This is a genomic window from Planomonospora corallina (assembly GCF_042650625.1).
In the GTDB taxonomy this organism is placed as follows: Bacteria; Actinomycetota; Actinomycetes; order Streptosporangiales; family Streptosporangiaceae; genus Planomonospora_B; species Planomonospora_B corallina.
On sequence record NZ_JBHSBM010000040.1, the window covers coordinates 1 to 56,440 of the forward strand.

At 73.2% G+C, this 56,440-nt stretch carries 52 protein-coding genes; 37 read left to right on the forward strand and 15 right to left on the reverse strand.

The window, feature by feature from the left end:
• Positions 1-1,293 (forward strand): hypothetical protein (locus ACFOWE_RS26830; RefSeq protein WP_377292579.1); only part of this gene is annotated, 1,293 nt, incomplete at its 5' end.
• 88 nt (positions 1,294-1,381) lie between these two features.
• On the opposite strand, the gene ACFOWE_RS26835 is transcribed toward ACFOWE_RS26830, so the two are convergent.
• A complete protein-coding gene (locus ACFOWE_RS26835) occupies positions 1,382-2,308 on the reverse strand; it encodes an MBL fold metallo-hydrolase (protein ID WP_377292581.1) in 927 nt (308 codons plus the stop codon).
• A 111-nt stretch (positions 2,309-2,419) separates the two neighbouring features.
• Between ACFOWE_RS26835 and ACFOWE_RS26840 the strand changes: the two genes are divergently transcribed.
• Positions 2,420-3,088, forward strand: coding sequence for a single-stranded DNA-binding protein (locus ACFOWE_RS26840; protein ID WP_377292583.1), 669 nt, complete (start codon positions 2,420-2,422; stop codon positions 3,086-3,088).
• Here the strand turns inward: ACFOWE_RS26840 and ACFOWE_RS26845 are convergent.
• On the reverse strand, positions 3,075-4,364 hold the full coding sequence (locus ACFOWE_RS26845) for a DUF1015 family protein (protein ID WP_377292585.1): 1,290 nt from the start codon (positions 4,362-4,364) through the stop codon (positions 3,075-3,077). The two genes, ACFOWE_RS26840 and ACFOWE_RS26845, sit on opposite strands and share 14 nt — an antisense overlap.
• Before the next feature lie 107 nt (positions 4,365-4,471).
• Between ACFOWE_RS26845 and ACFOWE_RS26850 the strand changes: the two genes are divergently transcribed.
• Positions 4,472-4,912 (forward strand): tetratricopeptide repeat protein, encoded by a 441-nt coding sequence (locus ACFOWE_RS26850; RefSeq protein WP_377292587.1) that lies wholly within the window; start codon positions 4,472-4,474, stop codon positions 4,910-4,912.
• A 120-nt stretch (positions 4,913-5,032) separates the two neighbouring features.
• Positions 5,033-6,046 carry an HAD-IIA family hydrolase gene (locus tag ACFOWE_RS26855; RefSeq protein WP_377292589.1) on the forward strand — a complete coding sequence of 338 codons (1,014 nt, stop codon included), beginning with the start codon at positions 5,033-5,035 and terminating at the stop codon, positions 6,044-6,046.
• Between the two features lie 138 nt (positions 6,047-6,184).
• Here the strand turns inward: ACFOWE_RS26855 and ACFOWE_RS26860 are convergent, their stop codons facing one another.
• The gene (locus tag ACFOWE_RS26860) at positions 6,185-6,532 is read right to left on the reverse strand and encodes an SCP2 sterol-binding domain-containing protein (RefSeq protein ID WP_377292591.1); all 348 of its coding nucleotides are present in this window, start codon (positions 6,530-6,532) and stop codon (positions 6,185-6,187) included.
• Between the two features lie 494 nt (positions 6,533-7,026).
• On the opposite strand from ACFOWE_RS26860, the gene ACFOWE_RS26865 reads away from it, so the two are divergent.
• The 12 genes from ACFOWE_RS26865 (at position 7,027) to pssA (ending at position 19,952) form a co-directional block, all read left to right on the forward strand.
• On the forward strand, positions 7,027-7,209 hold the full coding sequence (locus ACFOWE_RS26865) for a hypothetical protein (protein WP_377292593.1): 183 nt from the start codon (positions 7,027-7,029) through the stop codon (positions 7,207-7,209).
• Positions 7,206-8,024 (forward strand): TlyA family RNA methyltransferase, encoded by an 819-nt coding sequence (locus ACFOWE_RS26870; RefSeq protein ID WP_377292595.1) that lies wholly within the window; start codon positions 7,206-7,208, stop codon positions 8,022-8,024. Before ACFOWE_RS26865 ends, ACFOWE_RS26870 begins: the two co-directional genes overlap by 4 nt.
• Before the next feature lie 142 nt (positions 8,025-8,166).
• A complete protein-coding gene (locus ACFOWE_RS26875) occupies positions 8,167-9,072 on the forward strand; it encodes an NAD kinase (protein WP_377292597.1) in 906 nt (301 codons plus the stop codon).
• Between the two features lie 90 nt (positions 9,073-9,162).
• Positions 9,163-10,872, forward strand: coding sequence for a DNA repair protein RecN (gene recN / locus ACFOWE_RS26880; RefSeq protein WP_377292599.1), 1,710 nt, complete (start codon positions 9,163-9,165; stop codon positions 10,870-10,872).
• Positions 10,873-10,987: 115 nt separating this feature from the next.
• Positions 10,988-12,199 carry a putative cytokinetic ring protein SteA gene (gene steA / locus ACFOWE_RS26885; RefSeq protein WP_377292601.1) on the forward strand — a complete coding sequence of 404 codons (1,212 nt, stop codon included), beginning with the start codon at positions 10,988-10,990 and terminating at the stop codon, positions 12,197-12,199.
• Positions 12,196-13,221, forward strand: coding sequence for a copper transporter (locus ACFOWE_RS26890; protein WP_377292603.1), 1,026 nt, complete (start codon positions 12,196-12,198; stop codon positions 13,219-13,221). Before steA ends, ACFOWE_RS26890 begins: the two co-directional genes overlap by 4 nt.
• Positions 13,222-13,225: 4 nt before the next feature.
• Positions 13,226-14,089, forward strand: coding sequence for a hypothetical protein (locus tag ACFOWE_RS26895; RefSeq protein WP_377292605.1), 864 nt, complete (start codon positions 13,226-13,228; stop codon positions 14,087-14,089).
• Complete coding sequence (gene murJ, locus ACFOWE_RS26900) at positions 14,089-15,858, forward strand: murein biosynthesis integral membrane protein MurJ (protein ID WP_377292607.1); 1,770 nt, start codon at positions 14,089-14,091, stop codon at positions 15,856-15,858. Before ACFOWE_RS26895 ends, murJ begins: the two co-directional genes overlap by 1 nt.
• A complete protein-coding gene (locus ACFOWE_RS26905; RefSeq protein WP_377292609.1) occupies positions 15,851-16,945 on the forward strand; it encodes a glycosyltransferase family 4 protein in 1,095 nt (364 codons plus the stop codon). The genes murJ and ACFOWE_RS26905 overlap by 8 nt, the downstream gene beginning before the upstream one ends.
• 418 nt (positions 16,946-17,363) lie before the next feature.
• Positions 17,364-18,356 (forward strand): TerC family protein, encoded by a 993-nt coding sequence (locus ACFOWE_RS26910; RefSeq protein ID WP_377292611.1) that lies wholly within the window; start codon positions 17,364-17,366, stop codon positions 18,354-18,356.
• A 164-nt stretch (positions 18,357-18,520) separates the two neighbouring features.
• Positions 18,521-19,132 (forward strand): phosphatidylserine decarboxylase, encoded by a 612-nt coding sequence (locus tag ACFOWE_RS26915; protein ID WP_377292613.1) that lies wholly within the window; start codon positions 18,521-18,523, stop codon positions 19,130-19,132.
• A complete protein-coding gene (gene pssA / locus ACFOWE_RS26920; RefSeq protein ID WP_377292615.1) occupies positions 19,119-19,952 on the forward strand; it encodes a CDP-diacylglycerol--serine O-phosphatidyltransferase in 834 nt (277 codons plus the stop codon). The genes ACFOWE_RS26915 and pssA overlap by 14 nt, the downstream gene beginning before the upstream one ends.
• Positions 19,953-20,081: 129 nt before the next feature.
• Here pssA and ACFOWE_RS26925 read toward each other — a convergent pair whose 3' ends face one another.
• Positions 20,082-20,723, reverse strand: a complete 642-nt coding sequence (locus ACFOWE_RS26925; protein WP_377292617.1) for an MBL fold metallo-hydrolase — start codon at positions 20,721-20,723, stop codon at positions 20,082-20,084.
• Positions 20,720-21,523 carry a maleylpyruvate isomerase family mycothiol-dependent enzyme gene (locus ACFOWE_RS26930; RefSeq protein ID WP_377292619.1) on the reverse strand — a complete coding sequence of 268 codons (804 nt, stop codon included), beginning with the start codon at positions 21,521-21,523 and terminating at the stop codon, positions 20,720-20,722. Before ACFOWE_RS26930 ends, ACFOWE_RS26925 begins: the two co-directional genes overlap by 4 nt.
• A gap of 261 nt (positions 21,524-21,784) precedes the next feature.
• On the opposite strand from ACFOWE_RS26930, the gene uvrA reads away from it, so the two are divergent.
• From uvrA to whiA, 7 genes are all read left to right on the forward strand, one after another.
• Positions 21,785-24,625: an excinuclease ABC subunit UvrA gene (gene uvrA / locus ACFOWE_RS26935; RefSeq protein WP_377292621.1), complete on the forward strand. Its 2,841-nt coding sequence runs from the start codon at positions 21,785-21,787 to the stop codon at positions 24,623-24,625.
• A gap of 247 nt (positions 24,626-24,872) precedes the next feature.
• Complete coding sequence (locus ACFOWE_RS26940; protein ID WP_377292623.1) at positions 24,873-25,274, forward strand: Rieske (2Fe-2S) protein; 402 nt, start codon at positions 24,873-24,875, stop codon at positions 25,272-25,274.
• Between the two features lie 134 nt (positions 25,275-25,408).
• Positions 25,409-25,870 carry a Rieske (2Fe-2S) protein gene (locus ACFOWE_RS26945; protein WP_377292625.1) on the forward strand — a complete coding sequence of 154 codons (462 nt, stop codon included), beginning with the start codon at positions 25,409-25,411 and terminating at the stop codon, positions 25,868-25,870.
• A gap of 206 nt (positions 25,871-26,076) precedes the next feature.
• Entirely contained in the window at positions 26,077-28,122 is a 2,046-nt protein-coding gene (gene uvrC / locus ACFOWE_RS26950; protein WP_377292627.1) for an excinuclease ABC subunit UvrC, read from the forward strand.
• Between the two features lie 259 nt (positions 28,123-28,381).
• Positions 28,382-29,254, forward strand: coding sequence for an RNase adapter RapZ (gene rapZ, locus ACFOWE_RS26955; RefSeq protein ID WP_377292629.1), 873 nt, complete (start codon positions 28,382-28,384; stop codon positions 29,252-29,254).
• On the forward strand, positions 29,251-30,231 hold the full coding sequence (locus ACFOWE_RS26960; protein ID WP_377292631.1) for a gluconeogenesis factor YvcK family protein: 981 nt from the start codon (positions 29,251-29,253) through the stop codon (positions 30,229-30,231). Before rapZ ends, ACFOWE_RS26960 begins: the two co-directional genes overlap by 4 nt.
• Positions 30,232-30,321: 90 nt before the next feature.
• Entirely contained in the window at positions 30,322-31,302 is a 981-nt protein-coding gene (gene whiA, locus ACFOWE_RS26965; protein ID WP_344865283.1) for a DNA-binding protein WhiA, read from the forward strand.
• A 107-nt stretch (positions 31,303-31,409) separates the two neighbouring features.
• Here whiA and ACFOWE_RS26970 read toward each other — a convergent pair whose 3' ends face one another.
• On the reverse strand, positions 31,410-31,919 hold the full coding sequence (locus tag ACFOWE_RS26970; RefSeq protein ID WP_377292633.1) for a hypothetical protein: 510 nt from the start codon (positions 31,917-31,919) through the stop codon (positions 31,410-31,412).
• Positions 31,920-32,144: 225 nt separating this feature from the next.
• Here ACFOWE_RS26970 and gap point away from each other — a divergent pair, with 225 nt between their 5' ends.
• The 5 genes from gap to ACFOWE_RS26995 all read left to right on the forward strand — a co-directional run bounded on the left by gap (position 32,145) and on the right by ACFOWE_RS26995 (position 36,006).
• Complete coding sequence (gap, locus tag ACFOWE_RS26975; protein ID WP_377292635.1) at positions 32,145-33,149, forward strand: type I glyceraldehyde-3-phosphate dehydrogenase; 1,005 nt, start codon at positions 32,145-32,147, stop codon at positions 33,147-33,149.
• Complete coding sequence (locus ACFOWE_RS26980; RefSeq protein WP_377292637.1) at positions 33,149-34,336, forward strand: phosphoglycerate kinase; 1,188 nt, start codon at positions 33,149-33,151, stop codon at positions 34,334-34,336. The genes gap and ACFOWE_RS26980 overlap by 1 nt, the downstream gene beginning before the upstream one ends.
• 79 nt (positions 34,337-34,415) lie before the next feature.
• The gene (gene tpiA, locus ACFOWE_RS26985) at positions 34,416-35,201 is read left to right on the forward strand and encodes a triose-phosphate isomerase (protein WP_377292639.1); all 786 of its coding nucleotides are present in this window, start codon (positions 34,416-34,418) and stop codon (positions 35,199-35,201) included.
• A gap of 131 nt (positions 35,202-35,332) precedes the next feature.
• A complete protein-coding gene (gene secG, locus ACFOWE_RS26990) occupies positions 35,333-35,563 on the forward strand; it encodes a preprotein translocase subunit SecG (RefSeq protein ID WP_377292641.1) in 231 nt (76 codons plus the stop codon).
• A 95-nt stretch (positions 35,564-35,658) separates the two neighbouring features.
• Positions 35,659-36,006 (forward strand): RNA polymerase-binding protein RbpA, encoded by a 348-nt coding sequence (locus ACFOWE_RS26995; RefSeq protein ID WP_377292643.1) that lies wholly within the window; start codon positions 35,659-35,661, stop codon positions 36,004-36,006.
• Between the two features lie 176 nt (positions 36,007-36,182).
• On the opposite strand, the gene ACFOWE_RS27000 is transcribed toward ACFOWE_RS26995, so the two are convergent.
• Genes ACFOWE_RS27000 through ACFOWE_RS27010 form a run of 3 tightly spaced genes read right to left on the reverse strand, consistent with a single transcriptional unit; the run spans position 36,183 to position 39,674 of the window.
• Positions 36,183-37,136, reverse strand: a complete 954-nt coding sequence (locus ACFOWE_RS27000; protein WP_377292645.1) for a sugar kinase — start codon at positions 37,134-37,136, stop codon at positions 36,183-36,185.
• Positions 37,133-37,978 carry an IclR family transcriptional regulator gene (locus ACFOWE_RS27005; RefSeq protein WP_377292647.1) on the reverse strand — a complete coding sequence of 282 codons (846 nt, stop codon included), beginning with the start codon at positions 37,976-37,978 and terminating at the stop codon, positions 37,133-37,135. Before ACFOWE_RS27005 ends, ACFOWE_RS27000 begins: the two co-directional genes overlap by 4 nt.
• 58 nt (positions 37,979-38,036) lie before the next feature.
• Positions 38,037-39,674, reverse strand: a complete 1,638-nt coding sequence (locus ACFOWE_RS27010) for an N-acyl-D-amino-acid deacylase family protein (RefSeq protein ID WP_377292649.1) — start codon at positions 39,672-39,674, stop codon at positions 38,037-38,039.
• Between the two features lie 194 nt (positions 39,675-39,868).
• Between ACFOWE_RS27010 and ACFOWE_RS27015 the strand changes: the two genes are divergently transcribed.
• On the forward strand, positions 39,869-40,075 hold the full coding sequence (locus tag ACFOWE_RS27015; protein ID WP_377292651.1) for an EF-hand domain-containing protein: 207 nt from the start codon (positions 39,869-39,871) through the stop codon (positions 40,073-40,075).
• 78 nt (positions 40,076-40,153) lie between these two features.
• Here ACFOWE_RS27015 and ACFOWE_RS27020 read toward each other — a convergent pair whose 3' ends face one another.
• The gene (locus tag ACFOWE_RS27020) at positions 40,154-40,417 is read right to left on the reverse strand and encodes a dsRBD fold-containing protein (protein ID WP_377292653.1); all 264 of its coding nucleotides are present in this window, start codon (positions 40,415-40,417) and stop codon (positions 40,154-40,156) included.
• 548 nt (positions 40,418-40,965) lie between these two features.
• On the opposite strand from ACFOWE_RS27020, the gene ACFOWE_RS27025 reads away from it, so the two are divergent.
• The 5 genes from ACFOWE_RS27025 (at position 40,966) to ACFOWE_RS27045 (ending at position 46,177) form a co-directional block, all read left to right on the forward strand.
• Entirely contained in the window at positions 40,966-42,459 is a 1,494-nt protein-coding gene (locus ACFOWE_RS27025; protein ID WP_377292655.1) for a DUF4389 domain-containing protein, read from the forward strand.
• A gap of 198 nt (positions 42,460-42,657) precedes the next feature.
• Positions 42,658-43,827, forward strand: coding sequence for a UDP-N-acetylglucosamine--N-acetylmuramyl-(pentapeptide) pyrophosphoryl-undecaprenol N-acetylglucosamine transferase (locus ACFOWE_RS27030; protein WP_377292657.1), 1,170 nt, complete (start codon positions 42,658-42,660; stop codon positions 43,825-43,827).
• 454 nt (positions 43,828-44,281) lie between these two features.
• On the forward strand, positions 44,282-44,539 hold the full coding sequence (locus ACFOWE_RS27035) for a hypothetical protein (protein ID WP_377292659.1): 258 nt from the start codon (positions 44,282-44,284) through the stop codon (positions 44,537-44,539).
• 163 nt (positions 44,540-44,702) lie between these two features.
• Complete coding sequence (locus ACFOWE_RS27040; RefSeq protein ID WP_377292661.1) at positions 44,703-44,939, forward strand: DUF2277 domain-containing protein; 237 nt, start codon at positions 44,703-44,705, stop codon at positions 44,937-44,939.
• Between the two features lie 257 nt (positions 44,940-45,196).
• On the forward strand, positions 45,197-46,177 hold the full coding sequence (locus ACFOWE_RS27045) for an arabinan endo-1,5-alpha-L-arabinosidase (protein ID WP_377292663.1): 981 nt from the start codon (positions 45,197-45,199) through the stop codon (positions 46,175-46,177).
• Positions 46,178-46,337: 160 nt separating this feature from the next.
• Here the strand turns inward: ACFOWE_RS27045 and ACFOWE_RS27050 are convergent, their stop codons facing one another.
• Positions 46,338-47,105 carry an ABC transporter permease gene (locus ACFOWE_RS27050; protein ID WP_377292665.1) on the reverse strand — a complete coding sequence of 256 codons (768 nt, stop codon included), beginning with the start codon at positions 47,103-47,105 and terminating at the stop codon, positions 46,338-46,340.
• Between the two features lie 99 nt (positions 47,106-47,204).
• Entirely contained in the window at positions 47,205-48,176 is a 972-nt protein-coding gene (locus tag ACFOWE_RS27055; RefSeq protein WP_377292667.1) for an ATP-binding cassette domain-containing protein, read from the reverse strand.
• A gap of 412 nt (positions 48,177-48,588) precedes the next feature.
• Between ACFOWE_RS27055 and ACFOWE_RS27060 the strand changes: the two genes are divergently transcribed.
• The gene (locus ACFOWE_RS27060; RefSeq protein ID WP_377292669.1) at positions 48,589-49,344 is read left to right on the forward strand and encodes an ABC transporter ATP-binding protein; all 756 of its coding nucleotides are present in this window, start codon (positions 48,589-48,591) and stop codon (positions 49,342-49,344) included.
• Positions 49,329-51,143, forward strand: a complete 1,815-nt coding sequence (locus tag ACFOWE_RS27065) for a hypothetical protein (RefSeq protein WP_377292671.1) — start codon at positions 49,329-49,331, stop codon at positions 51,141-51,143. The genes ACFOWE_RS27060 and ACFOWE_RS27065 overlap by 16 nt, the downstream gene beginning before the upstream one ends.
• 10 nt (positions 51,144-51,153) lie before the next feature.
• On the opposite strand, the gene ACFOWE_RS27070 is transcribed toward ACFOWE_RS27065, so the two are convergent.
• A complete protein-coding gene (locus ACFOWE_RS27070) occupies positions 51,154-52,374 on the reverse strand; it encodes a lysozyme (protein WP_377292673.1) in 1,221 nt (406 codons plus the stop codon).
• 209 nt (positions 52,375-52,583) lie between these two features.
• Positions 52,584-53,870, reverse strand: a complete 1,287-nt coding sequence (locus ACFOWE_RS27075) for an ADP-ribosylglycohydrolase family protein (protein WP_377292675.1) — start codon at positions 53,868-53,870, stop codon at positions 52,584-52,586.
• A gap of 200 nt (positions 53,871-54,070) precedes the next feature.
• Here ACFOWE_RS27075 and ACFOWE_RS27080 point away from each other — a divergent pair, with 200 nt between their 5' ends.
• Positions 54,071-55,999, forward strand: a complete 1,929-nt coding sequence (locus ACFOWE_RS27080) for a serine/threonine protein kinase (protein ID WP_377292677.1) — start codon at positions 54,071-54,073, stop codon at positions 55,997-55,999.
• Positions 56,000-56,082: 83 nt separating this feature from the next.
• On the opposite strand, the gene ACFOWE_RS27085 is transcribed toward ACFOWE_RS27080, so the two are convergent.
• A complete protein-coding gene (locus ACFOWE_RS27085) occupies positions 56,083-56,439 on the reverse strand; it encodes a helix-turn-helix domain-containing protein (RefSeq protein WP_377292679.1) in 357 nt (118 codons plus the stop codon).
• Position 56,440 lies beyond the last annotated feature (1 nt).

Genomic DNA, 56,440 nt, shown 5'->3' on the forward strand with positions numbered 1-56,440 from the left:
CGTGGTGGTGAGCGTCGTCCGTACGGGGACCGCGAGGGTGGTTTCCGTGGTCGTGACGATCGTGGTGGTGAGCGCCGGCCGTTCAGTCGCGAGGACCGGCCGCGTGGCGGTGGTTTCCGTGACCGTGACGATCGTGGTGGTGAGCGTCGTCCGTACGGGGACCGCGAAGGCGGCTCCCGCACCCGCTACGGCCGCGACGAACGGGGCGGCCAGGCCGAGGCTCCGGCACGGCAGCGGGAGGAGCTGCCTCCGCTCGCTCCGGACATCACCGCCGACGAACTCGACAAGGAGATCCGTGAGGAACTGCGCTCGCTCCCGCTCGACCTCGCTGACCTGATCTCCCGTCACCTGGTGGCGGCCGAGCGGGCGCTGGCGGAGGAGAACGCCGAGCAGGCCTACGAGCACACGAAGGTCGCCCGTCGTTTCGCGGCCAGGATCGGTGTGATCCGGGAGGCGGTCGGTATCGCCGCCTACCGCGCCGGTCATTTCGCCGAGGCGCTCAGCGACCTGCGGGCCGCCCGCCGGATGACGGGGTCCGAGGCGTTCCTTCCGGTCATGGCCGACTGCGAGCGCGGTCTCGGCCGTCCGGAGCGCGCGCTCGACCTGGCCCGGTCCCAGGAGGCCGAGAGGCTCGACCGGGCGGGGAAGATCGAGATGGCGATCGTGGAGTCCGGCGCCCGGCGGGACCTCGGCCAGAAGGACGCCGCGGTCATCACCCTGCAGCGCCTGCCCGAGCTGCGCGACGACCGTCCGCACCCGTGGTCGGCCCGGCTGGCCTTCGCCTACGCGGACGCGCTGGCCGACGCGGGCCATGAGAGCGCGGCCACCGAGTGGTTCGGCCGTGCGATGGCCTTCGACGAGGACGAGGAGACCGACGCGGCCGAGCGTTACGCCGAACTCACCGGCGCCGTCATCGAGGACCTGGAGGAGGACTTCGAGGACGGCGAGGCCGAAGGCGCGGACGAGGCGGGCGACGGCGGGGAGCCCGGTGAGGAGCAGGACGCCGAGCCGGAGGGCTTCGCCGTTCTGGATGAGGAGATCGAGGGCGAGGTCGACCTCGACGAGGAGGACGAGCGCGTCATCGGCGAGATCGCCCAGGAGGAGCCCGCCGTGGCGGAGGAGAAGGCCCCGGAGAAGGCCCCGGAGGAGGACACCGCCGCGACCGCCGAGGAGGAGGCCGCGAAGAAGGGCGAGCCCGGCGTCGGTCCGGCCTTCATCGAGCCCGACTTCGGTGACATCCTGGACGAGCCGGCCGAAGACGAGGACGAGGGCACCGAGGGCGACAGGAAGTGATCCCATCCGTCCCGGGCGAACGGCCGTTCGCCCGGGACGGATCACCGTCTCGGTGAGGTGGATCGGCGGCGCCTCGTCGCAGGGAGGCTCAGGGCCGGACCCGGTCCAGCCAGTGCATGATGCCGGCGACGTTGGACGGGGCGCCGCTGAGCAGTTCGAACTGTTCAGCGGTCGCGTCGTCGGCCTTCAGCGCCGCATAGCGCTCCCGCGTACGATCTCTGACCATCGCCACCGCGTGGTCGAGGTCCAGTCCCTCCGCATGCGCCTGCCGGGTCAGGTCGACCCAGACGCGCAACTCCTCCGCGGAGCGCTCCAGAGTGGCGGTCACGTCCGTGACGGGCCCGTAGTGGCTGAACAGCAGCCGCTGCGGTCCCAGGGCCTCGAACAGCGCGATGGAGTCCAGGGCGGTCCGCAGGTCGAAGTCGGGGGGCGGAGTGGCGGGGCGCAGGTCCCCGGTCTGCGGGAGATACACGCCGGCGGCGTCGCCGACGTAGAGGTCTCCGGTGTGCGAGTCGATCAGGCCCACATGGTGTTTGGCGTGGCCGGGGGAGTAGTGGCTGCTCAGCGTCCGCCCGTTGCCGAGGTCTACGGCTCCGGTGTCGCCGAGCGCGCGGATGCGCGAGGCGTCCGTGGCGGACAGCTCTCCGAACAGAGTGTCCAGTTGGTCACCCCAGACCATCCGCGCGCTGGCCATGAGCCGTGACGGGTCGGCGAGGTGCCGCGCGCCCTTCTCGTGCACGACGATCTCCGCCTCGGGGAAGAACTCCGCGATGTCTCCGACGCCGCCGGCGTGGTCGAGGTGGATGTGCGTGACGACGACCGTGGCGAGGTCGCGGGGGCCGACGCCCAGGGAGTTCAGTGCGTCCCGGACCACCGGGGCGGAGGTGGATGTTCCCGTCTCCACCAGGCATGGGCGGTCCCCGAGGATCAGGTAACCCGCCGTGATGCCGGAGTATCCCGCCATCCGCGTGTCGATCTCATAGACGTCTCCGCCAAGGTCGGTGATGTTGTCCACAGGCCACCTCAGAGCTGGAACCGGCGTCCCCAGAACGGTATTCGACCATTCCGGCACAGCTCACATCGTAGAGAGTCGTCCCCGAACGGCAGAGACCGAAGGAGGGACGAGATGGATCGCAACGAGGTGACCCTGGTGGGGCGCCTGCCCGAGGCCGTGCAGATCAAGTCGTCGCGGAGCGGCGCCCGGTTCGGCACCTGGCGGCTGATCGTCCGGCGGAGGCAGGAGGGGCGGAGGACACGGGTGGACACCATTCCGTGTGTGTCGTTCGACCCCGATGTCATCGAGAGCGCGGAGGCCTGGCTGCCCGATGACATGATCGAGGTGATGGGCTCCCTGCGCCGCCGCTGGTGGGGAGGGAAGGACTCCAAGTCGACCGCTCACGAGGTCGAGGTCCGTACGGCGAGACCGTTCGGGAGGCAGGAGGCGGCCGCCTCCGCCGGGGAGACCGGTGCTCTGATGTCCGTGTCCGCTGGAGAGGGCGGCGTGCCGGTGCCAGTGTCCGCTGGAGAGGGTGGCATGCCGGTGCCAGTGTCGGCGGGGGAGGACGGTGCGCCTGTCGCCGAGCCACCCTCGCCGGTCGAGCCGGCGGGCGTCAGGGCGGCGATGCCTCCCGCCCTGGTGATCGCCGCCCCGCCGGATCCGCCCTCGCCCAGGCCGGTCGCTTCCCTCCTGGGCGCCGGGCCCGGGTCCTTCCCGCGCACCGGGTTCGCCACCGCGGAGGGGGCGGCGGGAAGCGGTCTCCTCCGCCCGGCTCTCGACCGCGTCAGCCCGGGGTGAGCAGACGCAGGACCAGACCGGTCCGGGGTTTGGGCCCGAAGGAGGTGGATTTGCGGGGCACCCGATCACCCTGCGCGGCCACGGCGAGCACGTCGTCGACCGAGAGCGGGTTCAGCAGCACGGCCGTGCCCCCGCAGTCGCGGGCGAGCCGCACGGCGGCCGCGGGGTCGTGGTGGACGATGCGCACCGAGTGCTCGTCGTCGCGCATCCCCCAGACCTTCGGCAGCAGGAACTCCGTGAGGACCGAGGTGTTCAGCGCACGCCACCGGGCCGAGCGGTCCGCAGGCATGGCGTGCTCGAGCTGGCAGGGGTCGGGGTCGGTGAGCAGGTGCGCCGGGCCGCCGCCGGCGAGGAGGAAGGCCGGGCCGGTGGCCTTCTCCAGCGCGGTGAGCGCCTCGGACAGATCCGCGTGTTCGTGGACCTGCCAGGCGCCGCGCGCCCGGGCCACGGCCTCCGTGAGGGGCAGGCCCGGGATGACGCGGTGGATGGCCTTCAGGTCCGGCGGGTAGGCGTCGAGGTCCACCAGGAGGGCCAGGCCGAAATCCCACGGTCCGGGTTCGGCCGCTCCGTCGGCGGATCCGGCCGCGTGGTGCTCCGCCTGCAGGGCGCGGTAGGTGGCGTAACGGTGGTGACCGTCGGCGATGAGGGCGCTGCGGGTGCGCAGGTCGGCGTCGAGGACGGAGAGCTCGGCGGGGTCGGTCAGGGCCCACAGCCGATGGCGGATCCCGTCCCGGGTCCGGGCCTCGACGAGTGGTGGGCGGGTGGCGGCGACCCGGTCGACGAGACGGGTGGCGGCGCCGTTCCCGCCCTCGTAGAGCAGGAAGATGGGCTCCAGGTTGGCCTCGGTCGTGCGCATCAGCGCGAGCCGGTCGGCGACCGGTCCGGGCATGACGTCCTCGTGCGGCAGGATCACCCGCTGTTCCGGTGCGGCCAGGCCCACGTCCCCGATGAGGCCGCGTTGGAGTGTCCCGGGGCCGGTCTGCTCGTAGACGTAGACGGCGGGGACCTCGTCGGTGACCAGTACCCCGGAGGAGAGCCAGGAGCGGAGGATCTCACGGGCCTCGGCGTACCGATGGCGGTCCGCGCCGGGAAGGATGAGCCGGACCACGTTGTTGGGATGGGAGTCGAGCAGATCTCGCACGTCGTCCTCTGCGATGAGGTCGTAAGGCGGCGAGGTCGCCTCGGCCAGATCGTCGACCGCGAAGCGCACCCCATGGAACGGGCGCAGCACCAGCCCGTCAGGTACCGGCAGTTCAAGATTGGCCATAGTGGGCATGCTGCCATAAGGCCTGAAACGCTTAGATATCGCCCTGTGTGGTGGCACCTGGTCCCGTCAGGGAAATCGGTCAGATCTGTCATCTGGCGATGAAGGAGGCCCTGGTAATGATCGGAAGACATGACCCGTCCGATTTCTCTGATCCTGGATTCGACTCCGAGGGGGGCGAGCCGGCGGGGACCGTCTACGACTGGTTCCAGCGGGGGAGGAAGCTCCTGGCTGAGGGGAGCCCGGCCGCCGCGGCGGCGCTGCTGGAGCGCGCGGCCGAGGCCGAGCCCGAGTCGCGGAGCATCCGCGAGGCGCTCGCCCGGGCCCAGTTCAACTCCCGGCGGTACGCCGAGGCCGTCGACAGCTTCCGCTGGATCGTCGACGCCAACCCGGCCGAGGATTACGCGTACTTCGGGCTGGGACTGGCCCTGTGGCGGACCGGGGACATGGACGCGGCCCAGGAGCCGCTGGCCATCGCCGTCGCGATGCGCCCCGACCAGCGCCACTACGTGTCGGCGTTGAAGAGCGTCCGCGCCACGTTGCGGGCCCGCCGGATGTGATGGGAAGCGGCGGAGAGGGGAAGCGACAGCGAGGGGAAGGGGCGAGGGAGGAAACGGCTGGCGGACACGGACGGCGCCGAAGATGATCGGCGGGTGCGGCTCGGATGGTGGAATGGGCGGGTGGACTCACAGACACTGATCGACTCCTATGACACCCTCCTGCTGGATCTCGACGGAGTCGTCTACCTCGGACGCGGCGCCGTATCGGGGGCTCCGGAGGCCCTGCGGCGGGCGGAGGGACGCGGTGCGCGGCTCGCCTACGTCACGAACAACGCCTCCCGCACCCCCGCGGCCATCGCCCGGCACCTGAGCGAGCTGGGCGCGCCCGCGGCCGCCGAGGACGTGGTCACCTCGGCCCAGGCGGCCGCGCGCCTGGTCGCCGAGCGGGTGGGGCCGGGCGCCCCGGTCCTGGTGGTCGGGGGCATGGGACTGCGCACCGCGCTGCGGGCCCACGGCCTGCGGCCGGTGAGCACCGCGCTGGAGAAGCCGGTGGCCGTGGTGCAGGGCATCGCGCCGGATCTGTCCTACGGCCTGCTCTCGGAGGGCGCCCTGGCGGTGCGGAAGGGCGCTCTGTTCGTCGCCGCGAACGGGGACTCGACCATGCCGACAGGCCGGGGCGAGCTGCCCGGGAACGGCGCGATGACGCGGGTGATCGCCACCGCGACGGGAGTGGAGCCGATCGTCGCGGGGAAACCCGAACCTCCGCTGCACCGCGAGGCGGTGCTGCGGACCGGCTCCACCCGGCCGCTGGTGGTCGGTGACCGGCTCGACACCGACATCGAGGGCGCGCGCAACGCGGGAGTCGACAGCCTGCTCGTGCTGACCGGCGTGGCGGGTCCGCTCGACCTGCTGACCGCGGGCCCCCGGCACCGGCCCACCTTCATCGCCGCGGACCTGTCCGCGCTGCACCGGCCGTACCCGGCGCCGCGGCGGGACGGGGAGACGTGGGGCTGCGAGGGGTGGAGCGCCCGGTGGGACGGCGGGAGACTCCACCTGGACGGCGGGGGCGACCCCGTCGACGGGCTGCGGGCGGCCTGCGCCGCGGTCTGGGAGGCCGCAGGGGACGGGCACGCCGACGCGGACGCGGTGAAGGGGGTGCTCGCCTCCCGGCTCCAGGACGGCGCGTTCGTATAGCCCGGGACGCGGACGTGGGGCACGGGCGGCCGGGACGTGTCCCTGTCACGCGGCTGGCGGCGGGGGTGTCCTGCGGGCAGGGGGTTTCCCTCGGGCGGCGGGCACGCCTCCGGAAGGAGGCCCTACAGCAGTTTGGGCCTACAGCAGTTTGCGGAGCCGGAGGAGGTCGCCGAAACTGGCGTCGATCTTGACCCGGCCGCCGAACACCGCCCTGCCCATGTCGAGCTCTCCGTTGACGAGCGCGACCAGGTCGTCGCTGCCGAGGGTCAGCTTCACCGCCGCGGGTGTGCCGTCGGCCGGTGGAACGTCGTCGAAGGGACCGAGGCCGCCGTGGTGGAGGCGGCCGTGGAAGGTGACCCCCAGGTCGCTGATGTGGCAGCTGATGGTGCGCTCGACCACGTGCTTCGCGCGGTCCTCCGGGTCGATCTCCTCGAACTGCTCGCCGAGCTTCCGCAGTGCCGCACGGCACTCGTCGATGGTCGCCATCGAGTGGCGCTCCTTTCTCTCCAGGACCGGCCCGGATTCCTTTCCCTACGGACGGTAGCGTTCCACATGGACGGGGTGCGTGATCCACCGCGGCGGGCGTGCCGGAGGGCACCGGAGGAGGAGGGCCCGGCCGTATGCTCGGTCCGCCGTGTGACACGCGGCGGGACCACCGGCCCCGCCAGGGTGACAACGAGCGGGGCATGCGCGATAGTTCGCGGGCGGCCGGATCGTCCGGGAGCGCTCCGACATCCTCCGGCGGCGCCGGACGGGAGCCCGCCGGCCGTGCTCCGGCCGGAGACCCGCTGGTACGGGGCCGGCTCGGGGCTCCGCAGGCCGTAGCATGTCCGGCCGGAGCGTCCGCGGCGCGATGATCGAGGAGATAGGATTGTGCGTGTCGAACACATGATCGATTTTCGGGCCGCCGACCGGATCCCCGCGCTCCGGCGCGCCGGAGGCGGCGCCGGGACGGCGGAGCGCGCTTCCGGAGGGAGAGCATGACGGACCTGCCGGAGTTTCCCGAGCGGACCGGGGACGAGCTGGTGGACGCCGCCCTGGGCGGCCTCGCCGTGCTCGGCGACGTGCCCGTCGCGGCGCATGTCGCCGTGTTCGAGGAGGTGCTCGCCGGCCTGGAGCGGGCGCTCGCCGCCGCGGACGAGACAGCGGACCGGTCCCGGTGAGCCGCCGGGCACGGCTCGACAGCGAGCTCGTCCGTCGCAAACTGGCCCGGTCCCGGGAGCAGGCGGCCCAGCTCATCGAGGCGGGGCGGGTCACCGTCGGAGGCCGGACCGCCTCCAAGCCCGCCACCCAGGTCGACACCGCCTCGGCGATCGTGGTCGCCGAGGCCTCCGAGGGCCCCGACTACGTCTCGCGAGGGGCGCACAAGCTCATCGGGGCGCTGGAGGCGTTCGGCCCGGCGGGGCTGGCCGTCGCGGGCCGGCGCTGCCTGGACGCCGGAGCCTCGACCGGCGGCTTCACCGACGTCCTCCTGCGCAACGGCGCGGCGCACGTGCTCGCCGTCGACGTCGGGTACGGCCAGCTCGCCTGGTCGCTCAGGACCGACGAGCGGGTCACCGTCATGGAGCGGGTCAACGTCCGGGACCTGACGCCCGACATGGTCGGCGAGGCGCCCACCCTGGTGGTCGGGGACCTGTCGTTCATCTCGCTGCGGCTGGTGCTGCCCGCCCTGGCCGCCTGCGCCGCTCCGGAGGCGGACTTCGCGATGCTGGTCAAGCCGCAGTTCGAGGTCGGCAGGGAACGGGTCGGCGCCGGTGGCGTCGTCCGCGACCCCGGCCTGCGCGCCCAGGCCGTGCGGGACGTCGCCGAGGCCGCGCAGGGGCTCGGCCTGACCGTGCGGGGGGTCACCGCCAGCCCTCTTCCCGGCCCGTCGGGCAACGTCGAATACGTGATCTGGCTGGGCAAGGGGGAGGGCGTTCCGCCGGTCGGGGATCTCGACGCGGAGATCGCACGCGCGGTGGCGGAAGGCCCGCAGTAGTGGCACGCCTCCAGCGATCCCGGCAGGGCCTCGGGCGGCGTGCCCGGCGGAGTCGCTCCCGGCAGCGTTCCCGGCAGCGTTCCCGGCAGTGTTCCCGGTGGTGCACGCCGGGCCTGCGACACCGTCCCGCGGAGGATGGAACATGACGTCCAAGCGCACCATGCTCGTCACCGCCCACACCGGGCGGGAGGCGGCCGTCGACAGCGCCCGGCTGGTGATCGCCCGGCTGGTGGGCGCGGGCGTGGCCGTGCGCGTGCTCGGCGCCGAGGCGGAGGCGATCGCCCTGCCCGGGGTCGAGGTGGTGCCCACGGGCCTGTCCGCGATCCAGGACGCCGAGATGATGATCGTGCTCGGCGGTGACGGCAGCCTTCTGCGCGCCGCGGAACTGGCCCGCCCGGTGGGGGTCCCGCTGCTCGGGGTCAACCTCGGTCACGTGGGCTTCCTGGCCGAGGCCGAGGTGGAGAACCTCGAGGTCGCGGTGGACGGGATCGTGCAGAGCCGCTACGACGTGGAGGAGCGGATGACCATCGAGGTCACCGCGCGCCTCAACGGCCAGGTGCTCGCCGACACGTGGGCGCTCAACGAGGCGACGGTGGAGAAGCGCGAGCGCATGCTGGAGGTGGTCGCCGAGGTCGACGGGCGGCCGCTGTCCCGGTGGGGCTGCGACGGGGTCATCTGCGCCACGCCGACAGGTTCGACCGCCTACGCGTTCTCCGCGGGAGGACCGGTCGTCTGGCCCGAGGTGGAGGCGCTGCTGCTGGTGCCGATCAGCGCGCACGCGCTGTTCGCCCGGCCGCTGGTGGTCTCGCCCCGCTCCGTCCTGGCGGTGGAGATCCAGCCCCGGACGGCGGGCGCGGTGCTCTGGTGCGACGGCCGCCGCCGCTTCGACCTGCCGGCCGGCGCCCGGGTCGAGGTCCGCCGGGGCGCGGAGCCGGTCCGGCTCGCCCGGCTGCACGGGGTGGAGGACACCGGAGCGCCGTTCACTGACCGTCTGGTGGCCAAGTTCGACCTCCCCGTCCAGGGGTGGCGAGGGCGCGCGCGCTCGTAGCGCGTCCGGACGGCGGTGGCGCCGAGCGCGTAGGATCGTGCCCGCGCACCGCACTGATGTTCGGTCTATTCGATGTGACGGGAGGGACCAGTGCGACCCAGGGTCGAGGAGGTCCGCATCCAGGGACTCGGCGTGATCGACGAGGCCGTCCTGGCGCTCGCGCCGGGGTTCACCGTGGTCACCGGTGAGACCGGTGCGGGCAAGACCATGGTGGTGACCGGTCTCGGGCTGCTGTTCGGCGGCCGGGCCGATCCCGCCCGCGTCCGTCCCGGCGCCGACAAGGCCACCGTCGAGGGCACCCTCGTGGTCGACCCGCAGGGCCGGGTAGCCCAGCAGGTCGAGGACGTCGGCGGAGTGGTCGAGGAGGGCGAGCTGATCATCTCGCGCACGGTCTCCGCCGAGGGCCGGAGCCGGGCCTGGCTGGGCGGGCGGAGCGTCCCGGTGGGCACGCTCACCTACCTCGCCGACGACCTGGTGGCCGTGCACGGGCAGATGGATCAGCAGCGGCTGCTCCAGCCGGGCCGCCAGCGCGCCGCTCTCGACCGCTACGCCGGCGACGAGCTGGTCAAGCCGCTGCGCGCCTACGAGCAGGCCTACCGGCGCCACAAGGAGGTGGCCGAGCAGCTGGCCGAGATCACCACCAGGGCCAGGGAGCGGCAGCAGGAGGCGGACCTGCTCAGGTTCGGGCTCGACGAGATCGAGAAGACCGACCCCAAGGCCGGTGAGGACGTCGCGCTCCTGGAGGAGGAGGAGCGGCTCTCCCACGCGGACTCGCTCCGCAGCGCCGCGGAGACGGCGCACATGGCCCTGCTCGGTGATCCCATGTCCACCGACCAGGGCGTGGACGCCGTCTCGCTGGTCGGGCAGGCCCGCACCGCCGTCGAGGCGGCCCGCGACTACGACCCGGTGCTGGCCGGGCTCGCCGACCGGCTCGCCGAGGCCGGTTACCTGATCTCCGACATCGCCACCGAGCTGGCCGGCTACGCCGAGTCGATCGAGGCCGACCCCGCCAGGCTCGCGGCCGTGCAGGAGCGCCGGGCCCAGCTCACCCACCTCGTGCGCAAGTACGGCGAGGACACCGGGGTGGTCCTCGCCTGGGCGGAGCAGGCCGCGCGCCGCCTGACCGAGCTGGAGGGCGACGACGACCGGATCGCCGACCTCACCCGCGAGCACGAGGAGCTCACCGGCCGCCTCACCGAACTGGCCGCCGAGCTGACCCGGATCCGCAGGGCCGCCGCCGAGCGGTTCGGGCGGGACGTCACCGAGGAGCTCACCGCGCTGGCCATGCCGCACGCGCGGGTCGTGGTCGACATCACCCGGGCGGCCGACTTCGGCCCGCAGGGCGTGGACGAGGTGGAGCTGAAGATGTCCCCGCATCCCGCCTCGCCGCCGCTGCCGCTCAACAAGGGGGCCTCCGGCGGTGAGCTGAGCCGCGTCATGCTGGCGATCGAGGTGGTGTTCGCCGGCGCCGACCCGGTGCCGACGTTCGTGTTCGACGAGGTGGACGCGGGGGTGGGCGGCAAGGCCGCCGTCGAGATCGGCCGCCGGCTCGCCCATCTCGCCCGCACCGCGCAGGTGATAGTGGTCACACACCTGCCGCAGGTCGCCGCCTTCGCCGACCAGCACCTGGTCGTGGAGAAGTCCGACGACGGCAGTGTGGTCCGCAGCGGCGTGGTGGCGCTCGACCGTGACGGCCGGATCCGCGAGTTGTCCCGCATGCTGGCGGGTCTGGAGGATTCCGAGCTCGGCCGGGCGCACGCCGAGGAGCTCCTGGCGGCGGCGGCCGCGGCCAAGGGATGAGGCGCCGTCCCGGGCCTCGGCGGGCGGGCCCCGGGACGGCGGAGGCCCGTGCCGGAGCTGACACGCGGTCCGGTACGTGGCTCCCCCGCTCTCTCCCTCTGGCAGGATGGGCACGATGAAGGTTCCGACTGACGGGCTGCAACGCAGGCTCACCGGATACCTCCGCCGCAGGAAGGTCACGGACCTTCCCGGGGTGACGGCAGTGGCGAGGATCGACCGGCGGACCAAGAGGCTGACCAAGCGCCTCCAGGCCGGGGAGATCGCGATCATCGATCACGTGGACGTCGACCGGGTGAGCGCGGAGGCGCTTGTCGCGTGCGGCGCGGCGGGTGTGGTCAACGTCGCCGCGGGCATCAGCGGCCGCTACCCCAACCAGGGGCCGCAGATCATCGTCGGGGCGGGGGTGACGTTCGTCGACAACGCCACCCCGGAGCTGTTCGAGCGGGTCAAGGACGGCGACCTGGTCCGTCTGCACGAGGGCGTCGTCTACCTCGACGACGAGATCGCGGGCAAGGGCGAGGTCCAGACGGCCGAGTCGATCGAGGCCGCGATGGCCGAGGCGCGGGCCGGGCTGACGGTCCAGATCGAGGCGTTCGCCGCGAACACGATGGAGTACGTCCGGCGGGAGCGGGACCTGCTCATCGACGGGATCGGCGTGCCCGACATCCGGACGGACATGGAGGGGCGGCACGTCCTCATCGTGGTGCGCGGCTACCACTACAAGGAGGACATCGCGGCCCTGCGCCCCTACATCCGGGAGTACCGCCCCGTGATGATCGGGGTCGACGGCGGCGCCGACGCGCTGCTGGAGGCCGGGTACGTGCCCGACGTCATCGTGGGCGACTTCGACTCGGTCTCCACCAAGGCGCTGTCGTGCGGCGCCGAGCTCGTCGTGCACGCCTACCGGGACGGCCGCGCGCCGGGCCTGGAGCGGGTCGAGCGGCTGGGCCGCGAGGCCGTGGTCTTCCCGGCGGTCGGCACCAGCGAGGACATCGCGATGCTCCTCGCCGACGACAAGGGTGCCGAGCTGCTCGTCGCCGTCGGCACCCACTGGACGCTGGAGGAGTTCCTCGACAAGGGACGCTCCGGCATGGCCAGCACCTTCCTCACCCGCCTGCGGGTGGGCAGCAAGCTCATCGACGCGAAGGGCGTCAGCCGGCTCTACCGCAGCCGGATCTCCACTCCGTCCCTGCTCCTGCTCGTCGCCACCGCGCTGATCACCATGGGGGTGGCGATCTTCGTCTCTCCCGTGGGCAAGATCTGGATCGACAGCCTCCGCGATGTCTGGAGCAGTTTCACCTTCTGGCTGGTCGGACTCTTCTCGTGATCGATTTCCGCTATCACCTCGTATCCATCGTCGCGATCTTCCTCGCGCTCTCGGTCGGCATCGTGCTGGGCACCACCCTGCTGGAGGAACCGGCCATCAAGACGGCCGAGACCCTCGCCGACCAGCTCAGCAAGGGCAACACCGAGCTCCGCGACCAGCTCGACGCGCTGCGCAAGCGCGAGGCGGGCAACGACGCCTTCACCGCCGCCCGCACGCCCGAGCTCGTCCGGGGCGCGCTGGCCGGGAAGAGCGTCGTGATCGTGGAGGCGCCCGGCGCCACCGCCGCCGTCAGCGAGGCCGTGCAGCAGACGGTCACCGCGGCCGGGGCGACGGTGACCGGCAAGGTCACCCTCACCGAGAAGTACGTGGACGCCGGTCAGTCCGGTCTCGTCGACAGGCTCGCCACCGCGGTCAAGCCCGCCGAGCTGACGTTCCCCGCCGAGGACACGCCGTACGACAAGGCCGCGGCGGTCCTCGCCGGCGCGATCGTGACCGCCGACCCCACCCAGACCGGGAAGGAGAACCCCGCCGCGGCGGCCGTCCTCGACGCCTTCGAGCGCGCCGGCCTGATCACCGTCGCCGGGGCCGCGCCCGCCGCGCAGGAGGGGCAGGCCGGGCAGGAGGGCCGGCTCGTCATGGCCGGCGCGGCCGTGCTGGTCGCGCCCGCGGAGGCGTACACGGGCGAGGACGCGGCCGCGCAGGCGGAGGCGATCGTCTCGACGGCGCTCGGCCTGGACGAGGGCTCCCAGGGAAGCGTGCTGGCCGGGGCGCAGGCCGTCACCGCGACCGGCGGGGCCATCGCCGCGCTCCGGGAGAACAGCGCGGCCGCCGAACGGGTCTCCAGCGTGGACACCGTCGACATGCCCGCGGGCCGCGTCGTGGTGGTCTACTCTCTCCGGGAGCAGTTGTCCGGAGGCGCCGGGCAGTACGGCGTCGGCCCCGGCGCGGCGGCCTTCGAGCCCGCCGTGGCGCCCGTGACGCCGCCGGTCTCCCCGTCCCCCACCGCAGATTCCGGAGGATGATCCGATGGCCCGTCGTGCTCTTGCCGGAGCCCTCGCCGGCGCGGTGCTCGGCGCGGCGGCCGCCCGCGCCGCGTACGCGGCCTTCACCCGCAGGCCGCCGGTCGGCGACACCGGGACCTGGGAGCGGACCAACCACCGCGGCGAGCCGCTCACCCTGCTGGAGGGTCCCGCCTTCGCGGCGGGCGCCGGCGCGGCGGCCGCGGCGCTCCCGTCGCTGCCCGGACGGATCCGCGCGGCCGCGCTGCTGGCCGTGGCCGGCGCCGGCGGCTTCGGCGCCTACGACGACCTGTGCGGGGTGACGTCCTCCAAGGGGTTCCGGGGCCATCTGAGCGCCCTGTCCAAGGGCGAGGTCACCAGCGGCGCGGTGAAGATCCTCGGCATCGGGGCGACCGGCCTGGCCGCCGCCGCGCTGACCTCCCAGGGCGTGACCGACACCGTGGCCAACGGTGCGCTGGTCGCCGGGAGCGCCAACCTGGCCAACCTCTTCGACCTGCGCCCCGGCCGGGCGATCAAGGCCGGGCTGCTCGCCGGCGCGCCGCTGCTGGCCGCCGCCGCCCTGCGGGACCGGCCCGGCCCGGCGGCGCTGGCCGGGCTCACGCTCGGCGCCGCCGCCGCGCTCCTGCCGGAGGACCTGGGCGAGCGGGCCATGCTGGGCGACGCCGGCGCCAACGCGCTGGGCGCGCTGCTCGGCCTGGCCGCCACCGTCACCCTCGGCCGTCCGGGCAGGCTGGCGGTGCTCGGCACCGTCGTCGCGCTGACCGCTGCCTCGGAGAAGATCAGCTTCACCAAGGTGATCGCGGGCAACCCCGTGCTCGACAGGATCGACATGCTCGGCCGCCGCCCCGTGGAGCAGGCGCCCGGCCGCTGATGACCACCAGGATCGGCCAGGGGATCGCCGGGGCGGCGCTCCTCATCGGGGTCGTGACCGTCGCCGCCCGCGTCGTCGGGTTCGGCAGGTACTACGTCCAGTCGCACACCGTCGCCAACGCCTGCCTGGGCACCGCCTACACCACCGCGAACTACGTGCCCAACATCGTCTTCGAACTGGTGGTGGGCGGCGCGCTGGCCGGGATGGTGGTGCCCGTGCTGGCCTCGGCGGCCTCCCGCGCCGGCGACGACCCGCAGGCCAGGGCCGAGGCCGGGCGGACCACCTCGGCGCTGCTCACCTGGACGGTGCTGGCCCTGGCGCCGCTGACCCTGCTGGTCGCCGTGTTCGCCGGGCCGGTCGTCGCGCTCCTCGCCGAGCTGCCGGACAAGGAGTGCGACATCGGGCAGGTCGTCGAGGTCGGCACCCGCATGCTCGTCGTCTTCGCCCCCCGCATGATCTTCTTCGGGCTCGCCGTGGTCCTGTACGGCGTGCTCCAGGCGCACCGGCGCTTCCTGGGACCCGCCCTGGCCCCGCTGGTCTCCAGCCTGGTCGTCGTCGCCTCGAACCTGCTGTTCGCCTGGCTCGACGGGGACGCCGCCGGGAACCTGGACGCGCTGGACCCGGCCGGGGAGCTGGCCCTCTCGCTCGGGGCGACGCTCGCCGCCGCCGCCATGGTGCTGACCGTGATCGGCCCGGTGCGGAGGCTGCGGTTGCGGCTGCGGCCGTCGCTCTCCTTCCCGCCCGGCGTGGCCGCGCAGGCCCGGCGGCTGGCCACGGCCGGGCTCGCGGTGCTCGTCGCCCAGCAGGTCACGCTGACCGCGGTGGTCAGGCTCACCAACGAGCTCGGCGGAGAGGGCCGGATCAACTTCTACACCTACGCCTGGGCGCTGTACCAGCTGCCGCCGGCGGTGCTCGCCGTACCGGTCGCGACCAGCGCCTTCCCGGTGATGTCCGTCCGGGCGGCCGAGGGGGACCACACGGGCTTCGACGCCCTGGCCGCCTCCACCACGCGGGTGGTCCTGCTGGCGATGGGCCTGTCGGCCGGGGTGATGGCGGCGATCGCCACGCCCGTCTCCCGGCTCTTCCTGGAGGGCACCGACGGCGGCAGGCCGGCGGAGATGGCGGCGGCCGTCGCGCTGTTCGCGCCCGGACTGATCGGGTACACGCTGATGTTCCACCTCGCCCGGGTGCTGTACGCCTGCGGCCGGGGGCGCCCGGCGGCCCTGGCCTCGGTGGCGGGGTGGGCGGTGGCGCTGGCCGCCCAGATCGGGCTGGCGAACGCGGCCGGGGACCGGTCCGAGGTGGTCGGGATGCTGGCGCTGGGCAGCACGGTCGGGATGACGGTGGGCGGCGCGCTGCTGGCCGGGGCGGTGCTGCGGGCCAGGGGAGCCGCGGCGCTGGCCGGGACGGGGCGTGCGCTGCTCGCCGCGCTGGCGGGCGGCGGCGCGGCGTACGGCGCGGGCCTGGCCGTGGCCACGGCCTTCGCCGACGTGCCGAAGTGGATGTGCGTGCTGACCGGGGCGGGGGCCGCGCTGGCCGCCGCGGTCGCCTTCGCGGCCGTCGCGGCGGTCGTGGACGGGCCGGACGCCAGGGCGCTGCTCGCGCGGCTGCCCGGTGGAGGGAGGTTGCCCGGCGGCCGGGGACCGTCCGGCGGCGGGGAGCCGGGCGGGAACGGGGAGCCCTCCGGCGGCGGGAGACCTGACGGAGATGAGGAGCCCCCCGGCCGCGGGGAGTCTCCCAGAGGCGAGAGGGAGCGGGCCGATGGCTGAGACGGGGACGCGGGTGGCGTTCGTGCTGGGCACCAGCGCGGGCGGGGTCGGGCGGCACGTGGCGATGCTGGCCGGAGGACTGGCGGGCCGGGGGTACCGGGTGGTGGTGGCCGGACCGCCGAGCACGGAGGAGAGCTTCCGCTTCACCCGGCCCGGCGTCCGGTTCCTCCCGGTGCCGATCTCCGACCGGCCGCGCCCGGCGGGGGACCTGCGGGCGGTTCGGGCGCTGCGGGGACTGCGCGGGGCGCACGCCGTACACGCGCACGGGCTGCGGGCCGGGGCGCTGGCGGCCCTGGCGCTGACCGGGACCGGTGCTCCGCTGGTGGTGACGCTGCACAACGCCGCCACGGCGGGGGGTGCCGTCGGCGCGGTCCACCGGGTGCTGGAGCACATCGTCGCCCGCCGTGCCGACCGGGTGCTGGTGGTCTCGCCCGATCTGGGGGAGCGGATGGCCGCCCTGGGGGCCCGGGACGTCGCCGCGGCCGTCGTCCCCGCGCCGCCGCTGGCCGCCTCGGGCCGGACGGCGGAGGAGATCAGGGCCGGACTCGGCGCCGGCGACCGGCCGATCCTGCTGACCGTCGCCAGGCTCGCTCAGCAGAAGGGTCTGGAGACGCTTCTCGGCGCGGCGGCGCGGCTCGCCGCAGACCCGTCGCGGGCGCTGTTCCTGGTGGCGGGGGATGGCCCGCTCCGGCAGGAGTTGCAGCGGCGGATCGACCGTGAGGAACTGCCGGTCCGGCTGCTGGGCGGCCGGGACGACGTGGCGGACCTGCTCGGGGTGGCCCGGGCGCTGGTCGTGCCCAGCAGGTGGGAGGGCCAGCCGCTGAGCGTGCAGGAGGCGCTGCGGGCGGGCACGCCGGTGGTCGCCACCGAGGTCGGCGGGATCCCGCCGATGGTGGGCGGGGCCGGGCTGCTCGTGCCGTACGGCGATGCCGCCGCTCTCGCCGGCGCGCTCGCCCGGGTGCTCGCCGACGGCGCGCTCGCCCGGCGGCTGGCGGAGCAGGCGTCCCGGCGGGGCCGGGAACTGCCCGGCGAGGAGGAGGCGCTGGACGCCGCGGCGGAGGCCTACCGGGACCTGCGGCGGCGGTGAGCCCGGCCCGGAGCGGCCGCCGGGCCCGGACCGGACGGCGTGCGCGGCCGGGCCTCCGCGTCCGGCGCGGACGGCGTGCAAGGTCCGGGCATCCCTGCCCCGACCGGACGGTGATGGAGGGACCGGAACAGACGGTGTGAGAAGGTTCTCGGCGGACGTTTTAGGAAACCGGGAACAGACGGGCCTGCCCGTGGGTTGGATTAGGTGCCGCCTGGCCAGATCCTTATACTGGCTTGGTTAAGGGGGGGAGTATCCCTTCGCGACAGTCTCGTCATCACGGTGCAGCCTCGACCCATGAGGCCCCCGGGGCTGTCGGTCCGCACGCGATTTCCAGCGCTGAGACCTCCAGCGGTGATGCGTGCCGGGCGGGAGAGACCTCCGGCAGTCAGCCGTGCGCGCCGGAGGGTTAGCAAACAACATGACCGTACCTGTATGGGCCTGGGTCGCCGTGATCGGCGGCCTTCTCGTCGTCCTGGCCTTCGACCTGTGGATCGTCGACCGGGGCGAGCCGCGGGAGTTCTCCATGCGGCAGGCCGGTTTCTGGGTCGGCTTCTACGTCACGCTCGCCGTCATCTTCGGCGTCGGGCTCTGGATCCTCGCCGGGCCCGATCCCGCGGCCCAGTTCTTCGCCGGCTATCTCACCGAGTACAGCTTGAGCGTCGACAACCTGTTCGTCTTCTACATCATCATGAGCCGCTTCGCGGTGCCGAAGGCCTACCAGCACAAGGTGCTGCTGGTCGGCGTGCTGATGGCGCTGGTCATGCGGGGCGTCTTCATCGCGGTCGGCGCCGCGGCCCTGGCGAACTTCAGCTGGCTGTTCTACTTCTTCGGCCTCTTCCTGATCTACACCGCGGTGCAGCTGGTCCGCCAGCATGGCGGCGACGACGAGGAGTTCACCGAGAACGCGGTCCTGCGCTGGGCCCGGCGGGCCCTGCCGCACACCGACGACTACGTGGGCTCCAAGATCATGGTCAAGGTCGACGGCCGGCGCCTGGTCACCCCGATGCTGATCGTCATGGTGGCCATCGGCACCACCGACCTGCTGTTCGCCCTCGACTCGATTCCGGCGATCTTCGGCCTCACCACCGACGCGTTCATCGTCTTCACGGCCAACGCGTTCGCGCTGATGGGCCTGCGCCAGCTCTACTTCCTGCTGGGCGGTCTGCTGCAGCGCCTGGTCTACCTCAGCTACGGCCTGGCGTTCATCCTCGGATTCATCGGGGTTAAGCTGATCGCCGAGGCGCTGAGCTCCAGCGGCGTCTCCTGGGCGCCCCACGTGCCGATCTGGCTCTCGCTCTCGGTCATCGGTGTCACCATGGTGGTCACCACCGTGGCGAGCCTGGTCAAGTCCCGGCGCGATGTACGCAAGAGCAACCAAATCACCGCCCCCGCGGAGGCCAAGCAGGTCTAGCGGATTGTCACGGAAGGCGCTTTGCTTGTCTCGTTGCGCCGTAAAAGGGCTGAGAGGTCGGTAGCATCCTCCCCCAGAGCGGGTAGGCATACCGGTCTAACGCCGCAAGACATCACAAAAGGTTCCCTGTGTCCCACGATTCAGCAAGTCACCCGCCGTCCCGTATGCGGCTGGCGCGTGGCGTCTCTCCGTGGCTGCTCCCGACGGTGGCGGCCTCCGCCGTCACCTCGCTGCTCAGCCGCCGTGACCGGCGCTGGGCTCTGGCGGCCGTCCCGCTGACCGCGCTCACCGGCGGCATGCTCTGGTTCTTCCGGGACCCCGAGCGTGCCCCGGGTTCCGGGCGGATCCTGTCGCCCGCCGACGGCGTGGTGCAGAGCATCGACCCGTGGCCGGACGGCCGCACCCGGGTGGCCATCTTCATGAGCCCGCTCAACGTGCACGTCAACCGCGCGCCGATGGCCGCCACGGTCACCTCGGTGGAGCACGTCTCCGGGGGGTTCCTGCCCGCCTTCGACAAGGACAGCGACAAGAACGAGCGGGTCGTGTGGCACCTGGACACCGCGCTCGGCGACCTCGAGCTGGTCCAGATCGCCGGCGCGGTCGCCCGCCGCATCGTGCCCTACCTGTCGGCGGGGGCCAAGGTGGCCAAGGGCGACCGCATCGGGCTGATCCGCTTCGGCTCGCGGGTGGACGTCTACCTGCCCGAGGGGATCGCGCCCGCGGTCTCCGTGGGTCAGAAGACCGTCGCAGGGGTGACCGGCCTTGACCACGGCTGACGCGAGCTGGCCGATGGGCGGCGGGGCCGACGACGACCCCCGGGGCCCGGTCGGGAAGGCCTTCCGGCTCTCGGCCGCGGACTCGCTCTCGCTGGGCAACGCCCTCTGCGGCTTCCTGGCCGTCTGCGTCCTCGCCTGGTCGGCCATCACCTCCCTGCAGCAGACCAGCAAGTTCGAGGCCAATCCCCAGTTCTTCGGCACCGCGGTGGTCCTGCTGCTGCTCGGCGCCACCTGCGACCTGTTCGACGGCCTGGTGGCCCGCAGGTTCCGCGCCTCGGCGATGGGCGCCGAGCTCGACAACCTCGCCGACGTGATCAGCTTCGGCTTCGCCCCCGCGTTCATGGTCGTCATCTGGGCCGGCTTCAACCCGCAGGTCCCGTTCCTGATGGTGATGGCCGCCGCGGCCTCGGTGCTGCTGGCCGGAGTCATCCGGCTCGCCCGCTTCGCCTGCGTGAAGACCAAGAGCGGCGACTTCATGGGCCTGCCCATCCCGATGGGCGCCATGTCCGTGATCGCGGTCGTGCTGCTCTTCGAGCCGTCCGTCTGGGCCGTGCTGCCCATCTTCGGCATCGCCTACCTCATGGTGAGCCGGATCGAGTACCCCAAGCCCAAGGGCAACCTGGCGGCCGTGGTGCTCGCCTGGATGATGATCAACGTCGCCTGCCTGACCATCTGGGCCGCAGGACTGGCGGGGGGCGACACCCTCATCAAGGTCGGCGCGACCATGCAGCTCACGATCGTGGCGGCCATCCCGCTGCGCATCCTGATGTTCAAGCGGGAGCAGCGCAAGGAGCGCAAGGAGGCCGAGCGCGTCGGCTGAGAGCCGCTCGCGTGCTCCGCTCCGTCCATCCGGGACCGGCCCGCCGAGGGCCGGTCCCGGACGCGTTCCGCGGGCCGGCGGGCGCACCCGGGCCGCTTCGCCCGGGTACGGCCGCCGCACGCGGGACGGCTACCAGCCGCGCGCGCGCCACTCCGGCAGGGAGGGCCGCTCGGCGCCGAGCGTGGTGTCCTTCCCGTGGCCCGGATAGACCCAGGTCTCGTCGGGGAAGCGGTCGAAGATCCGCTCGCACACGTCCGTGAAGAGCCGTTCGAAACGCTCCGGGTCCTTGTTGGTGTTGCCCACCCCGCCGGGGAAGAGCGAGTCGCCGGTGAACAGGTGGCCGTTGTAGTGCAGGGCGATCGATCCGGGCGTGTGGCCGCGCAGGTGGATGACGTCCATGCTGACCACGCCGACGGTGACCCCGTCGCCGTGCTCGACCGTCAGGCCCACCGGGACCGGCAGCGCCGGGGCGTCCAGCGGGTGGGCGACCACCAGCGCGCCGGTGGCGGCGACGACCTCCTCCAGGGCCTGCCAGTGGTCGCCGTGCTGGTGGGTGGTGACGATCTTGCTGATGGGCATGTCGCCGATCAGCTCCAGCAGCCGGTCGGCCTCGGCCGCGGCGTCGATCAGCACGCCGTCGCCGGTGTCGTTGCAGCGCACCAGGTAGGCGTTGTTGTCGAACGGGCCCACGGCGAGCTTGGAGATCGTCACGGCGGGCAGCTCGCGCACGTCGGCGGGGCCGCCGACGCGCACGTCACCGGTGTAGCTCACGGGTACTCCTCGGGAGGCGTCTGGGGAAGACCGGGGGGCGCGGACTGGCCCGGCCACGGCGGCGGTGCGGGCACCGGGCCGGCGGCGGGCTGGTTGCCCGTGCTCCCCTCCGGCATCACCCTGAGGCCGCCCCCCTGGGTGCGGCCGGTGACCCAGCCCAGCAGCGCCCACGGGTCGCCCTGGATCACCGGGCCCGATCCCAGGTCGCGCCAGACCTGGTGGTGCAGGTAGTCGTCGATGGTCTCCTCGACCACGATCTCGCTGATCGGGCTCCGCTCCTTCGGCCAGCACACCAGCGCGTCGTGCAGCTCCCTGCGGACGAACGGCTCCGGCCAGTCGGAGCACGTGTAGCCGGCGCCGAGGTCGGCGTGGTGGACCTCGGTCTCGCGCAGCCGGCGGACCAGGAGGTACCACGCCGGATGCTCGGGCGGCCGGGTCCCGCACACCACGGCGGACCACGCCCGCGCGGGCAGGTCCCGGAAGGCCGCGGCGAGGCGGGCCGAGCTCTCCTCCAGGTCGGCGAGCTGCTCCTTGGCGGGGCGGGAGGCGCCCGCCTCGATCTCGGCGTCGCGGGTGCGCACGTCAGGGTACTGCGGGGTCTCGACGCCGGTCCTGGCCCACTCCACCAGGTTCATGAGGCTGTCGGCGTTGCGGGCCAGGTGGGTCAGCAGGTGCCCGCGGGTCCATCCGGGGAGCCGGGAGGGCTCGGCCACGTCGGGGTCGGAGAAACCGGCCGCGGTGGACAGGAGCCGGTCGGTCGAGGCCGTCAGCTCGGCCTGAAGTCTCTCTAGCAGATCCATCCCTCTACTCCATCATCGCGGCGGCGGCCCTTCCAGCACCCCGGCGGTGCCGTACCCGGGCATAAAAGAACCGGTCCGCGTGGTTGAAACGACAAGCGGCCCGCCGGGCACGGGGAAACCGTACCCTGGGACGGGCGGGACAGGGCGGGGACCCGGCCCCGGACGCCCGTGCCCGACAGGCGCCGGGCGAAAACTGTCGGACCCCGTCGCTACTCTTCCCGCGACCGCTTTCGAACCCTCTACACCGATGTCGGGACTACCGTGGCTGACCGCCTGATCGTGCGTGGCGCACGCGAACACAACCTCAAGGACGTCTCGCTGGACCTGCCGCGGGACTCGCTGATCGTCTTCACCGGGCTCTCCGGCTCGGGCAAGTCCAGCCTGGCCTTCGACACCATCTTCGCCGAGGGCCAGCGGCGCTACGTCGAGTCGCTCTCGGCGTACGCCCGGCAGTTCCTCGGGCAGATGGACAAGCCCGACGTCGACTTCATCGAGGGTCTCTCGCCCGCCGTCTCGATCGACCAGAAGTCGACCAGCCGCAATCCGCGCTCGACCGTGGGCACGATCACCGAGGTCTACGACTACCTGCGGCTGCTGTGGGCGCGCATCGGCAAGCCCCACTGCCCCAAGTGCGGCCGGGCGATCGCCCGGCAGAGCCCCGAGCAGATCGTCGACCGGGTGATGGAGCTGGCGGAGGGCACCCGCTTCCAGGTGCTGGCCCCGGTCGTCCGCGGCCGCAAGGGCGAGTACACCGAGCTGTTCGGCCAGCTCCAGACCAAGGGCTACGCCCGCGCCCGGGTCGACGGCACCGTGGTCCGGCTGGACGACCCGCCGAAGCTGAAGAAGTACGAGAAGCACGACATCGAGGTCATCGTCGACCGGCTCGCGGTCAAGGAGAGCGCCCGCAGCCGCCTGACCGGCTCGGTGGAGACCGCCCTGCAGCTGTCGGGCGGCACGATCACGCTCGAGTTCGTCGACCTGCCGGAGGACGACCCGGAGCGCGAGCGCTTCTACTCCGAGCACCTCCACTGCCCCTACGACGACCTGTCGTTCGAGGAGATGGAGCCCCGCTCGTTCTCCTTCAACTCGCCGTTCGGCGCCTGCCCGGACTGCACGGGCCTGGGCGTGCGGATGGAGGTCGACCCGGAGCTGATCGTCCCCGACCCGGAGCGGACCCTGCGCGAGGGCGCGATCGTCCCCTGGGCGGGCGGCCACAGCAGCGACTACTTCGAACGCCTGCTCGAGGCGCTCGGCAACGCCATGGGCTTCACCCTCGACACCCCGTGGGAGCGCCTGCCGAAGAAGGCCCAGAAGGCGCTGCTGCACGGCCACGACGAGCAGGTGCACGTCCGCTACAGCAACCGCTACGGGCGCCAGCGCTCCTACTACACCGACTTCGAGGGCGTCATCGGCTGGGTGCAGCGCCGCCACGCCGAGTCCGAGAGCGACGGTGTGCGGGAGAAGTTCGAGGGCTACATGCGGGAGATCCCGTGCCCGGCCTGCCGCGGCACCCGGCTCAAGCCGGCCTCGCTGGCGGTCACGGTCGACGGCCGCTCCATCGCCGAGGTGGCCTCGATGTCGATCGCCGACTGCGCGCGGTTCCTGGCCGGGCTGCAGCTCTCGGACCGGGACATGCACATCGCCGAGCGGGTGATCAAGGAGATCAACGCCCGGATGGGCTTCCTGCTCGACGTCGGCCTCGACTACCTGACCATGGACCGCGCGGCCGGCACCCTCGCCGGCGGCGAGGCCCAGCGCATCCGGCTGGCCACCCAGATCGGCTCCGGCCTGGTCGGCGTGCTCTACGTGCTCGACGAGCCCTCCATCGGCCTGCACCAGCGCGACAACCAGCGGCTGCTGGAGACGCTGATCCGGCTGCGCGACATGGGCAACACGCTGATCGTGGTCGAGCACGACGAGGACACCATCGCCGCCGCCGACTGGGTGGTGGACATCGGCCCCGGCGCGGGCGAGCACGGCGGCCAGGTCGTCGTCTCCGGCCCCGTCGCCGAGCTGCTGGCCAGTGAGGAGTCGCTGACCGGCGCCTATCTGTCCGGCCGCCGCTCCATCGCGGTCCCGGCCGCGCGCCGCAAGCGCGACCGCAAGCGGCAGATCACCGTGAAGGGCGCCCGCGAGCACAACCTCAAGGGCGTGGACGTGGAGTTCCCGCTCGGCGTGTTCACCGCGGTCACCGGCGTCTCCGGGTCCGGCAAGTCCACGCTGGTCAACGACATCCTCTACAGCGCGCTGGCCAAGGAGCTGAACGGCGCGCGCACCGTCCCCGGCCGGCACTCGCGGATCAACGGCATGGACCTGGTCGACAAGGTCGTGCACGTCGACCAGTCGCCGATCGGCCGCACCCCGCGTTCGAACCCGGCGACCTACACCGGCGTCTTCGACAAGGTGCGCGACCTGTTCGCCCAGACCACCGAGGCCAAGGTCCGCGGCTACGCCAAGGGCAGGTTCAGCTTCAACATCAAGGGCGGCCGCTGCGAGGCCTGCTCGGGCGACGGCACCATCAAGATCGAGATGAACTTCCTGCCGGACGTGTACGTGCCGTGCGAGGTATGCCACGGGGCGCGCTACAACAGGGAGACCCTGGAGGTCCACTACAAGGGCAAGACCATCTCCGAGGTCCTGGACATGCCGATCGAGGAGGCCCTGGACTTCTTCGACGCGATCCCGTCCATCAAGCGCTACCTGCAGACCCTCAACGACGTCGGCCTCGGCTACGTCCGGCTCGGCCAGCCCGCCACGACCCTGTCCGGCGGCGAGGCGCAGCGCGTCAAGCTCGCCGCGGAGCTGCAGCGCCGCTCCACCGGCCGGACGATCTACGTGCTGGACGAGCCGACCACCGGCCTGCACTTCGAGGACATCCGGCGGCTGCTGGGCGTGCTCAACCGGCTCGTGGACGCGGGGAACACCGTCATCGTCATCGAGCACAACCTCGACGTGATCAAGACCGCGGACTGGATCGTCGACATGGGGCCCGAGGGAGGCTCCCGGGGCGGCACCGTGGTCGCCGCCGGGACCCCGGAGGAGATCGCGCTGGTCGAGGCCAGCCACACCGGCCGCTTCCTGCGCAAGATCCTCGGCAGCTGAGCGGGCCGGCGCCGGGGGCGGGTCAGCCCCCGGCGCCAGGTGCTCACGCCCGGCCCGGCACCGGCCGCCCACGCCCCGCCCCGCCGACGGCGTCCGGGCGGGACGCCGGGGGGGCGAATCCGGACACCGGATGCCGTGCGCCCGGATTCGGGACCGGACCCCCGGGTCAATACTCTTGACGCGGAGCCCGGTATTGACGGGGGACGTTGCGAGAAGGGCCGCAATGAGCAGTAGTGATGGTTCTGTCATGCCCACCCGCAGACAGGTGATCGGCGCCGCGGGGGCCGCGGCGTGCGGCGCGGCGCTGGCCGGCTGCGCCGCGGGCGAGCCCGGTCCGGCCATCGTGCCGCCGGGCGTCAAGGGCCAGGTCGTCGCGAAGGTCGCCGACATCCCGGTGGGCGGGGGCACGGTGCTCACCAAATGGAAGATCGTGATCGCCCAGCCGAGCGCGGGGGTGTTCAAGGCGTTCAGCGCGAGCTGCCCGCACCGGGGCTGCGCGGTCAGCAGCCCGGCCGACGGGGTCATGCGCTGCCCCTGCCACGGCAGCGAGTTCGACGCCGTCTCCGGCAAGTGCCTCAAGGGCCCGGCGGAGGCCCCGCTGGCCGAGTTCCCGCTGAAGGTCGAGGGCGACGGAATCGTCATCCTCTGACCGCGGCGGGGGCCGTCCGCCCCGCTCCCGCCCAACATGTGAATCTTCACAGTTTCCTGACGGCCGGTACGGCATGCTGACCGGCATCGAGGTGCCAGTGACGCCTTGTGAACGAGGATTCCGGGAGGGTGACCATGACGGATACGACACGGCGCGCGGTGGTGCTGGGCGCGGGGGGAGCGGGACTCGCGGCGCTGCTGACCGCGTGCTCGGGCGATGAGCCCGCCCCGGACGGCGCGGTCGGCACGGCCTCCTCTTCCGCCCCGGAGAACGGCACGACGGCGGGTTCCGGCTCCGGCGGCTCAGGGAGCGGCGCGCTGGCCAAGACCTCCGACATCCCCGAGGGGGGCGGCAAGGTCTTCAAGGATGCGAAGGTCGTGGTGACCCAGCCCTCGGCGGGCCAGTTCAAGTGCTTCAGCTCCGTCTGCACCCACCAGGGTTGCGACGTGGGCGGCGTGGAGGGCACCGACATCGTCTGCCCCTGCCACAACAGCAGGTTCAGCATCGCCGACGGGTCCGTCACCAACGGCCCCGCCAACAAGCCCCTGGAGGAGAAGCAGATCACGGTCCAGGGCGACTCGATCACGCTGGCGTAGTGCTCCCCGTCTCCGGCCGCGGACGGTGCGCCGCCCGCGGTCACCGGGACGGCGGCGGGCCGGACCGAGGAGGCGCCCGCCGCGGCCGGGCCCGCCGTACCGGTGGCGGGAAGGACCGGAGCGCCGGTGCGGCGGGCCGCGCGGGACCCGTCACGGGGTCCCGCGCGGCAGGGTCCGCTGTCGGTGGGGGCCGATAGGCTTTGGGCGTGGCGAGATCTGCAGGTGGTCCGGCGAGTTTCCGGCCGAGGCCGGGGTCGATCCCCGAGTCCCCCGGCGTCTACCGGTTCAGGGACCCCGGAGGCCGGGTCATCTACGTGGGCAAGGCCAAGAGCCTGCGCCAGCGGCTGAACTCCTACTTCGCGGACTTCGCGGGACTGCACCCGCGGACCCAGACCATGCTCACGACCGCCGCGGGCGTCGACTGGACGGTCGTCGGCACCGAGGTCGAGGCGCTCCAGCTCGAATACTCCTGGATCAAGGAGTACGACCCGCGCTTCAACGTCAAGTACCGCGACGACAAGTCCTACCCCTACCTCGCGGTGACGATGGGGGAGGAGTTCCCCCGGGTCCAGGTGCTGCGCGGGGCCAAGCGCAAGGGCGTCCGCTACTTCGGCCCCTACTCCCACGCCTGGGCGATCCGGGAGACGGTCGACCTGCTGCTGCGGGTCTTCCCGATCAGGAGCTGCTCGTCCGGCGTCTTCCAGCGGGCGGCCCGGATCGGCCGGCCCTGCCTGCTGGGCTACATCGACAAGTGCTCGGCGCCGTGCGTCTCGCGGGTCACCGCGGCCGAGCACCGCGCGCTCGCCGAGGACTTCTGCGACTTCATGGCGGGCGACACCGGCCGGTTCACCAGGCGGCTGGAGGCCGAGATGCGCCGGGCCGCCGCCGACCAGGAGTACGAGCGGGCGGCCCGGCTCCGCGACGACCTGCAGGCGCTGCAGCGGGCCCTGGAGAAGCAGGCCGTCGTGCTGGGCGAGAGCACCGACTGCGACGTGATCGCGCTGGCGGACGACCCGCTGGAGGCCGCCGTCCAGGTCTTCTACGTCCGAGGCGGGCGCATCCGGGGCCAGCGGGGCTGGGTGGTCGACAAGATCGAGGAGACCGGTCCCGCGGAGCTGGTGGAGAACTTCCTGCTCCAGATGTACGGTGAGGCCACCCCCGAGGCGCTGCCCCGGGAGGTGCTGGTCCCCGTCCTGCCGCCGGAGACCGGGGCGCTCGCCGACCTGCTCGGTGAGCGGCGCGGGGCCCGGGTGGAGATCCGCGTCCCGCAGCGGGGCGACAAGAAGTCGCTGATGGAGACCGTCGAGCGCAACGCCAAGGAGTCCCTGGCCCAGCACAAGATCAGACGGTCCAGCGATCTGACGGCGCGGAGCAGGGCCCTGCAGGAGCTCGCCGACGCGCTCGGCCTGGATACGGCCCCGCTCCGCATCGAGTGCTACGACGTCTCGCACCTGCAGGGCACCAATGTGGTGGCCTCGATGGTGGTCTTCGAGGACGGCCTGGCCCGCAAGAGCGAGTACCGCAGGTTCTCCGTCCGCTCCACCGAGGGCGACGTCGCCTCCATCTATGAGGTGGTCTCACGCAGGTTCAGGCGCTACCTGGAGGAGCGCTCGGCCACCGGTGAGCTCGACACCGGACTCGACGCGGGGCTCGATCCCGGACCCGGCACGGGCCCGGGGACCGTCCCGGACGCCGGCCCGTCCGGAGGGACCGGCGGGGACGGGGCGTCCGCGGAGGGCGGCGGGGACGGCGCCGGCCCGGCGGCGCCGGGCATCGATCCCGAGACGGGCCGGCCGCGCAAGTTCGCCTACCCGCCCAACCTCCTCGTCGTGGACGGCGGCCCGGCCCAGGCGGCGGCGGCCCAGCGGGCGCTGGACGAGCTCGGCGTGGACGACGTCGCGGTCTGCGGCCTGGCCAAGCGGCTGGAGGAGGTGTGGCTGCCGGGCGAGGACCTGCCGGTCATCCTGCCCCGCGCCAGCGAGGCCCTCTACCTGCTGCAGCGGGTCCGGGACGAGGCCCACCGCTTCGCCATCGCCTACCATCGTTCCAAGAGGTCGAAGAGCGTGCGGGAGAGCGCCCTCGACGAGGTCCCCGGTCTCGGCCCGGCCCGCAGGCAGGCTCTGATCAAGCATTTCGGATCGGTGAAGCGGCTGCGGGCGGCGACCGCCGAGGAGATCCGCGAGGTTCCCGGCATCGGCCCGGCGACGGCCGAGGCGATCGTGTCGGCGCTGAAGGGGGAGAACCCGGCGTGAGCGGGCGGGCCATGGGCACTGCGGCGTCGCGGACGCGGCCGGTGAAGGAGGGCACGTGAGCGAGCGCAGCGGGCGGGCCATGGGCACCGCAGCGTCGCGGACGCGGCCGACGAAGGAGGGCACGTGAGCGAGCGCAGCGAGCGAGCCATGGGCACCGCAGCGTCGCGAACGCGGCCGACGAAGGAGGGCACGTGAGCGAGCGCAGCGAGCGAGCCATGGGCACCGCAGCGTCGCGAACGCGGCCGACGAAGGAGGACGTGTGAGCGAGAGAGAGCCGGCATTCGTCATCGTCACCGGCATGTCGGGGGCGGGACGGAGCACGGCGGCCAAGGCCCTGGAGGACCTCGGCTGGTTCGTCATCGACAATCTGCCCCCCGGGCTGCTGTTCGCCATGGCGGAGGAGGCCGGCCGGGTCAAGCTGGCCGCAGACAAGGTGGCCGCCGTGGTCGACGTGCGCAGCCTCGCCTTCACCACCGACCTCAACGCCGCGATCAGGGAGCTGGACGGGCGCGGCGTCGCCGTACGGGTGGTGTTCCTGGAGGCCAGCGACGAGGAGCTGGTCCGCAGGTTCGAGAACGTCCGCCGCCCCCACCCGCTCCAGGGCGACGGCCGCCTGGTCGACGGCATCACCCGCGAGCGCGGCATCCTGCGCGACGTCCGGGCCAACGCCGACCTCGTCATCGACACCTCCAACCTCAACGTCCACGAGCTCCGCGGCAAGATCGTCGCCTTCTTCGGCGGTGAGGACCGGCCGGGCCTGCGGGTCAACGTGGTCTCCTTCGGCTTCAAGTACGGCCTACCGGTCGACGCCGACCTGGTCGTGGACTGCCGGTTCCTGCCCAACCCGCACTGGGTCCCGGAGCTGCGCCCGATGAACGGGACCGATGCCCCCGTGCGGGACTACGTGCTGGGCCAGGCCGGGGCCAAGGAGCTGCTCGACGCCTACGAGGAGGTGGTCGGCATCATCGCCGCCGGGTACACCCGCGAGGGCAAGAGCTACGCCACGCTCGCCGTCGGCTGCACCGGGGGCAAGCACCGCAGCGTGGCCATGGCCGAGCAGATCGCGGCCCGCCTGCGCGACCGGGGCGGCATGGACGTGCAGGTGAGCCACCGGGATGTGGGCCGCGAGTGACCGGGCGTCCCGACGGGCTCGAAGGGGAGCCCAACGGAGAGCGGGGGGACGGTCCCCGGGTCGTCGCGCTGGGCGGCGGGCACGGGCTGTACGCCTCGCTCTCGGCGCTGCGCCGGGTCACCACGGAGCTGACGGCGGTCGTCACCGTGGCCGACGACGGAGGATCCAGCGGGCGGCTCCGCCGCGAGCTCGGCGTGGTGCCCCCCGGCGATCTGCGGATGGCCCTGGCGGCCCTGTGCGGCGACGACGAGTGGGGACGGACCTGGAGCGAGGTCGTCCAGCACCGCTTCCGCAGCGAGGGCGAGCTGCACGGCCACGCGGTCGGAAACCTGCTCATCGTCGCCCTGTGGGAGAAGCTCGGCGACACGGTCGCCGGGCTGGACTGGCTCGGGCGGCTGCTCGGCGCGCACGGCCGGGTGCTGCCGATGTGCTCCGTGCCGCTCGACATCGTCGCCGAGGTGGAGCTGGACGGCGAGGTGAGCACCGTGCGCGGGCAGGTGGCCTGTGCGCTGACCCCCGGCCGGGTCCGGGCCGTCTCGCTGGTCCCGGAGGAACCTCCCGCCTGCCCGGAGGCGGTCCGGGCGGTTCTGGACGCCGACTGGGTGGTCTTCGGCCCCGGTTCGTGGTTCACCAGCGTCCTGCCGCACCTGAAGGTGCCCGAGCTCGCCGAGGCCCTGCACGCCACCCGGGCCCGGCGTCTGGTCACGCTGAACCTCGCGCCGCAGCCCGGAGAGACCGACGACTTCTCCCCCCAGCAGCACCTGGAGGTGCTGCGGCGGCACGCACCGGCCCTGGAGATCGACGTGGTGCTGGCCGACCGCGGCGTGGTCGAGGAGCGTGAGGAGCTGGAGAAGGCCGTCACCGAGCTGGGCGGAGAGCTCGTGCTGGCCGATGTGGCCGCCCCCGACGGCTCGCCCCGGCACGACCCACGACGTCTTGCCTCGGTCCTGGAGGAGATTTTCCGTAAGAAGCGTTGATCCTGGTAAGGGCGGCCCGGGAGTGCGAGAAACTGCTGGGAGCCCGATGTTGTCGGGCCGCAGGGTTCACATGGGGGAGGACGAACGCGCATGGCGATGACGGGTGTGGTCAAGGACGAGCTGAGCAGGCTGCCGGTCCTGAAGCCCTGCTGCCGGAAGGCGGAGGTGTCGACGCTCCTCCGTTTCGCGAGCGGGCTGCACCTGGTGGGCGGGCGGATCGTGATCGAGGCGGAGCTGGACACCAACGCCACGGCGCGCCGGCTCATCAAGGACATCGGCGAGGTGTTCGGTCACAAGGCCGAGGTGCTCGTGCTCGCCCCCGCCGGCCTGCGCAAGGGCTCCCGCTACGTCGTGCGGGTCTACCGCGACGGCGAGGCCCTGGCCCGCCAGACCGGTCTGATCGACAACCACGGCCGCCCGGTCCGCGGCCTGCCGCGCCAGGTGGTCGCCGGGGCGACCTGCGACGCCGAGGCGGCCTGGCGGGGGGCGTTCCTGGCCCACGGCTCCCTCACCGAGCCGGGCCGCTCGATGTCGCTGGAGATCACCTGCCCCGGGCCGGAGGCCGCGCTCGCGCTGGTCGGCTCCGCCCGGCGGCTGAAGATCCACGCCAAGGCCCGTGAGGTGCGCGGCGTGGACCGGGTCGTGGTCCGCGACGGCGACGCGATCAGCGCGCTGCTGACCCGCCTGGGCGCGCACGACAGCGTGCTGGCGTGGGAGGAGCGGCGCATGCGCCGGGAGGTGCGGGCCACGGCCAACCGCCTGGCCAACTTCGACGACGCCAACCTGCGCCGCTCGGCCCGGGCCGCGGTCGCCGCCGGCGCCCGGGTCCAGCGCGCACTGGAGATCCTCGGTGACGACGCGCCCGAGCACCTGGTGGTCGCCGGCCGCCTGCGGGTGGAGCACAAGCAGGCATCCCTGGAGGAGCTCGGCCAGCTCGCCGACCCGCCGCTGACCAAGGACGCCATCGCCGGCCGGATCCGCCGCCTGCTCGCCATGGCGGACAAGCGGGCCCAGGACATGGGCGTGCCCAGCACCGAGGCGAACCTCACGGTGGACATGCTGACGCCGTGACGGGCGCACCGCGCCGGCACCGTTGACGCGGCGGTGACATGACGAGAGCCGGGCCCGGCGGGGCGCCGGCTCTCGTCATGTCCGGGTCCGGTCCGGACCGGGTGGTCCTACGCGGGCCTGTGCGGGGTGAAGTTGTCGACCTGCGCCGTTCCGTCCTGCCGCGGGTCGGACGGGACGGCGAGGGCCTCCCGGGCGGCCTTGACGCGCTTGTTCACGAAGCTGAAGCCCGCGGCGGCGGCGATCGCCCAGAAGAGCAGGGTCTTGGGGTCCTCGCGAAGGTACTCGGGGAACGAGTCGGTCATCTTGGTGACGGCCTCCCCGTAGGAGGACGCGGCTCCGAGCTTCACCTCGAGGATGACGGCGCCGGTGAAGGTGCCGAGCGCGGCCCCGGCGAAGGAGAACAGCGCGGCCAGCGCGGGCAGCACCGGGCTGGTCGGGCGGACGGCCATCATCGCCAGGCCGACCAGGACGCCGACGCCGATCGCGGCGATGCCGATCTCGTACTCGGTGATGCCGATGACGGCCCCGTAGGCTGCGGCGCCCACGACCGCGGTGACGAGCCCGGCGGCGATGCCGGGGACGAGACCGCTCCGGGGACGGGGGGTGGTGGATGTCATGAAGATCCTTGAGATGGGGATGTGTTTGCCGTGACAAGCCGGGCACCTTACTCGAAATGTGAGTGACAGGCCCGGGAATTACGGGAGAGTTCGAAGAAAGCGAACGGGGGACCACCAGTGGTCTAAACCAATTCGGGTCCGATAGGGTTCGTTCTTGAGGTATCAGCCCGCCACAAGCCGCCGGCCGGATCGGCCGGCGCACCGACGTACGAGGAGATCGGCACCGTGAGTATCCGCGTAGGCGTCAACGGATTCGGCCGCATCGGCCGCAACTTCTGGCGTGCGGTCGCTGCCAGCGGCAAGGACATCGAGATCGTTGCGGTCAACGACCTGACCGACAACGCCACGCTCGCCCACCTGCTCAAGTACGACAGCATCCTCGGCCGCCTGCCGTACGAGGTGAAGAGCAGCGCCGACGAGATCACCGTGGACGGCAAGGCCATCAAGGCGTTCGCCGAGCGCGACCCGGCCAAGCTGCCCTGGGGCGACCTGGGCATCGACGTCGTCGTCGAGTCCACCGGCCTGTTCACCGACGCCACCAAGGCGCGCGTGCACGCCGAGAACGGCGCGAAGAAGGTCATCATCTCGGCCCCGGCCAAGAACGAGGACGTCACGGTCGTCATGGGCGTCAACCACGACCAGTACGACGCGGCCAAGCACACGGTGATCTCCAACGCCTCCTGCACCACCAACTGCCTGGCGCCGATGGCCAAGGTCATCCACGACTCCTTCGAGATCAAGAAGGGTCTGATGACCACGATCCACGCCTACACGCAGGACCAGAACCTGCAGGACGGCCCGCACAAGGACCTGCGCCGTGCCCGCGCCGCCGCGCTGAACATCGTGCCCACCTCGACCGGCGCGGCCAAGGCCATCGGCCTGGTGCTGCCGGAGCTCAAGGGCAAGCTCGACGGCTACGCGCTGCGTGTGCCGATCCCCACCGGCTCGGCCACCGACCTCACCGTGGAGCTGGGCCGCGAGGTCACCGCCGACGAGGTCAACGCCGCGCTGAAGGCCGCCGCCGAGGGCGCGCTCAAGGGCATCCTGACCTACACCGAGGACCCGATCGTCTCCTCGGACATCGTCACCGACCCGGCCTCCTGCATCTTCGACGCCGGCCTCACCAAGGCGAGCGGCAACCAGCTGAAGGTCGTCGGCTGGTACGACAACGAGTGGGGCTACTCCAACCGCCTGGTCGACCTCATCGAGCTCGTGGGCGCCGACCTCTGATGAAGGACCTGTCGCAGCTCGACGTGAAGGGCCGGCGCGTGCTCCTGCGCGTCGACCTGAACGTCCCCCTCGACGGGGACGTCATCACCGACGACGGCCGCATCCGCGCCTCGCTGCCGACGGTCAAGGACCTCGTCGGCCGGGGCGCCCGGGTCGTGGCCTGCGCCCACCTGGGCCGTCCCAAGGGCTCGCCCAACCCCAAGTACTCCCTGGCCCCCGTGGCCAGGAGGCTGGGCGAGCTGCTGGGCGCCGAGGTCGCCTTCGCGGCCGACGTGGTCGGCGAGTCCGCCCAGGCGGTCGTGGCGGGTCTGCAGGACGGTCAGGTGGCCCTGCTGGAGAACCTCCGCTTCGAGCCGGGCGAGGAGTCCAAGGACGAGGCCCAGCGCACGGAGTTCGCCCGGAAGCTCGCCGGTCTGGCCGAGCTCTACGTCGGCGACGGCTTCGGCGCGGTGCACCGCAAGCACGCCAGCGTCTACGACGTGCCCAAGCTCCTGCCGCACGCGGCCGGCGGGCTGATCACGACCGAGGTCGGCGTGCTCAGGCGCCTGACCGAGGAGCCGGAGCGGCCGTACGCCGTGGTGCTGGGCGGTGCGAAGGTCTCCGACAAGCTCGGCGTGATCGCCAACCTGCTGACCAAGGTCGACCGCCTGCTCATCGGCGGCGGCATGGCCTACACCTTCCTGAAGGCGCAGGGCTACGAGGTCGGGCAGTCGCTGCTCCAGGAGGACCAGCTCGACCAGGTGCGCGGCTTCCTCGACGAGGCGGCCAAGCGCGGCGTCGAACTCGTCCTCCCGGTCGACGTGCTGGCGGCCGCGGAGTTCGCCGAGGACGCCGAGTACGAGGTGGTCGACGCCACCGCGATCCCGGCCGACCGGCAGGGGCTCGACATCGGCCCGCGCAGTCGCGAGCTGTTCGCCGGCAAGCTGGCCGACGCGCGGACCGTCTTCTGGAACGGCCCGATGGGCGTCTTCGAGTTCGAGGCGTTCTCCGGGGGAACCCGCGCGGTCGCCGAGGCGTTGATCGCGTCGGAGGCCTTCACCGTCGTCGGCGGTGGCGACTCCGCCGCGGCCGTGCGCCGGCTGGGCCTGGCCGAGGACGGCTTCTCGCACATCTCCACCGGTGGCGGAGCCAGCCTCGAGTACCTCGAGGGCAAGACCCTGCCCGGCCTGGCCGCGCTGGAGGAGTAGGCATGGGCCGGAGCAGTCTGCGGGACATCCCGCACGGGACGAGCGCTCTGCGGAGCGAGCGAGGAGCGGTGAGCGAGAGATGAACGCTGCGCGCAAACCCCTCATCGCCGGCAACTGGAAGATGAACCTCAACCACCTCGAGGCCATCGCCACGGTCCAGAAGCTGGCGTTCGCACTGAACGACAAGGACCACGACCGGGCCGACGTCGCCGTGCTGCCGCCCTACACCGACCTGCGCAGCGTGCAGACGCTGGTGGACGGCGACAAGCTGCGCATCCTGTACGGCGCGCAGGACCTGTCGGCGCACGACGCGGGCGCCTACACCGGGGAGATCTCCGGGGCGATGCTGGCCAAGCTCGGTTGCACCTTCGTCACGATCGGGCACTCCGAGCGGCGGCAGTATCACCGCGAGGACGACGAGCTGGTCAACGCCAAGGTACTGGCGGCCTACCGGCACTCGCTCACGCCCATCCTGTGCGTGGGGGAGGGCCTGGAGGTCCGGCAGGCCGGCGGGCACGTGGCGCACAGCCTCGCCCAGCTCGAAGGGGCGCTCCGCAAGGTCACGGCCGAGCAGGCCGCCTCGATCGTGCTGGCCTACGAGCCGGTCTGGGCGATCGGCACCGGTGAGGTGGCGACCCCGGCCGACGCGCAGGAGGTCTGCGGGGCGCTGCGCGCCCGGCTCGCCGAGCTGTACGACGGCGAGGTGGCGGCGGGTGTCCGCATCCTCTACGGAGGGTCGGTCAAGTCCGACAACATCGCCGGCATCATGGCCGAGTCCGACGTGGACGGCGCCCTGGTCGGCGGAGCGAGTCTGGACGCGGCGGAGTTCGCCAAGATCTGCCGGTTCGGGGAAACATCCGGCTGAGTGAGCCGTTCGGAGGGTACGACTTGACACCAGGTCGTACCCTCTTAGAGCAGGTTTGAATCGTCACGCCTCTGGCGTCATAACAGGGACGCGCCCGGACGCGGGTCGCGCACGTAAGGAACAGGTCAACCGTGACACTCGGAATCTCCATCGCCCTCGTCCTGGCGAGCTTGCTGATGATCCTGCTCGTCCTGCTCCACAAGGGCAAGGGCGGCGGTCTGTCGGACATGTTCGGCGGCGGTTTCTCGTCGTCGTACGGCGGGTCCTCCGTGGTGGAGCGGAATCTCGACCGGCTCACGATCATCACCGGGGTGGTCTGGTTCGTGTGCATCATCGCGCTGGGCCTGCTCCTGCGCCCCTGATCCGACGGCTCTGATCCGGTCCCTGGCCGGAGGCATGACAGTGGTACAGCCCTTCCGGTCCCGAGCGGGAGGGCCATCGAGCGAGGAGTTCATCCGTGGGTAGTGGCAACGCGATCCGTGGCAGCCGTGTCGGCGCCGGCCCGATGGGAGAGGCGGAGCGTGGCGAGGCGGCTCCCCGTGTAAGGGTCCCGTTCTGGTGCGCGAACATGCACGAGACGCGTCCCAGCTTCGCCAGTGACGCGGCCGTCCCCGAGCTCTGGGACTGCCCCCGCTGCGGTCTCCCGGCCGGTCAGGATCAGGCCAACCCGCCGGCTCCTCCGCGTAACGAGCCGTACAAGACGCACCTCGCCTACGTGAAGGAGCGTCGCAGCGACAAGGACGGCGCGCAGATCCTGGCCGAGGCCCTGGAGCGTCTGCGCTCCTCCTCGCGTCCGATCTACTAGACGCCCGTCCCGCCCTCCCGGTCTCGTGCCGGGGGCGGCCGGGACACCCGGAAGGCCCCCTCGGCGGTGCACCCGCACCTCTGAGGGGGCCTTCTCCGTGCCCGCGCCCACCCGCAGGGCCTTCTCCCACCTGTCCGCCGGAAGGTCCCCGGCCCGCCGGGAAGGTCCCCGTCCGCCTACCGGTCGACCCCCTCGGCGCGGTGGAGCAGCCCCAGGTCGGCGCGGCGGGGCAGGCTCTCCCAATCGCCGCTCGCGGTCACCGCGCACGCCCCGGCGGCGCAGGCCGTGGCCAGGCACCGCTCGGGATCGGCGCCGGCCAGCCGGTCGGCCAGCCACCCGGCGGCGAAGGCGTCCCCGGCCCCCACGGGGTCCAGCTCGGTCACCCGGTACGGTGCGCCGCGCCGTACCACGCCGTCGGAGAACGCCAGGGCGCCCCGGGCCCCGAGCTTGACGAGCACGTGGTGCGGCCCCAGCCCGGCCAGGGCCCGGGCCAGCGCGGCGGGGCCGTCGAGTTCGGGGTCGCCGGCGAGCAGGCGGGCCTCGTCCTCGGTCGCGAACACCGCGTCGGCGGCCGCGGCGAGCTCGCGCAGCCCGGAGGCGGCCCGGTCGGGCGACCACAGGGCCCGGCGGTAGTTGACGTCCAGCGAGACGAACACCCCCGCGGCGCGGGCCTCGGCCACGGCGGCGTGGACCGCCGCCCGGGCGGAGGCCGAGAGCGCGGGGGTGATGCCCGTGACGTGCAGCACGCGGGCCGAGCGGATGAGCGCCGGGTCGAGGTCGTCCGGGCGGAGCCGGGAGCCCGCGCTCGCCGCCCGGTAGTAGCGCACGTCCACCGCGCCGGCGCTCCGCCGGCCCTTGATCATCAGTCCGGTGGGCGCGCCGGGGTCGACGACCGTCCGGGAGACGTCGACCTGCTCCCCGGCCAGCGTGGAGCGGACCAGCGCGCCGAACTCGTCGTCGCCCACCCGGCCGATCCAGGCCGCCCGCAGGCCCAGCCGGGTCACGCCGATCGCCACGTTCGACTCCGCGCCGCCGACCCCGAGGTCGAAGTCGCGGGCGTGCCGGAGCAGGCCGGTACGGCGGGCGGTGAACAAGGCCATGGTCTCGCCGAGCGTCACGAGGTCGGTCATCGGGGGGCTCCCAGCTTTCTGGAGACGCGCAGGGCGGCCCCGGCCACCAGTGGTCCCAGCTCCCGCACCCGCGCGGCGGTGATCCGCGAGGCCAGGCCCGAGACGGACAGGGCGGAGGCCACGGCGCCGTCGTGAGTGAAGATCGGCGCGGCCACGCAGCGGACCTCGGGTTCGTTCTCCCGGTCGTCGACGGCGTAGCCGCGCCGCCGGATGCGGGCCAGTTCGGCACGGAACCGGCCGGGGTCGGTGATCGTGCGGCCGGTCCGGGCGGGCATGCCCGCGGCGATGGTCTCCGCCACGGCCTCCTCCGGCTGCCAGGCGAGGATCGCCTTGCCGACGGCGGTGCAGTGGAGCTCGCCCCGGCTGCCGATGCGGGAGGCCATGCGCACGGTGGCCTCGTTCTCGACCTTGTCGATGTAGACGACGTGCGGCGGGTCGTAGACGACCAGATGGACGGTCTGGTGGACCTGGAGCAGCAGCCGGTGCGTCTCCTCGGCGGCCACGGTCCGCAGGTCGAGCGCGGACAGGTAGGCCTGGCCGAGGCGGAGCGCGCCGTACCCCAGGCGGTAGGCGCCGCTCCTGCGGTCGCGCTCCAGGAGCCCGGCCTCCACCAGCGGGACGGTCAGGCGCAGCACGGTGCTCTTGGCGAGCCCGAGCGCCTCGGCGAGCCGGGACAGGGACAGGTCCTGCCCGCCGGCGCCCGCGTGGTCGCGCACGTACTCCAGCACGGTCAGCGCCCGCCGGAGCGAGGACGACCGGTTGCGCTCCCGGGGGCCGCGGCCGCCCCCCGGGACGCCCTCGCCGCCCCCCGGGGCGGCCGGGCCGGGGACGGCCCCGCTCACCGGCCTCACCACGGCCTCGCCACGGTCCCGGCGGACCCCGCCGCGACCCCGGCGGGCCTCACCGCGGCCTCAGCGGGCGTCCGGGGCGCGCACCGGTGAGGGCGCTGCCCGCCAGCACGGGCACGCCGCCGACCAGCACGTCGTCGATGCCCTCGGCGAGCAGGCGCGGCCGGGCGTAGCCGGCGGCGTCGGCCACCCGCTCCGGGTCGACCAGCACGAGATCCGCCGCCATGCCCGGGCGGATCCCGCCCCGGTCCGTCAGGCGGAAGCGGCGCGCCGGCCGGGACGACAGGTGCGCGACGGCCTCCTGCCAGCTCCAGTCGCCCAGCTCGCGGACGTGGCGGCCGAGGAAGCGGGCGAAGGCTCCGAAGGCGCGCGGGTGGGGGTGCCCGCCGAGGTGGATGCCGTCGGAGCCGCCCATGTGGGCCGGGTGGCGCAGCAGCAGCCGCATGGACGCGTCATCGTTGCCGGGCGGCTGGGCGAACACGCAGCTGGCGGTCAGCCCGGTGGCGACCAGCAGGTCCGCGCAGAACTCGGCGGGTTCCCGTCCGGCCTGGGCCGCGGCCTCGTCCAGGCGCCGGCCCTCGGCCCAGGAGAACCCGGCGGCGGGGACGTGCGCCAGCACGATGCGGTGCCAGAGCGCCGGGTCGGTCTCGAGGGCCAGGCGGCGCCGTACCGCGGGGTCGTGCAGGAGTTCCACCGTGCGGTCCAGGTCGGGGCGGGCCGCGGCGGAGACGGGGCGGCCGGGGGCGCCGCTGGTTCCCGGGGCACCGGGCCGGCCGGCGGCGCGGCCGGCGCCGGTGGAGCCGAGGTCGCGGGGATCGTCGGAGGTGTCGAGGTCGCGGGGGAGCGCGACCATCGCCAGGATGCTGAACCCGCTGAGGTAGGGGTAGCTGTCGAAGGTGACGTCCAGGCCCGCCGCCAGCGCCCGGTCGACCATCCCGGCGAGCGGCTCCCCGGGACCGTGGTAGTGGGAGACGTGCAGCGCCGTCCCGGCCCGCTCGGCGATCTCCGTGGCCTCGGCCATGCCCGCCGCGGCGGCCTGCTCGTAACCCCGCATGTGGGTCACGTACGGCAGCCCGGCCCGGGCGACGGGCGCGCACAGCGCGGCGAGCTCGGCGGCGTCGCCGTACCGGCCGGGCACGTACTCCAGGCCGCTGGAGAGCCCGGCGGCCCCCTCCTCCAGCCCCCGCTCCACCAGGCGGAGCATCGCCTGCGGATCTCCTCCGGCGGTGTGGCGCACGGTGCCGTGCGGGACGAGATAGACCGTGTTGAGGGCGGTGGCGCGGTCGTAGGTCGCCAGCAGGCCGGCCACGCTCACCCCGGCGCCGTCCAGCGCGGGATGCGCGCCGTTGATCGCGGCGAAGTAGCGGGTGACGAAGCGCAGCGTCTCCGGGCCGGACGGGGCGAAGGACAGACCGTCCTGGCCGAGCACGAACGTGGTCACACCCTGCCGGAGCGCGGCGAGCTGCACCTCGGGATCGAGCACGGTGGCGTCGCCGTGGACGTGGGCGTCGATGAAACCGGGGGTCACCAGGCGACCGGTGGCGTCGATCCGGGACGCGGCCGCGGCGCCCGCCGCGGACAGGGCGCCGACCGCCTCGATCAGGCCGCCGCGCACCCCGACGTCGGCGGGGTACGGCGGGGCGCCGGTGCCGTCGACGACCAGGCCGCCGGTGATGAGCACGTCGAACACGGTGGCCACGGTAGAGGGCTCCCGCGGGCGGGTGCCACATTTCCGGCATGGCATTGTGCAGTGCAGAACGGGCGCACGTCGGGGCGCACGTCGGGGAGGACGGCGGGGATCGGCCGCCCGCACCGGCCCGTCGCGCCGGGAGGGAGGTCTCCCGTAGGTTGTCTGCTGATCGAACACGAGGAAGGCGGATCACCATGTCGGCGGAGCGTCTGGCCGAGCTCAGGAGCGAGTTCTCCGCCATCGACACCGATGGCGACGGTTTCATCACGGAGCGGGAGCTCACGGTGCGCTTCCCGGACCTCCCGGCGGAGGCGATCGGCTCGCTGAACCGCGACGCCGACTCCGACGGCGACGGGAGGTTCTCCTTCGAGGAGTTCGTCAGGCTGATGTCCCGCGACTGACGGGTCACGTGCGGGCAGGGCGGACACGCGGCACGGCCTGGTGCGGATCGTCCAGGCCGTGCCGTACGGGAGTGTTCCTCATCTTCTTCTGAGCTCGGCCTCCTCCATGACGTCGGCGGCGGCGTCGCCCATCAGCCTGCCGGACAGGTCGGCCAGCACCCGGCCGGCCGCCAGTTCGTCACCGATGTCCGGAACGGGACGGTCGGTCGGATTACGCCGCGCGTACTCGACGCTCTCGTAGGTGCGGCCGTCCGGGATGTCCAGTACGGCCTGGGCCGAGGTGACGCGGTCGTTGTCGTCCTCGACGATGGTGATCTTCACGTTCCACTGCTTGCTCTGCATGCCGGATGCCTCCTTACGGGCCTTGCGGGGCGGGTGGTCCGCTGACCGCCCGCTGGGCGGGAGGGGCACCGGCGGCGTGTCCGTCGTGCGGGGGGCGCGCCGCCCGGGCGGACCCCGCTCGTCCGGCGTCGGTACCTCCCCCAAAATGCCGGAGATGATGATTTATAGGTTTTCGTACCCGTATGTGGCTTTATGTCACTTCGGGTGCGCGCGGGAAAGACGGCCGGGCGATCGGCGGCCGAAGGGGGGAAGGAGCGGCTCGGATGGCTGAGGACCACCCGGAGTGCCGGGAGCCGCTCGGGGCTGAGGGCCAATGGCACCCGCAGGGGCAGGATCCGGCCGGGCAACCGCAGGAGGGCCGGGAACCGCTCGGAGGCTGAGGACCAATGGCACCCCTGGGGGAGACCTTCGGCCGTGGCGGTCCTCCGGGCGGAGAACGAGAGTGAGGGCGAGGACCCGGTGCTCGCAGCCAGACGGGTTCGCGCACCGCCCCGCCGAGGACGGGCCACGGGTCGTCGAGAGGGACCGAGCGGAAGGAGATGGTCCCCATGGCCGCGACGATCCACCCGGTACGGGTCGACGCTTCACTGGACGCACCCCTGTCACGCGGTCTGTGGCTGGTCAAATGGGCGATGGTGATCCCGCACGGCATCGTGCTGGTGTTCCTGTGGGTCGCGTTCGCGCTGCTGAGCGCCGTCGCCTTCTTCGCGATCCTGTTCACCGGCCGGTACCCGCGCGCGATCTTCGACTTCAACGTGGGGGTGCTCCGCTGGACCTGGCGCGTGCAGTACTACGCCTACGGCGCGCTCGGCACCGACCGGTACCCGCCGTTCACGCTCGCCGAGGTGCCCGGCTACCCCGCCCACCTGGAGATCGCCTACCCCGAACGCCTGTCCCGGGGGCTGGTGCTGGTCAAGTGGCTGCTGGGACTCCCGCACTACCTGATCGTCGCCCTGTTCGCCGGAGGCGGCACGTGGCTGGCCTGGCGGGCCGAGGAGTTCCACGCGGAGACCTCCGGAGGACTGGTCGGCCTGCTGGTGCTGGTGGCCGCGCTGGTCCTGCTCTTCACCGGGCGCTACCCCCGGCCGATCTACGACTTCGTGCTCGGCATGAACCGCTGGATCCTCCGCGTGGCGGCCTACGGAGCCCTCATGACCGACGCCTACCCGCCGTTCCGGCTGGACATGGGGGAGCACGAGCCGGGGGACACGCTCACGCTTCCGCCCTCCTCCGGGCCGGGCGTCCCACCCTCCTCCGGGCCGGGTGCCCCGCGCCTCTCCGGGCCCGGCGCACCGGCGGGTCCCGCGACCGGTGGTCCGGCCGTACCGGATCGCCGGCCGGACGCCGCGGCGCCGCGGAAGACGGGCGGCGCGGGCTGGACGGCGGGCCGGGTGGTCTCCGTCGTGGCCGGCGCGCTCCTCGTCCTCGCCTCGGCGGGGCCGCTCCTGGCGGCCGCCGCCCTGGCCTGGGCGGTCCCGGACCAAGGAAGTGCGGCCGGGTACCTGACCTCCGGGGCGCGGACCTTCACCACGAACGGGTACGCACTGGTCAGCGAACCGGTCGAGGTCCACGTCGGCACGTTCTTCCAGCCGTACGCGGCGGACCTCGCCGGCGGGGTGCGGCTCCAGGCGGAGGCCGTACGGCCCGGCGCCGAGGTGTTCCTCGGCGTCGCACCCGCCGCCGAGGTCGACCGCTACCTCGCCGGAGTGGCCCGGACCACCGTGGCGGACGTCTCCGGTGGATGGGACATGACGATCGACTCCGGCGGCGGGGCACCCGCCCTGCCCCCGGCCGCCGCGGGCATCTGGACGGTCCAGGCCGCGGGCGCGGGCGAGCAGACCGTCACCTGGCCCGCCGGGAACGGCGAGTGGAAGATCGTGGTGATGAACGCCGACGGCTCGGCGGCCCCCGGGGCCACGCTCCGGGTCGCGGTGGACGCGCCGGCCGCGCCGGTCACGGCGGCGCTGGCCGCCGGCGGAGCGGTGGTCCTGCTCGCGGGAGCGCTGCTCGTCGCGGTGCCGGTCCGCCGCGTGTCCCGGTGAGCAGGCGCCCTCGCGCACGACCCGCCCGCCGGCGCGGTGTCCGCCCGGCGGGCGGAGTCGTTCCCGGCCGGACCGCAGGTGAGCCGCGTCTCACGGGGAGGGGTGGAATTGGATCTTCCTTGATCTCCGGGTAGCGTGCCGACTCTGCCCGCTATATCCGGATGGGCCGATAATCGTATTCCTGGAGGAAACGCACGCATGAATGCCGGAAACCGTCAGTCCCTGCGCATGCTCGTCACCGGAGGCGGGACCGGCGGCCACACCTACCCCGCGCTGACCACCGTCGCGACCGCGCGCGAGCAGGCCGCCGCCCGCGGCTACGACCTCGATGTGCTCTGGGTGGGTACGGCGAACGGACTGGAGGCCCGTGTCGCGGCCGAGAACGGCATCCCCTTCCGCGCGATCAAGACGGGGAAGCTGCGGCGCTCGCCCGGCGCGCGCGAGCTGGCCGCCAACCTCGCCGACATGTTCCGCATCCCCGTCGGCGTCCTCCAGGCCTTCGGCATCGCCGCCCGCTACCGGCCGGACGTGGTGCTCTCCACCGGAGGGTACGTCTGCGTGCCGCTGGGCCTCGCCTCGCGGATCCTGCGCCGCCCGCTCGTGATGCACGAGCAGATCACCGCGCTCGGCCTGGCCAACCGCATCCTGGCGCGGGTCGCCACCCGGATCGCGCTCACCCACCCGTCGTCGATGGAGCACCTGCCCGCCAAGGCCAGGGAGCGGGCCGCCGTCACCGGCAACCCCGTCCGGCCCCACCTGCTGCGCGGGAACGCCCCGTCCGGCCGCTGGCACTTCGGCTTCGCGCCCGAGCTGCCCCTCGTGTACGTGACCGGCGGCGCCCAGGGCAGTCTCCAGATCAACACCCTGATCGAGGAGATCCTGCCCTCGCTGCTGGAGCGGGCCCAGGTGCTCCACCAGTGCGGCCCGAACTGGGTGGAGCGGCTCACGAAGGCGGCCGAGCGCCTCCCCGGGCACCTGCGCGAGCGCTACCGCCCGGTGCCGTTCGTGGGCGAGGAACTCGCCGACGTGCTGGCCGCCGCCGACGTCGTGGTCTCCCGGAGCGGCGCCGGAGCCGTCGCCGAGCTGACCGCGGTGGGCAAGCCGTCCGTTCTCATCCCCCTGGTCCCCTCCGCCGGGGACGAGCAGCGTCAGAACGCCCGATACCTGGCCGAGGCGGGGGCGGCCCGGGCGCTGCTGGAGAACGGGCCCACCTCCGGTCAGCTCCTCGCCGAGCTCGACGCCGTCCTCGAGGACCCGCGGCTGCGCGCCGACATGGTCCGGGCGGCCAAGTCGCTCGGCCGGGTCGACGCGGCCGGCGCCCTGGCCGGGATGGTCCTGGACGAGGCGGGCGTCTTCGACTTCAGGTGATGACCGGCCCCGTCCGGTGGGCGTCGCCGCGGTTGGGGCGCCGCCGGTCTCCGGCCGCACGGCGGGCGGCGCCGCGACCCGGGAACCGCCGGCCGTGCGGCCCGCGGCGGGCGGGACGACCTGGTAATTTGCCGGTAAAACCGAGGAGAAGCGGAACTCCGCACCGCGGATCGTTGTTATCAGTGGATTCACCCTGAGCCGCCGCACCGGCGGCGGCGCCCGCAGGCGCCGCCCGGATCCTCCGGGGCGAGGCGGCACGCAGCCGGACGAGGACACCGGGCCGCCGGGGGGCGGGTCCGCCGGGCCCGCCAGGGCGGCCGCCCTTCCCGCCCCCCGGGGTGGCCGGAACGGGCGGAAAATGTCGGTGCGGCGGGACAAGATGAGGGTGTGAGCACGATCTGAGCGACCAACGGGGCGCCGCCGCTGTCCTGCGGCCCCAGAGAGGAGGCACACGATGCCCACCGCGATGAGCGTGTCCGAACTGGCCGAGGTGCTCTTCGCCTCCCCGCTCCAGGCGTCGGACGATCCCTCGCCGGACCGGGTGCGCGAGGTGATCGAGGACCGGTTGCGCGCCTGCGACGAGGACATCACCGAGTGTGTGGCCTGCGTCGCGCAGGAGGCCGGAGACCACCCTGAGGCCTACCGGGAGCGGATGCGCTGGGCTCTGCGCACCGCCGACCGGGTCGGCTCCGGGGCCCTGGCCGCGCACTGACCGGTCCCCGGTGCCGATCCCTCCCGATGTGCCGCTCCGCGCACCGCTCCTCTCCGGAGGCGGGGCGGGGACACCGGGAGGCATGGGCGCCGGGCCCGGGGCCGGGTCCCGACGGGGTCCGGCGACATGATCCGATGAAGTGCCGACGATGTGAGGTCCCGCCATGTGCCGGAGCATCAAGACCCTTCGCGAGCCCTACGCCGACGAGGTGACCGGGGAGGACGTGCGGGCCGCGGCCCTGCAGTACGTCCGCAAGATCTCCGGGTTCCGGTCGCCGTCCGCGCGCAACGCCGAGGCGTTCGAGCGCGCGGTGGACGCCGTCGCCGCCGCGACCCAGGAGCTCCTGGACGGCCTCCAGGTGCGGTCCGGCTCCGGAGGGGGGCCCACCCGGGCCCGGTGAGCCATTCGGGCCCGGTGAAAGTTTCACCCGGCCCGCCGTGGCCGGAGCACCGTCCCGACCTGCGGCGGGGCATGCCCGCCCGCTGCCTCGGGTGGGAGGGGGGTTGACGGCTGTAAGCGCTTTCCATACAGTCCGGGCAGTTCCGTCGGGCGATCGGTGACCCGGCGTCATGGAACATGTCAACCGGCGTCGGCCACGGGACGCGCACCTCTGCCCGGCGAGGGCCGGACGCCCCCCACGATCCAGGATGTGATCACATGAGACGCCTGCAGCGGGCGGTGGTCGCGGCGTGCGTGCTCGTCGCGACGGCGGCCACCCTCCGCCCCGCCGAGGCCGCGCTCGCGGCCTATCCGGGACCCGGACGGGTCACCGGCGACGTCCTCGTCCACGACCCCTCGATGGTGAAGACCCCGGACGGCCGCTATCTGCTGGTGCACACCGCGGACGGCATCGGCATCAAGACCTCCACCGACCGCACGGCCTTCCGCAACGCCGGGGTCGTCTGGCCGAAGGGGGCGCCCTGGACCACCGCCTACACCGGCGGGAGCCGCAACCTCTGGGCACCCGACCTGTCGTACCGCAACGGCAGGTACTACCTGTACTACTCGGCCTCCACCTTCGGCTCGTCCCGGTCGGCCATCTTCCTGGCGACCAGCACGACCGGCGCGGCCGGCTCCTGGACCGACCACGGCCTCGTCATCGAGACCACCAGCAGCAGCGGCTACAACGCCATCGACCCCAACCTCGTCGTGGACTCCTCGGGCCGCTGGTGGCTGACCTTCGGCTCCTTCTGGTCGGGCATCAAGATGATCCGGCTCGACCCGGCGACCGGGAAGCGGTCGGCCTCCGACACCTCCGTGCGCAGCCTGGCGCAGCGCACGACCGCCTCGGGCTCGGTCGAGGCGCCGGTCATCCACCGGCGCGGCGGCTACTACTACCTGTTCGTCTCCTTCGACTTCTGCTGCCGTGGCGCCGACAGCACCTACCGCACCATGGTGGGCCGCTCCACCTCGATCACCGGCCCCTACGTCGACCGGAACGGGACCCGGATGACCGCGGGAGGCGGGACCGAGATCCTCGCGAGCCACGGCGGCGTGCACGGCCCCGGCCACCCCGCCGTGCTTCCCGACGCCGACGGCGACCTGCTCGTCTACCACTACTACGGCGACGACAACAGGGCCAGGCTCGGCGTCAACCTGCTCGGCTGGGACTCGGCCGGCTGGCCGTACGTCCGCTGAGCCCACCGGACCGCCCCGCCCTCCCGGATCCGGCGCCGCGCACGCTTCCCCCGGCGGTGCGCGGCGCCGTGCCGGACGCCGTACCGGACAGGGAAGCCGAGGGGCGCCGCGCCCGGCGCGGCCCCGGCACGCGGCCGGGCCCGCGCCGGGCGCACCGGCGTCAGACACCGCGGCGCATGGACCGCACGCCCAGCGCCAGGCCCGCCGCCGCGACCGCACAGGCGGCGAGCACCCCGTACGGCAGCGAGGCGTCGGCGAACCGGCCGGCGAACAGCGCCCGCTCCGCCTCGACGATGTGGGCGACCGGGTTGACCGAGGCGGCGGTCCGCAGCCACGCCGGACCGGCGTCCATCGGCAGCAGCATCCCCGAGAGCAGGAGCAGCGGGAACATCACCATCTGGGTGACCCCGTAGAACAGCTCCCCGCCCGGCTGGGAGGCGATCGCCAGCACGAAGGAGAGCGCGCCCAGCCCGACCCCGAACACGGCCAGCAGCGCCAGCCCGGTCAGCACGCCGGCGGGGTCCGGCCGGAAGCCGAGCGGCACCGCCAGCACGATGATCAGTACGGCCTGCGCCAGCAGGATCGCGAACTCCTTCAGCGTCCGGCCGACCAGCATCGCCGTACGGCTCAGCGGGGTGACCATCAGCCGCTCCAGGGAGCCGCCGAGCAGCTCGACCAGCAGGGTGTAGCCGGCCATCATCGGCCCGGACAGGCACATCATGACCAGGATGCCGGGCACGAACCACTGCCACGGCGAGGCGCCGATGCCATCGCCGACGCCGGGCGTCCCCGCCAGCAGCGGGCCGAACAGGAACAGGAAGAGCAGCGGCTGGCCCATGGTGAACAGCAAGCCGAGAGGATCGCGCAGCACGGGACGGAACTCGCGGGAGAAGACGGTCGCGGTGTCACGGAGGAAACGCACGCTCATGCCGGGCCTTTCTGCGGGTCTTGAGGGTCTCTGCGGGTCTTGAGGGTTTCTGCGGGTCTTGAGGGTTTCTGCGGGCCTCGGGGGAGTGGGTCCGGCCGGTCACGCGGCGGCGGCCGCGCCGTCGTCCTCGCGCAGTGTGCGGCCGGTGAGCGCGAGGAAGACGTCGTCCAGCGTGGGCCGGGCCGTCTCGGCGGCGGCGGCCTTGACCCCGGCCGCCTCCAGAGCCCGCAGGTACTCCGGCAGCGCCGTGCCCGCGTGGGGCACCCGGACCCGCACGGCCGTCCCCTCGACGGCCACCTCGCCCGGCCCGGCGAACCGCTCGGCGACGGCCGCCGCCCGCGCCGCGTCCGGCCCGTCGTGGAGCGTGACCGTGACGCGGTCGCCGGCCAGGTCGCTCTTGAGCCGCTCCGCCGTCCCGTCGGCGATGACCCGGCCGTGGTCGATGATCACCACCCGTTCGGCCATGCTGTCGGCCTCCTCCAGGTAGTGGGTGGTCATCAGGACGGTCGTGCCGTACTCGGCGCGCAGCCGCAGGATGTGCTCCCAGATGTCGGCGCGGCTGTGCGGGTCGAGCCCGGTCGACGGCTCGTCCAGGAAGAGCAGGTCGGGGCGGTGCACGAGGCCCAGGGCGATGTCGAGGCGGCGGCGCTGGCCGCCCGAGAGCGTGCCGGGCCTGCGCCGGGCCAGCGGGCGCAGGCGGAGCAGGTCGAGGACCTCGTCGGCCCGGCGGCCGGCCTCGGCGCGGGTCAGGCCGTAGCAGCGGCCCTGCGTCACCAGCTCGTCGCGGACGAGGAAGTTCTCGCCCGCGCTGTTCTTCTGGCCCACGTAGCCGATGCGCGCACGCACCCCGGCGGGGTCCGTCACGACGTCGTGGCCCGCCACGGTCGCGGTCCCCGAGGTCGGGGGCAGCAGGGTGGTCAACATGCGCAGAGTGGTGGACTTCCCCGCCCCGTTCGGGCCGAGGAGGGCGACCAGCCGGCCGGGCTCCACGTCGAGGTCGACGCCGCGCACGGCCTCGACGCGCTCCTTCCTCACCTTGAACGTCCGGGCCAGTCCGCGGGCATGGATCATCGCCCCTCCTCGGGGTCGGCGGTGGATGGAATGCGGGCACGGTGAAGAGACCCCGGGCCGGGGCTCTTCTTTTCGGAGACGGGTCCATCTTCCGCCGCCGGTCCCGGCCTGGCAAACGTGAAATGTATGTTCATGTTCGCTCTGACCTGCGGAAACGTGAGTGTGATGATCGCCGGAGAGTGGCCGTGGAGATTTTCCGCGGAGCGGGAGGGCGCCGGTGACGTGCGCTTTCTCCGTGCCGATCCGGAGGACGCGGGAGAAATTCCGGGCCCCGCCCGTGCCACCGGTCGGCGGGTCGCCGCAGCTCCTGGACAGCGGGTGCCCTACATGATCGAATTTGTCCGCCCGTGTGCCCGCACGCCCTCCTCGACGATCCGGCCCGCCCGGACGTCCGTGACCCGAGAGACCCCCCATGACCCCAGCGCTCGAGATCATCGGCCTGTCCAAGACCTTCGCTGAGAAGGTCGCGGTCGACCACGTCGACCTCACCGTCCCGCAGGGCTCCTTCTACGGACTGGTCGGCCAGAACGGCGCCGGCAAGACCACCACGCTCGCCATGGCCACAGGCATGCTCCGTCCCGACGCCGGCGGCGCCCGCATCTTCGGCGAGGACGTGTGGGCCGACCCCTCCCGCGCCCTGTCGCTGGCCGGGGTGCTCCCCGACGGCCTGGCCATGCCGGAACGGCTGACCGGCCGCGAGGTGCTCACCTACCTCGGCCTGCTCCGCGGACTGCCGAAGGAGGTCGTCGCCGAGCGCGCGGAGGAGCTGCTGGCGGTGCTGGAGCTCGACCGGGCCGAGAAGACCCTGGTGATCGAGTACTCCACGGGCATGCGCAAGAAGATCGGGCTGGCCACCGCGCTGCTGCACGCCCCCCGGCTGCTCGTGCTCGACGAGCCCTTCGAGGCCGTCGACCCCGTCTCGGCGGCCACGATCAAGACCATCCTGCGGGGGTTCGTGGCGGACGGCGGATCCATCGTGCTCTCCAGCCACGTCATGGTCCTGGTCGAGCAGCTCTGCGACCACGTCGCCGTGATCGACGCCGGCCGGGTGGCCGCCGCCGGTCCGCTGGAGGAGGTCCGGGGCGGGCTCTCCCTGGAGGACACCTTCGTCGAGCTCGTCGGCTCGGCCGGCACCGGGACGAAGAGGCTGTCATGGCTGTCGCGCTGACCACCGCCTTCACCACCATGTTCACCACCATGGCCGCGATGAAGCTGTCCATGGTGCGCAACGCGATGAACGGCCAGAAGGCCGGCCTCATCATGATCGGCGCCGCCCTCGGGCTCGTCGCGGCGGGCGCCACCCTGTTCGCGGCGTTCCGCAGCGGCGACCTGCTCGCCGCGGCCTACGCGGTCTGGATGCTCGGCTGGATCTTCGGCCCGGTCTTCGCCGGAGGCGGTGACGAGACGCTCCGCCCCGAGTACTTCACGCTCCTCGGCCTGCCGCCGCGCCGCCTGGCGGCGGGCCTGCTGGCCTCCGCCTTCGTCGGGGTCGCGCCCGTCATCAGCCTGCTCGCCCTGTCCGGGCTCGTGGTCTCCGGCCTGCGGCAGAGCCCGGCGACCGTACTGGTCGCGCTGGCCGCGATGCTCCTGCAGCTGGCGGTGTTCGTCCTGCTCTCGCGGGTCGCGGTGGCGCTGATGGGCGTCGCCCTCCGCTCGCGGGCGGGCGCGGTCGGCGCCGCCGTCGTCAACGGCGCGATCCTGGCCGCGCTCGGCCAGATCTGGGTCTTCGCGGTGGCGCTGAACCAGGTGGGCGGGATCAGCCCCGGCGCGGCCTCGGCCCTGCGGTACCTGCCGTCCGGCTGGGGGCCGGCCGCGGTCGAGGCGGCGGGCCTGGGGGACTGGGGCCGGGCGGGCCTGGCCCTGGGGGCCCTGGTGGTGCTCATCGCGCTGCTGCTGGCGGCGTGGGCCGCCCTGCTCACCCGGCGGGTGGGCTCGGTCAAGCGGTCCGCCCGCGGCCGGCGCCCCATGACGGCCGCGACCGCGACGACCGCCGTGGTGGCCAAGGAACTGCGCACCTGGTCGCGCGACCTGGTCCGGACCCACCAGCTGACCTTCTCCGTCGCCTACGGCGTGTTCTTCGCCGCCGCCCCGCTCCTGCTGGGCTGGGACGTCATGCTGCCCTGGGCCGGGCCGCTCTTCGTCGTCATGGCCGCTTCCATGTCGGCCAACCTCTACGGCGTCGACGGCACCGCGCTCTGGCTCACCCTGATGGTGCCGGGCGCGTCCGACGTGCGGGGCCGGCAGCTGGCCTGGCTGCTCGTCGTCGTCCCGCCGGCCGTGCTGCTCACGGCGGGGCTCGCCTCCGTGACCGGTGGACCCTGGCCCATGGTGCTCGCGGTCACCGCCGCCCTGCTCGGCGGCGGGGCCGGGATCGTGCCGTTGATCTCGGTGTACTCCCTCGTGCCCGGCGTCGACCCGCACCGGCGGGGCGGTAACCCGCTCCGGGTCTCCGAGGACGACGGCGCGATGACCGGCCAGGCCTACGCCGTACTGGCGCTGACGGCGCTTACCGGGGCCCCGGCGGCGGTGGCGGCGGCGGCGTACGGCTGGGCGGGCGTGGCCGTCGGCGTGGCGACCGGCGTGCTGTGCTGGTGGGGTCTCGGGCTGCTCGCGCAGCGGCGGCTGCACTCCCGCGGTCCCGAGCTGCTGCACATGATGCGCACGGGCAAGCGGCCCACGGCGGCCGGGGGGTCCGGCAGGTCCGGTTGGACGAGCCTGGACCACCTGCCGAAGCGCGAGCGGATCATCACGGTCGTCTGCTGGTCGGTCGCGGCGATCCCGCTCTTCCCGCAGGGCATCGTGGCCGGGATCCTCAAGGTCAACGGGAGCGGGAGCAGGAGCTGGTTCCTCGCGCTCCACCTGTCCGAGGGTCTCCAGTGGCCGGTGATCGCCGCCATGGTCCTGCTCGGCCTGGGCCTCTACGGCCTGGGCGGGTGGCTCATGTTCCGGCGCCGTCCGGCGGCCTGACGGCGCCGGCTCACCACCAGGTGCGCACGTCGACGTAGTCGCTCCCGCCCGACGAGGCCAGGCGGAGCGAGTCCCCGCGGTAGAGCACCTGCCAGGAACCGTCCCGGACGGCCTTGAACCGCCTGCTGAAGGCGCCGCCGGACGTGGTCGTGACGGTGCCCATCGTCGCCCAGGTGCGGGAGCCGCGGGCCTTGAACCTGATGACGACCGGCTCCCGGGCGATGCCCCTGCGGGTGCCGGCGGCCTGGCGCAGGGTGCCCGAGACCGTGATCGTGCGGCCCTTCCTGACCGGTTCCGGCCAGGCGTTCACCGAGGTGACGCGGGTGGCGGTCCGGACGGGCCGCTTCGCGGCCGTTCCGGCGGGGGCCTTCGCGGGCGCCTGCACGGGCGCCGCGGTGGTCCCGCCGCCGGCCAGCAGCTTCAGCTGCTCGTGTGTGCCGTTGAAGACGTTCTGGTCACCGGGCAGCACGCCGGAGTCCGCGTACTGCCAGATGGCGTGGCGGGTCCAGCCGGCCGGGAGGGCGCCGACGGCCGAGGAGTAGCGGGCGAGCCAGAGCGGGTGGTCGCCGAAGGCGGCGCTGCCGCCGGTGCAGGTCTGCCACCAGTAGGTGTTGGTGTAGATGGCCGGGCGCCGGCCGGTGAGGGCGAGGTAGCGGTCGCTGAAGGCGCGGATCCAGCTCACCATCGCGGCGGGCGACAGGTCGTAGCAGATGTCCAGGCCGTTGGAGGACTGGTAGGGGTTGAACTCGATGTCGAGCACGCCCGGGAGGGTCCAGCCGTCGGCCGTCCAGCCGCCGCCGCCCGCGACGAAGTAGTCGGCCTGGGCGGCGCCCCCGGACTTGTGCGGGAGCGCGAAGTGGTAGGCGCCCCTGACCATCCCGGCCTGCCGGGACCCCTGGTACTGCTGGGCGTAGTAGGGGTTGCGGTAGGTGACCGACTCGGTGGCCTTGACGTAGGCGAAGCGGGCGCCGTCGCGGTACGCCTGCGACCAGGACACGTTCCCCTGGTGGGAGCTGACGTCCATCCCCTGGACGCCGGCGGGCACCGAGGACGCCGCGGCCGCCGCGCCGGCCGTCATGGTGGCCGCGGTGGTCGCCGTGACGCCCGCCGCGGCCGCTGCGGGAGGCGACGAGACGCGGCCGGGCGCCGCGGCGGCCGGCGCGGGAATCGTCGCGGCGGCGGCGACGGTGACCGCCGCGGCGCCGAGGAGGAGCCCGGGAAGCCTTCTCATTCGTCCTCGCCCTTCGCAGGACGCCGTGCGGCGTCAGGTCCTCCTCCCGATCGGCCGGGGCGGGGAGGGGATGAGGGGCGGGCGGTGTGGTCCGGGTCACTTTCCGGGGCGCGGGCCGTGAACCGGACGGCTCCCAAGGGGATTCGTGAACCGCACGGCTCCGGAGGAGGCCCGTGAGCCGGACGGCTCACGGAGGAGGCGTCGCGGGGTCAGGCTGACGGGTAGCGGGCGGCGAGGTCTCCGGGGAGGGGGCCGCCGGAGGCACCGCCTGCCGGTCCGTCTGCCGGATCGTCTGCCGGACCGTGGCCGGGACCGTGGGCGGGGTCGTCCGCCGCGCCGCCGAAGACGGCGACGAGGTCGTCGGCGATCCGCAGGATGGTCCGGCGGCCCTCGACGGCCTCGGCCCAGTTGGCGGGCAGGGCCGCCTCGCCGTACGCCGCGCCGATGATGTTGCCGCAGATCGCGCCGGTGGAGTCGGCGTCGCCGGAGTGGTTGACCGCCAGCAGCAGGGCCCGGCGGGGGTCGGGCTCGGCCAGGGCGCAGTAGACCGCGATGGCCAGGGCCTCCTCGGCGATCCAGGCCCCGCCGAGCGTCTCCACCTTCTCGGGGGAGGGGTCGCCCGCCTCGGCCAGCTTGCGGGCGGCGCGCAGGGCCTCGCGGGTCTCCCGGTGCTCGCGGCCCTGGCCGTCGAAGGCAGACAGCCACTCGTCGGCCGAGTCGACGGCCCCGGCCAGGTCGTCCCCGGCGACGAGGCGGGAGACGAGGTGGGCCAGGGCCCCGGAGGCGATGGCGGCGGTGGGGTGGCCGTGGGTGAGGCGGGCCGCGGCCACGGCGAGCAGCGCCGGGTCGCCGGCCGGCTCCGTGCGGGGGAGAAGCCCGAAGGGGGCCGAGCGCATGACGGTGCCGCAGCCCTTGGAGCCCGGGTTGACCGGCCCGTGCGCCAGGGGCGTCTCCGGCGGGGGCGGGACGATGCGGGAGCGCAGGCCGGAAAGGCAGGCGTTGCCGGGGGCGCGGCGGGCGTACAGCCACCTCTCGGTGCGCAGCCACCCGGTGCGGAAGCCGCCCCCCGCGTCACCGCTCGTGGCGCGGCCTGTGCCGCCGTTCGTGCCACCGCCCGTGCCGCTCTCTCCGCCACCGCCGATGCCACCGCCGGTGCCACCGCTCGTGGCGCGGCCTGTGTTGCCGTACTGGGACGGCGGCGCCGTGCGGCTCTGGGTGTCGAGCCAGCGCAGGTAGGCGTCGCTCACGGAGGTGAGCGGGTCGCCGGAGTGCAGGCGGGCGCGGATCAGCCCCTCGGCGGTGAACAGCGTCATCTGGGTGTCGTCGGTGATCTCGGTCTCGACCATGGCGGTGAGTCCCGCGGGGCCGTACCGTGCGCGGATCCGCGCCAGCGAGTCGAACTCGACGGGGTTGCCGAGCGCGTCGCCGACGGCGCCGCCGAGCAGGCAGCCGCGGACGCGGGAGCCGTACGGGACGGCCGGTGCGGGGTCGTTCATGAGGAAGTCCTTGTCGTGCCGGGCGGGCGGGGCGGCGGATGTCCGGTGAATGATAACGCACGAAATGCTAATGTGAATAGTATCCACAACTTGTCTGCCGGTTCTGGATGATAGTAACGATTTGATCCACCATCTGGCGATCATTGTTCGCATCTGATTTGATCTCGCCGCAACTCATGACAAACCACGCCGGAGGATGTGTGCTGCCGCTGCTCACAGGTGACCCGCACGAGATCGGCCCCTACCGGGTGGTCGGACGCCTGGGCGCCGGCGGCATGGGCGTCGTCTACGCCGGGGTCGACGCCACCGGACGGCGGGTGGCGGTCAAGCTCGTGCACGAGGCGCTCTCGCTCGACCTGGAGTTCCGCCGCCGGTTCAGCCGCGAGATCCGGGTGCTCGGCGGGGTCGAGAGCCCGTGCGTCGCCCGGGTGCTCGGCTCCGACCCGGGCACCGAGCGCCCGTGGCTCGCCACCGAGTTCATCGCCGGCCTGACGCTGGAGCAGCACGCGCAGGCCGAGGGCCCGCTGACCGGCGACGCCCTGTACGGCCTGGCCGCCGGCCTGGCCGAGGCGCTCGTCGCCATGCACGCGGCCGAGATCGTGCACCGCGACCTGAAGCCGTCGAACGCGATCCTGGCCGCCGGCGGGCCGAAGCTCATCGACTTCGGCATCGCCAAGGTGCTGGACGGCAGCACCGTCACCCACACCGGCACGCTCATCGGCTCACCCGGCTGGATCAGCCCCGAGGAGTACGGCGACGGCCCGGCGGGCACCCCCGCCGACGTGTACGGCTGGGCGCTGCTGGTGCTCTTCGCCGTCACCGGAGAGCAGCCGTACGGCACCGGCCGCCCGGAGGTGCTGGCCTACCGGATCCGGGAGGAGACGCCGGAGAGCGGGGCCGTGCCGGAAGGGCTGCGCGGGCTGGTGGAGCGGGCCCTGGCCAAGGACCCGGCCGAGCGGCCGCTCGCCGAGGAGGTCCTGGCCGGGGTGACGGAGGCGTGGTGGGCGCTGTCCGAGAACCGGCCGGAGGGGCGGCCCGCGGCCGAGGCGGCCGACGTCACCGCCCTGATCCAGCACACCTGGGTGCTGCCCCGGCACGAGACGCCCGACTGGCCGGTGCCGCCGACCGGTCCCACGTCGCTCGCCGGTCCGGTGCCGCTCGTTCTCCCCGGTTGGACCCCCGCGACCGGTCCGGTGCCGCCTCCTGCGGGGACTCCCGCGACCGGTCCGGTGCCCGTCTGGCCCGTCCCCGGAACGGGTCCTGTCCCCGCCGGGCCGGTCCCGCCCGCCGGGAAGCCTGGACCGTCCTGGGTGCACGCCTACATCGCCACGGCGGTGGGCCTCACCCTGGTCGCGATCACCACGATCGTCGCGGTCGCCGTCACCTCCTCCGCGGAACGCTCCGCCCCGGTCGCGCAGCCCCAGGCCGTGTCCGCCGCAACCGATGCTGCCGCGGCCACCGCTCCCGTGCCCGCCTCGACCTCGGCGCCGAGCCCGTCGGTGCCCAGTCCGGCCCCGACTAAGTCGGCGAAACCGAAGAAGAAGACTCCCAAGAGCGCGGCCGTGTCCTTGGAGGGAATCCGGATGGCCCTGCCGAAGAGCTGGCGGATGATCCGGGTCGATGACCACACCGCCTGCATCGAGTCGCCGGACTCGGACGGGTTCAGCGGTCCCTGGCGGCTGGCCTGCCGTCCCGACTCGATGACGGTCGTGTTGAGGTCCGGTCCCGACCAGTGGCCGGGATACTCCATCGAGGACGAGGATTACGGATTCATGATGGGGCAGGACATGCCCTGCCTGGCCGGGGGCAATGTGGCGAGCGACCCGACGGGTCGGACCAACATCGGCTCCTGGGCCGGGGAGTACGGCCGCTACGTCGGTGTTGACCCTTACCGTTCCAGGCTGAACCACTCGGGCCTGGCCCGCATGGGAGACAGCAGGAAGGCCTTCTACCGTGACTGGCGGGTCATGTGCGCGGACGACGTGGGGTACACGATGAGGATCTGGCACCTGCCGGAGTCCCGGGTCTCCTTCTACGTGCTCTGCGTCCTCCCGGAGGATGCCGCAGGCTACAAGAAGATCATCGCCTCCACCGATCTCACCGGCTACCCGTACGCCGCCCCGATCTGACGGGCCGCTGCCCGGGATCCGCCGGGGTCCCCTCGCCCGGCCGGAACCACTGGTGCCGCATCAGGCGACGTTCGTCCTGTTGACTACCTCGCGGAGGAGTTCATCGACGGCGTGTTCGTTCCGTCAGATGATTTAGCGGCGGACCATCTTCTTGATCTCGCGCTGCTCGAGCAGGGTGAACGTCTTGGGGGGCCAGCCTTGTACTTCGGGTAGAAGGAGTCGAAGCCGTCGGCGTTGAAGTCGTGGATCACGTCCCGGACCCGGTCCGCGCTGGTGAACGTCACCTCGGCGATCCTCGCCACGGGCATGCCCCGCGCGGACAGCAGCACTGTCTGGGCGCGCCGCCAGGTCACCACTGACCCCGTGCCTCTGCGGATGATCCACAGCAACCGTCTGCCCTCGTCGTCATCGATCTCACGGACCCGCACCCGCTCTGTCACC

Bases quoted from the DNA above. Each gene is read 5' to 3' on its own strand.
- ACFOWE_RS26840 (WP_377292583.1), top strand. From the start codon at position 2,420: ATGGATCGCAACGAGGTGACCCTGGTGGGGCGCCTGCCCGAGGCCGTG.
- ACFOWE_RS26845 (WP_377292585.1), bottom strand. From the start codon at position 4,364: ATGCCCACTATGGCCAATCTTGAACTGCCGGTACCTGACGGGCTGGTG.
- ACFOWE_RS26850 (WP_377292587.1), top strand. From the start codon at position 4,472: ATGATCGGAAGACATGACCCGTCCGATTTCTCTGATCCTGGATTCGAC.
- ACFOWE_RS26860 (WP_377292591.1), bottom strand. From the start codon at position 6,532: ATGGCGACCATCGACGAGTGCCGTGCGGCACTGCGGAAGCTCGGCGAG.
- ACFOWE_RS26865 (WP_377292593.1), top strand. From the start codon at position 7,027: ATGACGGACCTGCCGGAGTTTCCCGAGCGGACCGGGGACGAGCTGGTG.
- ACFOWE_RS26875 (WP_377292597.1), top strand. From the start codon at position 8,167: ATGACGTCCAAGCGCACCATGCTCGTCACCGCCCACACCGGGCGGGAG.
- steA (WP_377292601.1), top strand. From the start codon at position 10,988: ATGAAGGTTCCGACTGACGGGCTGCAACGCAGGCTCACCGGATACCTC.
- ACFOWE_RS26895 (WP_377292605.1), top strand. From the start codon at position 13,226: ATGGCCCGTCGTGCTCTTGCCGGAGCCCTCGCCGGCGCGGTGCTCGGC.
- murJ (WP_377292607.1), top strand. From the start codon at position 14,089: ATGACCACCAGGATCGGCCAGGGGATCGCCGGGGCGGCGCTCCTCATC.
- ACFOWE_RS26905 (WP_377292609.1), top strand. From the start codon at position 15,851: ATGGCTGAGACGGGGACGCGGGTGGCGTTCGTGCTGGGCACCAGCGCG.
- ACFOWE_RS26910 (WP_377292611.1), top strand. From the start codon at position 17,364: ATGACCGTACCTGTATGGGCCTGGGTCGCCGTGATCGGCGGCCTTCTC.
- ACFOWE_RS26915 (WP_377292613.1), top strand. From the start codon at position 18,521: ATGCGGCTGGCGCGTGGCGTCTCTCCGTGGCTGCTCCCGACGGTGGCG.
- ACFOWE_RS26930 (WP_377292619.1), bottom strand. From the start codon at position 21,523: ATGGATCTGCTAGAGAGACTTCAGGCCGAGCTGACGGCCTCGACCGAC.
- ACFOWE_RS26940 (WP_377292623.1), top strand. From the start codon at position 24,873: ATGCCCACCCGCAGACAGGTGATCGGCGCCGCGGGGGCCGCGGCGTGC.
- ACFOWE_RS26945 (WP_377292625.1), top strand. From the start codon at position 25,409: ATGACGGATACGACACGGCGCGCGGTGGTGCTGGGCGCGGGGGGAGCG.
- whiA (WP_344865283.1), top strand. From the start codon at position 30,322: ATGGCGATGACGGGTGTGGTCAAGGACGAGCTGAGCAGGCTGCCGGTC.
- ACFOWE_RS26970 (WP_377292633.1), bottom strand. From the start codon at position 31,919: ATGACATCCACCACCCCCCGTCCCCGGAGCGGTCTCGTCCCCGGCATC.
- ACFOWE_RS26980 (WP_377292637.1), top strand. From the start codon at position 33,149: ATGAAGGACCTGTCGCAGCTCGACGTGAAGGGCCGGCGCGTGCTCCTG.
- tpiA (WP_377292639.1), top strand. From the start codon at position 34,416: ATGAACGCTGCGCGCAAACCCCTCATCGCCGGCAACTGGAAGATGAAC.
- ACFOWE_RS27000 (WP_377292645.1), bottom strand. From the start codon at position 37,136: ATGACCGACCTCGTGACGCTCGGCGAGACCATGGCCTTGTTCACCGCC.
- ACFOWE_RS27015 (WP_377292651.1), top strand. From the start codon at position 39,869: ATGTCGGCGGAGCGTCTGGCCGAGCTCAGGAGCGAGTTCTCCGCCATC.
- ACFOWE_RS27020 (WP_377292653.1), bottom strand. From the start codon at position 40,417: ATGCAGAGCAAGCAGTGGAACGTGAAGATCACCATCGTCGAGGACGAC.
- ACFOWE_RS27025 (WP_377292655.1), top strand. From the start codon at position 40,966: ATGGCCGCGACGATCCACCCGGTACGGGTCGACGCTTCACTGGACGCA.
- ACFOWE_RS27030 (WP_377292657.1), top strand. From the start codon at position 42,658: ATGAATGCCGGAAACCGTCAGTCCCTGCGCATGCTCGTCACCGGAGGC.
- ACFOWE_RS27035 (WP_377292659.1), top strand. From the start codon at position 44,282: ATGCCCACCGCGATGAGCGTGTCCGAACTGGCCGAGGTGCTCTTCGCC.
- ACFOWE_RS27040 (WP_377292661.1), top strand. From the start codon at position 44,703: ATGTGCCGGAGCATCAAGACCCTTCGCGAGCCCTACGCCGACGAGGTG.
- ACFOWE_RS27045 (WP_377292663.1), top strand. From the start codon at position 45,197: ATGAGACGCCTGCAGCGGGCGGTGGTCGCGGCGTGCGTGCTCGTCGCG.
- ACFOWE_RS27050 (WP_377292665.1), bottom strand. From the start codon at position 47,105: ATGAGCGTGCGTTTCCTCCGTGACACCGCGACCGTCTTCTCCCGCGAG.
- ACFOWE_RS27055 (WP_377292667.1), bottom strand. From the start codon at position 48,176: ATGATCCATGCCCGCGGACTGGCCCGGACGTTCAAGGTGAGGAAGGAG.
- ACFOWE_RS27060 (WP_377292669.1), top strand. From the start codon at position 48,589: ATGACCCCAGCGCTCGAGATCATCGGCCTGTCCAAGACCTTCGCTGAG.
- ACFOWE_RS27065 (WP_377292671.1), top strand. From the start codon at position 49,329: ATGGCTGTCGCGCTGACCACCGCCTTCACCACCATGTTCACCACCATG.
- ACFOWE_RS27070 (WP_377292673.1), bottom strand. From the start codon at position 52,374: ATGAGAAGGCTTCCCGGGCTCCTCCTCGGCGCCGCGGCGGTCACCGTC.
- ACFOWE_RS27075 (WP_377292675.1), bottom strand. From the start codon at position 53,870: ATGAACGACCCCGCACCGGCCGTCCCGTACGGCTCCCGCGTCCGCGGC.